At 60.7% G+C, this 53,713-nt stretch carries 38 protein-coding genes (1 of these 38 only partly in view); 16 read left to right on the plus strand and 22 right to left on the minus strand.

Features of this window, described 5'->3' with window-relative positions; all coding sequences use genetic code 11:
- Positions 1-3,658, plus strand: the 3' portion of a protein-coding gene (metH, locus tag NRB16_RS06210; RefSeq protein WP_257105717.1) for a methionine synthase. It extends 62 nt beyond the left edge of the window; the window shows 3,658 of its 3,720 coding nt (coding positions 63-3,720); its start codon lies beyond the left edge, outside the window; its stop codon occupies positions 3,656-3,658.
- A gap of 114 nt (positions 3,659-3,772) precedes the next feature.
- Here the strand turns inward: metH and NRB16_RS06215 are convergent, their stop codons facing one another.
- Entirely contained in the window at positions 3,773-5,719 is a 1,947-nt protein-coding gene (locus NRB16_RS06215; protein ID WP_257105718.1) for a bifunctional diguanylate cyclase/phosphodiesterase, read from the minus strand.
- A gap of 309 nt (positions 5,720-6,028) precedes the next feature.
- On the opposite strand from NRB16_RS06215, the gene NRB16_RS06220 reads away from it, so the two are divergent.
- Positions 6,029-6,259, plus strand: coding sequence for a DUF2970 domain-containing protein (locus tag NRB16_RS06220; RefSeq protein WP_253112516.1), 231 nt, complete (start codon positions 6,029-6,031; stop codon positions 6,257-6,259).
- Here NRB16_RS06220 and NRB16_RS06225 read toward each other — a convergent pair.
- A complete protein-coding gene (locus NRB16_RS06225; protein WP_257105741.1) occupies positions 6,241-7,311 on the minus strand; it encodes an ABC transporter substrate-binding protein in 1,071 nt (356 codons plus the stop codon). The genes NRB16_RS06220 and NRB16_RS06225 overlap by 19 nt on opposite strands.
- Positions 7,312-7,905: 594 nt before the next feature.
- Here NRB16_RS06225 and NRB16_RS06230 point away from each other — a divergent pair.
- Both NRB16_RS06230 and NRB16_RS06235 read left to right on the plus strand, forming a co-directional pair.
- A complete protein-coding gene (locus NRB16_RS06230) occupies positions 7,906-9,564 on the plus strand; it encodes a nitrite/sulfite reductase (protein WP_257105719.1) in 1,659 nt (552 codons plus the stop codon).
- Positions 9,548-10,042, plus strand: coding sequence for a DUF934 domain-containing protein (locus NRB16_RS06235; RefSeq protein WP_045490934.1), 495 nt, complete (start codon positions 9,548-9,550; stop codon positions 10,040-10,042). The genes NRB16_RS06230 and NRB16_RS06235 overlap by 17 nt, the downstream gene beginning before the upstream one ends.
- Positions 10,043-10,535: 493 nt before the next feature.
- Here the strand turns inward: NRB16_RS06235 and sohB are convergent, their stop codons facing one another.
- Positions 10,536-11,561 (minus strand): protease SohB, encoded by a 1,026-nt coding sequence (gene sohB / locus NRB16_RS06240; protein WP_257105720.1) that lies wholly within the window; start codon positions 11,559-11,561, stop codon positions 10,536-10,538.
- Positions 11,562-11,809: 248 nt separating this feature from the next.
- Between sohB and NRB16_RS06245 the strand changes: the two genes are divergently transcribed.
- From NRB16_RS06245 to NRB16_RS06255, 3 genes are all read left to right on the plus strand, one after another.
- Positions 11,810-12,127, plus strand: coding sequence for an SCP2 sterol-binding domain-containing protein (locus tag NRB16_RS06245; RefSeq protein ID WP_045490930.1), 318 nt, complete (start codon positions 11,810-11,812; stop codon positions 12,125-12,127).
- A gap of 192 nt (positions 12,128-12,319) precedes the next feature.
- The gene (locus NRB16_RS06250) at positions 12,320-13,087 is read left to right on the plus strand and encodes an SDR family oxidoreductase (protein ID WP_045490928.1); all 768 of its coding nucleotides are present in this window, start codon (positions 12,320-12,322) and stop codon (positions 13,085-13,087) included.
- A gap of 105 nt (positions 13,088-13,192) precedes the next feature.
- A complete protein-coding gene (locus tag NRB16_RS06255; RefSeq protein ID WP_045490926.1) occupies positions 13,193-13,972 on the plus strand; it encodes a TSUP family transporter in 780 nt (259 codons plus the stop codon).
- Here NRB16_RS06255 and nudC read toward each other — a convergent pair.
- Positions 13,940-14,770, minus strand: a complete 831-nt coding sequence (gene nudC, locus NRB16_RS06260) for an NAD(+) diphosphatase (protein WP_045490924.1) — start codon at positions 14,768-14,770, stop codon at positions 13,940-13,942. The two genes, NRB16_RS06255 and nudC, sit on opposite strands and share 33 nt — an antisense overlap.
- Positions 14,771-14,795: 25 nt before the next feature.
- Entirely contained in the window at positions 14,796-15,608 is an 813-nt protein-coding gene (locus tag NRB16_RS06265; protein WP_045490922.1) for a crotonase/enoyl-CoA hydratase family protein, read from the minus strand.
- A 221-nt stretch (positions 15,609-15,829) separates the two neighbouring features.
- On the opposite strand from NRB16_RS06265, the gene NRB16_RS06270 reads away from it, so the two are divergent.
- The gene (locus NRB16_RS06270) at positions 15,830-17,314 is read left to right on the plus strand and encodes an ATPase domain-containing protein (RefSeq protein ID WP_045490920.1); all 1,485 of its coding nucleotides are present in this window, start codon (positions 15,830-15,832) and stop codon (positions 17,312-17,314) included.
- On the plus strand, positions 17,311-19,335 hold the full coding sequence (locus tag NRB16_RS06275; protein ID WP_257105721.1) for a response regulator: 2,025 nt from the start codon (positions 17,311-17,313) through the stop codon (positions 19,333-19,335). Before NRB16_RS06270 ends, NRB16_RS06275 begins: the two co-directional genes overlap by 4 nt.
- Before the next feature lie 43 nt (positions 19,336-19,378).
- On the opposite strand, the gene NRB16_RS06280 is transcribed toward NRB16_RS06275, so the two are convergent.
- The 5 genes from NRB16_RS06280 to NRB16_RS06300 form a co-directional block, all read right to left on the minus strand.
- Positions 19,379-19,756, minus strand: coding sequence for a response regulator (locus NRB16_RS06280; protein ID WP_045490917.1), 378 nt, complete (start codon positions 19,754-19,756; stop codon positions 19,379-19,381).
- A gap of 167 nt (positions 19,757-19,923) precedes the next feature.
- Positions 19,924-21,123, minus strand: coding sequence for a hybrid sensor histidine kinase/response regulator (locus tag NRB16_RS06285; protein ID WP_045490916.1), 1,200 nt, complete (start codon positions 21,121-21,123; stop codon positions 19,924-19,926).
- Positions 21,117-21,728: a chemotaxis protein CheB gene (locus tag NRB16_RS06290; RefSeq protein ID WP_257105722.1), complete on the minus strand. Its 612-nt coding sequence runs from the start codon at positions 21,726-21,728 to the stop codon at positions 21,117-21,119. The genes NRB16_RS06285 and NRB16_RS06290 overlap by 7 nt, the downstream gene beginning before the upstream one ends.
- Positions 21,725-22,546, minus strand: a complete 822-nt coding sequence (locus NRB16_RS06295; protein ID WP_373568434.1) for a protein-glutamate O-methyltransferase CheR — start codon at positions 22,544-22,546, stop codon at positions 21,725-21,727. The genes NRB16_RS06290 and NRB16_RS06295 overlap by 4 nt, the downstream gene beginning before the upstream one ends.
- A gap of 48 nt (positions 22,547-22,594) precedes the next feature.
- Positions 22,595-26,116, minus strand: coding sequence for a response regulator (locus NRB16_RS06300; RefSeq protein WP_257105724.1), 3,522 nt, complete (start codon positions 26,114-26,116; stop codon positions 22,595-22,597).
- A gap of 254 nt (positions 26,117-26,370) precedes the next feature.
- Between NRB16_RS06300 and NRB16_RS06305 the strand changes: the two genes are divergently transcribed.
- The 3 genes from NRB16_RS06305 to NRB16_RS06315 all read left to right on the plus strand — a co-directional run bounded on the left by NRB16_RS06305 (position 26,371) and on the right by NRB16_RS06315 (position 28,263).
- Entirely contained in the window at positions 26,371-26,736 is a 366-nt protein-coding gene (locus NRB16_RS06305; protein WP_045490912.1) for a response regulator, read from the plus strand.
- Positions 26,723-28,036 (plus strand): glycosyltransferase, encoded by a 1,314-nt coding sequence (locus NRB16_RS06310; protein ID WP_257105725.1) that lies wholly within the window; start codon positions 26,723-26,725, stop codon positions 28,034-28,036. Before NRB16_RS06305 ends, NRB16_RS06310 begins: the two co-directional genes overlap by 14 nt.
- A 65-nt stretch (positions 28,037-28,101) precedes the next feature.
- Entirely contained in the window at positions 28,102-28,263 is a 162-nt protein-coding gene (locus tag NRB16_RS06315) for a hypothetical protein (protein WP_257105726.1), read from the plus strand.
- A 72-nt stretch (positions 28,264-28,335) separates the two neighbouring features.
- Here NRB16_RS06315 and NRB16_RS06320 read toward each other — a convergent pair whose 3' ends face one another.
- From NRB16_RS06320 to NRB16_RS06370, 11 genes are all read right to left on the minus strand, one after another.
- Entirely contained in the window at positions 28,336-28,890 is a 555-nt protein-coding gene (locus NRB16_RS06320) for an MgtC/SapB family protein (RefSeq protein WP_257105727.1), read from the minus strand.
- A 413-nt stretch (positions 28,891-29,303) separates the two neighbouring features.
- Complete coding sequence (locus NRB16_RS06325) at positions 29,304-30,050, minus strand: SDR family oxidoreductase (protein WP_257105728.1); 747 nt, start codon at positions 30,048-30,050, stop codon at positions 29,304-29,306.
- Between the two features lie 71 nt (positions 30,051-30,121).
- Positions 30,122-32,254: a bifunctional diguanylate cyclase/phosphodiesterase gene (locus NRB16_RS06330; RefSeq protein WP_045490908.1), complete on the minus strand. Its 2,133-nt coding sequence runs from the start codon at positions 32,252-32,254 to the stop codon at positions 30,122-30,124.
- 114 nt (positions 32,255-32,368) lie between these two features.
- Positions 32,369-33,826 carry an efflux transporter outer membrane subunit gene (locus NRB16_RS06335; RefSeq protein WP_253112570.1) on the minus strand — a complete coding sequence of 486 codons (1,458 nt, stop codon included), beginning with the start codon at positions 33,824-33,826 and terminating at the stop codon, positions 32,369-32,371.
- Positions 33,823-36,930, minus strand: coding sequence for an efflux RND transporter permease subunit (locus tag NRB16_RS06340; protein WP_045490906.1), 3,108 nt, complete (start codon positions 36,928-36,930; stop codon positions 33,823-33,825). Before NRB16_RS06340 ends, NRB16_RS06335 begins: the two co-directional genes overlap by 4 nt.
- Positions 36,927-40,037, minus strand: a complete 3,111-nt coding sequence (locus NRB16_RS06345) for an MdtB/MuxB family multidrug efflux RND transporter permease subunit (protein ID WP_257105729.1) — start codon at positions 40,035-40,037, stop codon at positions 36,927-36,929. The genes NRB16_RS06340 and NRB16_RS06345 overlap by 4 nt, the downstream gene beginning before the upstream one ends.
- Entirely contained in the window at positions 40,034-41,338 is a 1,305-nt protein-coding gene (locus NRB16_RS06350) for an MdtA/MuxA family multidrug efflux RND transporter periplasmic adaptor subunit (protein ID WP_253112577.1), read from the minus strand. The genes NRB16_RS06345 and NRB16_RS06350 overlap by 4 nt, the downstream gene beginning before the upstream one ends.
- Before the next feature lie 194 nt (positions 41,339-41,532).
- The gene (gene tpx / locus NRB16_RS06355) at positions 41,533-42,033 is read right to left on the minus strand and encodes a thiol peroxidase (protein WP_253112580.1); all 501 of its coding nucleotides are present in this window, start codon (positions 42,031-42,033) and stop codon (positions 41,533-41,535) included.
- A 169-nt stretch (positions 42,034-42,202) separates the two neighbouring features.
- Positions 42,203-45,892, minus strand: coding sequence for a translocation/assembly module TamB domain-containing protein (locus NRB16_RS06360; protein WP_257105730.1), 3,690 nt, complete (start codon positions 45,890-45,892; stop codon positions 42,203-42,205).
- Positions 45,889-47,613: an autotransporter assembly complex family protein gene (locus tag NRB16_RS06365; RefSeq protein WP_257105731.1), complete on the minus strand. Its 1,725-nt coding sequence runs from the start codon at positions 47,611-47,613 to the stop codon at positions 45,889-45,891. Before NRB16_RS06365 ends, NRB16_RS06360 begins: the two co-directional genes overlap by 4 nt.
- Before the next feature lie 67 nt (positions 47,614-47,680).
- Entirely contained in the window at positions 47,681-48,343 is a 663-nt protein-coding gene (locus NRB16_RS06370; protein ID WP_045490900.1) for a GNAT family N-acetyltransferase, read from the minus strand.
- 185 nt (positions 48,344-48,528) lie between these two features.
- On the opposite strand from NRB16_RS06370, the gene xthA reads away from it, so the two are divergent.
- From xthA to NRB16_RS06390, 4 genes are all read left to right on the plus strand, one after another.
- A complete protein-coding gene (gene xthA / locus NRB16_RS06375) occupies positions 48,529-49,341 on the plus strand; it encodes an exodeoxyribonuclease III (RefSeq protein WP_257105732.1) in 813 nt (270 codons plus the stop codon).
- A gap of 105 nt (positions 49,342-49,446) precedes the next feature.
- A complete protein-coding gene (locus NRB16_RS06380) occupies positions 49,447-50,781 on the plus strand; it encodes a substrate-binding domain-containing protein (protein WP_045490898.1) in 1,335 nt (444 codons plus the stop codon).
- Between the two features lie 85 nt (positions 50,782-50,866).
- The gene (locus tag NRB16_RS06385) at positions 50,867-51,775 is read left to right on the plus strand and encodes a LysR family transcriptional regulator (protein WP_257105733.1); all 909 of its coding nucleotides are present in this window, start codon (positions 50,867-50,869) and stop codon (positions 51,773-51,775) included.
- A gap of 1,178 nt (positions 51,776-52,953) precedes the next feature.
- Complete coding sequence (locus tag NRB16_RS06390; RefSeq protein WP_045490896.1) at positions 52,954-53,490, plus strand: DUF4880 domain-containing protein; 537 nt, start codon at positions 52,954-52,956, stop codon at positions 53,488-53,490.
- Positions 53,491-53,551: 61 nt separating this feature from the next.
- On the opposite strand, the gene NRB16_RS29585 is transcribed toward NRB16_RS06390, so the two are convergent.
- Positions 53,552-53,707 carry a transposase gene (locus NRB16_RS29585; RefSeq protein ID WP_257107372.1) on the minus strand — a complete coding sequence of 52 codons (156 nt, stop codon included), beginning with the start codon at positions 53,705-53,707 and terminating at the stop codon, positions 53,552-53,554.
- Between the last annotated feature and the right edge of the window lie 6 nt (positions 53,708-53,713).

A 53,713-nucleotide genomic window follows, 5' to 3' on the forward strand; every position in this document is an offset into this window, starting at 1 on the left:
CCTCGATGGCGGCATGGGCACCATGATCCAGAGCTACCGGCTCGAAGAGCAGGATTATCGCGGCGCGCGCTTTGCCGACTGGCCCAGCGACGTCAAAGGTAACAACGACCTGCTGCTTCTGACCCGCCCGGACGTGATTGGTGCCATCGAGAAGGCTTATCTGGATGCCGGTGCCGACATCCTTGAAACCAACACCTTCAACGCCACCAAAGTGTCCCAGGCCGACTACGGCATGGAAGCGCTGGTCTACGAGATCAACGTAGAAGGCGCACGTATCGCCCGCCAGGTGGCCGATGCGAAAACCCTCGAAACCCCGGACCGCCCGCGCTTCGTCGCCGGCGTCCTCGGCCCGACCAGCCGCACCTGCTCGATTTCACCGGACGTCAACGACCCCGGCTATCGCAACGTCACCTTCGACGAACTGGTCGATAACTACACCGAGGCCACCCGTGGCCTGATCGAAGGCGGCGCCGACCTGATTCTGATCGAGACCATCTTCGACACCCTCAACGCCAAGGCGGCGATCTTCGCCGTGCAGCAGGTGTTCGAAGAAGACGGCGTTGAACTGCCGATCATGATTTCCGGCACCATCACCGACGCCTCGGGCCGCACCCTGTCAGGCCAGACCACTGAAGCATTCTGGAACTCGGTGCGCCATGCCAACCCGATCAGTGTCGGCCTGAACTGCGCGCTGGGCGCCAAGGACCTGCGTCCGTACCTCGAAGAGCTGTCGAACAAAGCCGACACCCACGTCTCGGCGCACCCTAACGCCGGCTTGCCAAACGCGTTCGGTGAATACGACGAAACCCCGGCACAGATGGCCGAAGTGGTCGAAGAGTTCGCCGCCAGCGGCTTTTTGAACATCATCGGCGGTTGCTGTGGCAGTACGCCTGCGCACATCAAGGCGATCGCCGAGGCCGTGGCCAAGCATGCGCCGCGCGTGATCCCCGAGATTCCCAAAGCCTGCCGCCTTTCGGGCCTTGAGCCGTTCACCATCGATCGCCAGTCGTTGTTCGTCAACGTCGGTGAGCGGACCAACATCACCGGCTCGGCCAAGTTCGCCCGGCTGATCCGTGAAGAGAACTACACCGAAGCGCTGGAAGTGGCCCTGCAACAGGTCGAAGCCGGTGCCCAGGTGATCGACATCAACATGGACGAAGGGATGCTCGACTCCCAGGCGGCCATGGTCCGGTTCCTCAACCTGATCGCAGGTGAGCCGGATATCTCGCGAGTGCCGATCATGATCGACTCCTCGAAATGGGAAGTCATCGAGGCCGGCCTCAAATGCATCCAGGGCAAGGGCATCGTCAACTCGATTTCGATGAAAGAAGGCGTCGAGGCATTCAAGCATCACGCCCGGCTGTGCAAGCGCTACGGCGCTGCCGTGGTGGTGATGGCCTTCGACGAAGTCGGCCAGGCCGATACCGCCGCACGCAAGCGCGAGATCTGCCAGCGCAGCTACGACATTCTGGTCAATGAAGTGGGCTTCCCGCCGGAAGACATCATTTTCGACCCGAACATCTTTGCCGTGGCCACCGGCATCGAAGAACACAACAACTACGCCGTTGACTTCATCGAAGCCTGCGCCTACATCCGCGACCATCTGCCATTCGCCCTGTCGAGTGGCGGGGTCTCCAACGTGTCGTTCTCGTTCCGCGGCAATAACCCGGTGCGCGAAGCCATCCACTCGGTGTTTTTGTATCACGCCATCCAGAACGGCCTGACCATGGGCATCGTCAATGCCGGCCAGTTGGAGATCTATGACGAGATCCCGGCGGCGTTGCGTGAGAAGGTCGAAGACGTGGTGCTCAACCGCACCCCGGAAGGCACCGACGCGCTACTGGCCATCGCCGATGACTACCGTGGCGACGGCAGCACCAAAGAAGCTGAAACCGAAGAGTGGCGCGGCTGGCCGGTCAACCAGCGCCTGGAGCACGCCTTGGTCAAAGGCATCACCGCGTTTATCGTGGAAGACACCGAAGAGTCGCGGCTGTCGTTCAATCGGCCGATCGAGGTGATCGAAGGCCCGTTGATGGCCGGCATGAACACCGTCGGTGACCTGTTCGGCTCAGGCAAGATGTTCCTGCCCCAAGTGGTGAAATCCGCCCGGGTAATGAAACAGGCCGTGGCCCACCTGATCCCCTTTATCGAAGCCGAGAAAGGCGACAAGCCCGAAGCCAAGGGCAAAATCCTGATGGCCACGGTCAAGGGTGACGTGCATGACATCGGCAAGAATATTGTCGGCGTGGTGCTGGGCTGTAACGGCTACGACATCGTCGACCTTGGGGTGATGGTGCCGGCCGAGAAGATCCTGCAGGTCGCCAAAGAGCAGAAGTGCGACATCATCGGCCTGTCCGGGCTGATCACCCCGTCGCTGGACGAGATGGTCCACGTCGCCCGTGAAATGCAACGCCAGGACTTCCACCTGCCGCTGCTGATCGGCGGCGCCACCACCTCCAAGGCGCACACCGCGGTGAAGATCGAGCCGCGTTACAGTAACGACGCGGTGATCTACGTCACCGACGCCTCACGCGCCGTCGGCGTGGCCACCCAGTTGCTGTCCAAAGAGCTGAAGCCGGGCTTTGTCGAGAAAACCCGCGAAGAATATGTCCAGGTGCGTGAGCGCACCGCAGCGCGCAGCAGCCGCACCGAGCGCCTGCCCTACGCCGCCGCCGTGGCCAAGAAGCCGAAGTTTGACTGGGCCGGCTACACCCCGGCAGTGCCGACGTTCACCGGCACCCGGGTGCTGGAAAACATCGACCTCAATGTGCTGGCCGAGTACATCGACTGGACGCCGTTCTTCATTTCCTGGGACCTGGCCGGCAAGTACCCGCGCATCCTCACCGACGAAGTGGTCGGCGAAGCGGCCACCGTTCTGTTCGACGATGCGCAGCAACTGCTGCGTAAACTGATCGACGAACAGCTGATCAGCGCGCGCGCGGTGTTCGGCTTCTGGCCGGCCAACCAGATCAACGATGACGACCTGGAAGTCTACGCTGACGATGGCCGGACTCTGGCGACCCTGCATCACCTGCGCCAGCAAACCATCAAGCCCGATGACAAACCGAACCTCTCGCTGGCTGACTACGTGGCACCGAAAAGCAGCGGCGTGACCGATTACATGGGCGGGTTCATCACCACCGCCGGCATCGGTGCCGAAGAAGTGGCCAAGGCCTATCAGGACAATGGCGACGACTACAACGCGATCATGGTCAAGGCCCTGGCCGACCGACTGGCCGAGGCCTGCGCCGAGTGGCTGCACGAGCGGGTGCGTAAAGAGTACTGGGGCTATGCCGCCGACGAGCAACTCGATAACGAAGCGCTGATCCGCGAGCAGTACCGCGGTATCCGCCCTGCCCCCGGCTACCCGGCCTGCCCGGACCACACCGAGAAGAGCAGCCTGTTCAACCTGCTCGACCCGTTGCCGGCCGGCACGCCGATCCACACGGCTGGCAAAAGCGGGGTGTTCCTCACCGAACACTACGCCATGTTCCCGGCCGCGGCGGTCAGCGGCTGGTACTTCGCCCATCCGGATGCGCAATATTTTGCCGTGGGCAAGGTCGACAAGGATCAGGTCGAAAGCTACACCGCCCGCAAGCAGCAATCGCTGGAAGTCACCGAGCGCTGGCTGGCACCGAACCTTGGCTATGACGAATAACCCGTAGGAGCGGCCGGGCGGCGATCCGCTTTAGCCGCGAAGGCTTCCCGGCTAAAGCCGGTCCTACGGGGGTTGCGGGTTTGTTGCACGACAGCGTGGCGCCGGGGCGGCGGATCAAACCGCCTGGACCCTGGCCAGTTGCTCGCCGTCAAGCCAGGCGCCGATGTCGCTGGCGCGCATGGGTCTGGAGAACAGGTAGCCTTGGGCCCAGGCGCAGCCAAGGTTTTTCAGGGCATCAAGTTCTGCGGCGGTTTCCACGCCTTCGACGATGCATTCGAGCTGCATGTCCTGGCACAGGGCAATCAGCGACTTGACGATCTTGAAGCTGGCCGGGTCGAGGTGGATGTTGGTGACGAAGGTGCGGTCCACCTTCAGTTTGGTCAGCGACAGCGCGTGGATCTGGCTCAGGCTGGAATAACCAGTGCCGAAGTCGTCGAGAGAAATACCGCAGCCCAGTTCACGAAACCGGCTGATCGCTCGCTGGGTCTGCGCCAGGTCCTGGATGACCGCGGTTTCGGTGATTTCCAGATCGAGACAGGCCGGGTCGAAGCCGCTGTTGCTGATCAGCTCGACGATCTGCTGGGCGGCGTCCTCGGAACCACAGTCGTGGGCGGACAGGTTAAATGACAGGCGCATGCCCGCAGGCCAGCTCGCGGCCGCCTCCAGCGCCTTGCTGAGCAACGGCAGCGTGAGGCGATTGACCATGCCGACGCGCTCGGCAATCGGGATGAAATCACCGGGCGGCACGTTACCCAACTCCGGGCTTTCCCAGCGTGCCAGGGCCTCGAACGCGACGGTTTGCTGACGGCGAATGTCCACGATGGGCTGAAACACCACGTAAAACTCACCCTCCAGATCGGCCCTGCGCAGGGCCTGTTCGGTCAGCCCTTCGCGATTGAGCTGCTGGCGATGGGCTGCGCTGAACAGGCAGACCGTGCCGGGGCGGTGGCGCTTACTCTGATACAGGGCGTAGTCGGCGTACTCATACACTTGCGTGGCGCAGGTTGCGTGATCCGGGAACGTCGCAATGCCCAGTGAAGCACTGATCTGAATCGGAATGTCGACCAGCAGAAACGGCTCGCGCATGCTGGCGCAAATGTTCTCGCCAACCCCAAGTAACTGATCGTCGCTCATGGCCTGAGTGAAGATCAGACCGAACTCGTCACCGCCCAGCCGGGCCAGGTGCACCTCTTCATCAAGCAGCCCGGTCAGGCGCTGGCCAACCTGATAGAGCAGCTTGTCACCGATGCTATGGCCATATAGATCATTGACCGGCTTGAAGCCATCCAGGTCGATCAGCCCCACGGCCAGGCGAATCTCCTGCTCGCGAGCGCGGGACAGCAGCGTATCGAGGCGGGAAAAGAACTGCCGCCGGTTGGCCAGCCCGGTCAGGCTGTCCTGATTGGCCAAGTGAAGGTTTTCCTCGCTGAGTTTTGCCGTATGCGCCTGCATGTTCACCAGCCGGGTGAAGTCGGCGTACTGCGCCTTGAGAATGACCAGCATGGCGATCGACACCAGCAGGACGTCAATCGCAGTGGCAACGAAGGTAATGATATTGGTGGACGCGAAGAACACCACGAACGCTGTGTTGACCACTGCTGTGGTGGCCAGCGCGGCTGGCAGCAGGTGCATCATGCAAAAAATGCAGCCGATGACGGTGATCGCCATATAAAAGGCGACATGCGCCTGGGTATAGCTGTCGCCATAGGGAAACAGCGCCAGCGACCAGGCGGTAAACGCCACGGCGACAAACGGCGCGAGCATATTGGTGCGCTTGAGCGCCGTCAGCATCTGCGCCGGGCTGCAGGTGCGCTTGCGCGTACATATCCATTGCGCCGCACGAACCACGCCGAACAAGGTCATGATCAACGGGCAATACACCACCAACCAGCGCGGCGCGACCGCAAAGTGAGTGCCGGCCAGCATCAGGGTGTTGATCAGCAGGATGAAATACATCATGGGCAACTGGCGAGACAGCGCGATGTACTGCGCCTTGACCAGACCAGGGTTGTCCTTGGGTACGGACATCAACGCTCGCACGCCCAGCAGTGTTTTTTTCATCAGGCGACGCTCTGAAAATACAGCCAGATAAATAACCGAGCGGATGATCCTTTCCAGCCTGGATCGAGCAGGACTGAACTCTGCCCTCATGGGATCGTATCGGCCGATCCTGTGGTTTCTGCAACCCTTAAGACTAGTGGCACTTTGATTTCGTTCCATTCCTGCCCGCATCGCAGGTATCGAAGTGGTACGGTTTGTTACCGTCGGGCATCCGGCAGCGGTTGTACGTCGCCTGCCCCAGCAATACCTCCTCTGCGCGACTACCCTGCCTGACACATGCCTGCGCAGGGCAATCCCATGTACCTCTCTATGCACCTCCAGACTCCGCCACCTGAAAAACCCGACCCGCCCGGCTTCTGGCAGATGCTGCAAAGCGTTCTGGCCGCGGCCTTCGGCGTGCAAAGCAACCGCAACCGCGAGCGCGACTTCGCCCACGACAAGCCCTGGCACTTTATCGTGCTGGGTGCAGGCTTCACGCTGGTGTTTGTCTTGGGGTTGTTGTTGATTGCGCGGCTGGTGCTTTATTTCGTCGGGGCCTGACTGGCAGGCAGCATATGCCGCAAGGCGAATGGCGAATCGCCGGGCGTGGCGGGCCTGGTAAACGCCTGCGGGTCGACCCGGTAACTGTCGCGTCTGGCCGCCTCCAGCAGACGCACGGTTTCGCCTGGCTCCACCAGTTGCAGGACATCGATCTCACGCTCACCCAGTGGCATTGGCCCGCCCACCCGCTGGCGGTCATAGTCACTGAGCAACACCAGCGCCCAACCCCCCAGAGTGAAATGCCCGCTGGCCACTGCCGACAGGCGACCATCGAGCAACGCCTGCAACGATTCGGGAGTGCCGTTGATCGCACTGAACAACACGTCTCGACCGGCGACGCCGCCGATTTCTGCCAAAGCGTCCATGGCGCCATAGGCCATTTGCTCGTTGGCGGCCCACACCAGCCGGGTGTCCGGATAGCGCTTGAACAGCATGCGCGCCTGCTCCAGCGCCCGCTCGCGGCGCCAGACACCCAGCACCACCTGACGCAGGTTCACTTCAGGGTGTTCAGCCACTGCCCGACGCATGCCTTTTTCCCGCAACAGCGACACCGGGGTGGCGTTGGTGCCGGAGAAGGCCAGCATGTCGACACTCTGCCCTGGCGCCAGCGGGCCAAGTTGCTTGATCAGGCGCTTGGCGGTCAGATACCCGCCTTGCTCGTCGTTACCGAGCAGGCTGCCGAGCAGGTCCGGGTAACGCTGCGACAAATCACCGAGAATCCGCCGCTGATCGAGGCTCAGGGTGTTGTTGACCAGCAACAACTTCACCCCGCTGCCTTCGGCCAGACGCAGGATTTCCGGGGCCACGTTCAATTCGTTGGAAAACACCAGATAATCGGGGCGCTGATCGCCTTTGAGGGTCTGCCGCGCCAGATCGACCTGGGTGCGTGTGTCGCGGTCGGAGAACTCCACGCGCAATGCCATACCGGTTGCATCCGCAGCGGCCTGCATGACTCGCGCGTAGCTGTTCCAATAGCCATCTGACGCAGGGCCGGGGCTTAGAAATACCACTGACGCCGCCCAGCCAGAGCCACAGCCCAGCGCGCACAGCATCGCCAGTGAGCGGGCCAGCCAGCCCGCTCTCGCTGTTGAAACCTTGACCGCCGATAAATCCTTTACCAAGGGTGGCCGTCCGCTCCACGGGGGGTTGAACCCTGGTTATCGGCGGGGCGCGGCAAAAGCTGAGAGCGGCGGTAGCAGAGCCGGCGCGCTACTGACCACTGACCCAGAAGACTCCCGCCCCCGCTACCAGCAATATAAGAAAGAAGATCGCCCAGGCATCGACTGAACTGTCGGATTTTCCAGCTTTGTGTGGGTTGCTCATCGCATCGCCTTTTATCGGTCTTGTGGAGGAATGCAGATGGAAAAATAAGAGATAGGTGCAGTTAAGACGTCCTTTAACCATACTTCAAGTGCGGGCATGACCGATGGCGTGATGCATATCGCTTTTAGCGATTTGCATATATATAAACATCACTTTTACCGATATCAGCAAGCTGGTATCTTCGCCACCGCTCCGCATGGAGTGCGCGACCGTGCGCGCAGAAGCAGAATTGTCCAGATGGTGCCGGACCCGGAGCAGCCCCACCCGAATGGGACGTGACCGGCCACCGCGCAGCATTATTGAAGCCTGAGAGCAGGACCTATATGTACGTATACGATGAGTACGATCAGCGAATCGTCGAGGACCGCGTCAAGCAGTTCCGTGACCAGACCCGCCGCTACCTGGCCGGTGAGCTGAGCGAAGAAGAGTTTCGGCCACTGCGGCTGCAGAACGGCCTGTATGTCCAGCGTTTCGCGCCGATGCTGCGCGTGGCGGTTCCTTATGGTCAGCTGAACTCGCGCCAGGCGCGCATGCTGGCCAAGATCGCCCGTGACTACGACAAGGGCTACGCCCACATCAGCACCCGCCAGAACGTCCAGTACAACTGGCCGGCACTGGAAGACATCCCGGATATTCTCGAAGAGCTGGCCACCGTGCAGATGCACGCCATCCAGACCAGCGGTAACTGCCTGCGCAACGTGACCACCGACCAGTTCGCCGGTGTGGCGGCCGATGAAGTCATCGACCCGCGCCCCTGGTGTGAGATCGTGCGCCAGTGGACCACCTTCCACCCTGAGTTCGCCTACCTGCCGCGCAAATTCAAAATTGCCATCAATGGCGCAGCCAGCGACCGCGCCGTGATCGAGATGCACGACATCGGCCTGGAGCCGGTGCGCAACGAAGCCGGTGAGCTGGGCTTCCGGGTACTGGTGGGTGGCGGCCTGGGCCGTACCCCGGTGATCGGCGCGTTCATCAACGAATTCCTGCCGTGGCAGGACCTGTTGAGTTACCTGGACGCCATCCTGCGGGTCTACAACCGCTATGGCCGTCGCGACAACAAGTACAAGGCGCGGATCAAGATCCTGGTCAAGGCGCTGACGCCTGAAGTGTTCGCCGAGAAGGTCGAGGCCGAAATGGCCCACTTGCGTGGTGGTTCGACCACCCTGACCGAAGCCGAACTGCAGCGCGTTGCCAAACATTTCGTCGACCCGGCCTATAAAACGCTGAGCAACCAGGATGCGGAACTGGCCGCACTGGAAGCCGAGCATCCGGGCTTTGCCCGCTGGCGCGTGCGCAACACCCTCGCGCACAAGAAACCCGGCTATGTGGCTGTTACACTGTCGCTCAAGCCTACCGGCGTAGCGCCAGGTGATGTCACCGACAAGCAGCTCGACACCATCGCCGACCTGGCCGACCAGTACAGCTTCGGTTTCCTGCGCACCTCCCACGAGCAGAACATCATTCTCGCTGACGTTGAACAATCGCGCCTGTTCGAGCTGTGGAACGTGCTGCGCGAAAACGGCTTCGCAACGCCGAACATCGGCTTGCTCACCGACATGATCTGCTGCCCGGGCGGTGATTTCTGCTCGTTGGCCAACGCCAAGTCGATCCCGATCGCCGAATCGATCCAGAGCCGTTTCGACAATCTGGACTACCTGTTCGACATCGGCGAACTGGACCTGAACATCTCCGGCTGCATGAACGCCTGTGGTCACCACCACGTGGGTCATATCGGCATCCTGGGCGTGGACAAAAAAGGCGAAGAGTTCTACCAGGTGTCGCTCGGCGGCAGCGCCAGCCGTGACGCCAGCCTGGGCAAGATCCTTGGCCCGTCTTTCGCCCAGGAAGTCATGCCTGACGTGATCGAGAAGCTGATCAACGTGTACATCGAAAAACGTACCGAAGACGAGCGCTTTATCGACACTTACAACCGTATTGGCATCGACCCTTTCAAGGAGCGCGTCTATGCAGCGAATCATTAAGAACAACGAAGTCGTCGATGAAACCTGGCACCTGCTGCCCAAGGACACGACCTTTGACAGCCTGTCGAACTGCGACGATCTGATCGTACCGCTGGTGCTGTGGCGTGAGCACGGCCATGCCCTCAAAGCCCGCGACGGCGGCCTGGGCGTGTGGCTGGACAGCGATGAAGAAGCCGAGGAAATCGGTGATGACGTGCAGCACTTCCAGGTCATCGCCCTGAACTTCCCGGCCTTTACCGACGGGCGCAGCTATTCCAATGCCCGACTGTTGCGCGATCGCTATGGTTTCAAGGGTGAACTGCGCGCCATCGGCGATGTGCTGCGTGACCAGTTGTTCTACCTGCGACGCTGCGGCTTCGATGCCTTTGCCATTCGCCCGGACAAAGACCCCTATGAGGCGCTGGAGAGTCTGAAGGACTTCTCGGTGACTTATCAGGCCGCCACCGACGAGCCGCTGCCGCTGTTCCGTCGTCGCTGATCGCTGTTGCTGTACTGCAAAAGCCCGGCCCCTGTTGAAGAGGCCGGGCTTTTTTGTTGGATGTTTTGCTGTTGTGGGAGGCAGCTCTGCTGGCGAAGCACTCTTGCCATTTCGAGCGATGGAAAATCCCTTTTCGCGGCGTCTGGGCGGCAGGTTTCGCCCTGCTGGGCGACCTACTTTTTTCTTGGAAAAAGTAGGCAAAACCGCCTGCTCCTGGCTTGGCCCTTCGGGTTCCCTCGCTCCGGTGCCGATTTGGCGGTCGGCACGATGGGCATCCCTGCCCAGCGCGCCTAAAACCGGCTTCCCTGCCGGTTTTCCCACCAAATCGACACCTCCACTCGGCCAGCGCCCAAGTCGCGATTGGCGTCGTCTGTGCCATCTGTGCTCAAAGAAACCAAAAGTGACCCGCTGTAAAAGTGGAAAGCTGACTAAAGACCAACATCAATGTGGAGGATGTACACCAACACCAACACCAACACCATCCACCTATAAGTCAGGACCAAAACCGCTGCTGGCTCAACCGCTCCCACCAGCGCAGCGCAATGCCATCCAGCGAAACCGCCGCCGCCATGCCGACCCGCTCTTGCAGGCTCTTGCGCTGGGCGTAATGCAGGTGGAAGACCTCGGCATCCTTGGCCTTGTCGGCCAGGTACTCGTCGCTGGTCTTGAGTTCGTCGACCAGTTGTTTGTCCAGCGCCGCCATCCCCAGCCAGACCTCGCCGGTGGCCACTTCATCGATGTCCAGTTGCGGGCGGTAGCTGGCGACAAAGCCCTTGAACAGTTCGTGGGTGGTTTCCAGGTCCTGCTGGAACTTCTCCCGGCCCTTTTCGGTGTTTTCGCCAAACACGGTCAGGGTGCGCTTGTATTCACCAGCGGTCAGCACCTCGAAGTCGATGTCGTGTTTTTTCAGCAGGCGGTTGACGTTGGGCAGTTGCGCCACCACACCGATGGAGCCGAGGATAGCGAAGGGCGCGCTGATGATCCGGGTGCCGATGCAGGCCATCATATAGCCGCCGCTGGCCGCGACCTTATCGATGCAGATAGTCAGTGGGATGCCGGCCTGACGCACCCGAGCCAGTTGCGAAGATGCCAGACCGTAGCTGTGCACCAGACCGCCGCCGCTTTCCAGACGCAGGACAACTTCATCCTTGTCAGTGGCCAGGCTCAGCAGTGCGGTGATTTCATGACGCAGGCTCTCGGTGGCCGAGGCCTTGATATCGCCATTGAAGTCCAGCACATAGACCCGCGACTTGGCCTCGGGCTGCTTCTTTTCCTTCTTCAGCGCTTTGCTCTGCTCTTTGCGCAATGCCTTGAGCCGGGCCTTGTCGAGCAGCGAATGCTCCAGACGCTCACGCAGCCCCTTGTAAAAATCATTGAGCCGGGTGACCTGCAACTGCCCGGCCGTCTTGCCACGCCCTTTACTGCGCAGCGAAGCGATGGCAACCAGTACCACCACAATGGCAACCACCAACGTGACGGTCTTGGCCAGAAAGCTGGCGTAATCGGCAAAAAAATCCACGGCGACTCCTTGATTGCTGGCGCGCTCTCTATAGCGGGCACGCGATGAACAAGCATACCGAGCAGGCCGATCAACCACCAGCCGACAAAGGTGTGCAAACATTGAAACAGCTAATTCAAACAGCTGTATGATTTCAGGTTGACAGGCCCGTGCCATGCCCCTAACCTCGCCTGCACCTGCACATTGCGGGACGATACCGATGGCAGCCGCTCGCACGAGCGCAGCCCACTTCCAATAAGGATCGACACATGACCTCAGTAGCCGATGCAGTCCAGAAAATGCACGCCAAGTTCAATCCTGACGCCGCCAAAGGCCTGGATCTGATCTTCGGTTTCAACGTCACCGACGAAGACAAACACTTTGCCCTGATCATCAAGGACAGCACCTGCCAATTGCAGGAAGGCGAAAACCCTGACGCCAACGTCACCCTGATCATGGACAGCGAAACCCTCAAAGGCATCGTCAGCGGCGAGACCGACGGCATGCAGGCGTTCATGGGCGGCAAGCTGCGCATTGAAGGCGACATGATGCTGTCGATGAAGCTCAGCGAGCTGTTCCCGCAGTAATTTGGCCGGGAAAACAAAAAACCGAAGCCTGCGTGCTTCGGTTTTTTTATGCCTGCTTAACGGGCATGAAGAGCAGTTCGCCCGTAGGAGCGGCTTCAGCCGCGAAGGATGCGCAAATGGTGGTTCGCGACTAAAGTCGCTCCTACGCACTATTACGCGCATCCACACAATCGCTGAAATCCGGGAGTAACCATGGCCAGAACCACCCTGTTCGATCTCGACGGCAAGATTGCTCTGGTCTCCGGGGCCAGCCGGGGTATCGGTGAGGCGATCGCCCGGCTGCTGGCCAGCCAGGGCGCTCATGTCATTGTCAGCAGCCGGCGCCTGGAAGGCTGTCAGCAGGTAGCCGCGAGCATCATCGCCGACGGCGGCATGGCTACTGCGCTGGCCTGCCACATTGGCGAACCGGAGCAGATCGAGCAACTGTTCGCCATGATTCGCGAACGCTTCGGGCGGCTGGACATCCTGGTCAACAACGCCGCCACCAACCCGCAGTTCTGCCATGTACTGGACACTGACCCTGCTGCCTTTCAGAAAACCGTCGACGTCAACATTCGCGGCTATTTCTTCATGTCGGTGCAGGCCGGCAAGCTGATGCGCGAGCACGGCGGCGGCAGCATTATCAACGTGGCCTCAATCAATGGTGTTTCGCCCGGTGAGTTCCAGGGTATCTATTCGATCACCAAGGCGGCGGTGATCAATATGACCAAGGTGTTCGCCAAAGAGTGTGCGGCGTTTGGCATCCGCTGCAATGCCCTGCTACCAGGCCTGACTGACACCCGCTTCGCCTCGGCATTGGTCAGCAACCCGGCGATTCTCGACCAGGCGCTGGGTCATATCCCGCTCAAGCGTGTGGCCGCGCCTGATGAAATGGCCGGTGCGGTGCTGTATCTGGCCAGCGCCGGGTCAAGCTATACCACTGGCGCGATACTGAATGTCGATGGTGGGTTTCTGTCCTGATCGGGGTGCAATAACTGACGTCAATCTGACAGCGGCCGGTGATGAGAGGTAGAATGTTGGCCCTTCAGGGCAGCCATTGCGCCCTTCTGCCGACAAGTCCTTGCCATGCCTTTTGAACTCAGTGTTGACCCCCTCACGCTTGCCGTGCTCGCCGTCGTGGCTTTTGTGGCCGGTTTCATCGATGCCATTGCCGGCGGCGGCGGATTGCTTACCACGCCTGCGTTAATGACCGCCGGCCTGCCGCCGCATATGGTGCTTGGCACCAATAAGCTGTGTGCCACCTTCGGCTCGGCCACCGCCAGCTTCACCTATTTCCGGCGCAAGCTGTTCGATCCCTCGCAATGGAAGCTGGCGTTGATCAGCACCGCCATCGGCGCACTGCTGGGTGCGGTCATCGCCCATTACCTGCCTGCCGAGTGGATCAACCAGATGCTGCCGCTGATCGTCTTCGGCTGTGGCCTGTACCTGCTGTTCGGCGGTACGCCCAAGGCGCCGACCGACAGCAACGCGCCGATCAAACAACTGCGCCAGATCCCGCAAGGGCTGGGCCTGGGCTTTTACGATGGCGTGGCCGGCCCCGGCACCGGTGCGTTCTGGACGGTCAGTACGCTGATGGCATACCCCATCGACCTGGTCAAGGCCAGTGGCGTGGCGCGCAGCATGAACTTCGTCAGCAACGCCATGGCCCTGACAGTGTTTGCCGTCTCGGGTCAGGTGGATGTGATTCTTGGTGTGCTGATGGGCCTGGCGGTCATGGCCGGCGCTTACTTCGGCGCCGGCACGGCAATCAAGGGCGGTGCCAAATTTATCCGCCCGGTGTTCATCATCATGGTCCTGGCGCTGACCGTGCGGCTAGCCTGGCAGCACTGGTTCGGCGGCGCCTGAGCGGCGCGCCAGGTACAGCTCGATCAGGTGGCGGGCAATCGAGCGGCTGGCCGGTAGCGGCGGCAGATCAAAGATGCTGAACCAGCGGGCATCTTCGATCTCGTCGGGCTGCGGGACAATCTCGCCGCTCTCGTACTCGGCATGAAAGCCAAGCATCATCGAGTGCGGAAACGGCCAGCACTGGCTGCCCACGTACTGAATGTCACGCACCTTGAGCTGCACCTCCTCCATCACCTCACGGCGCACGCAGTCTTCTGCAGACTCGCCCGGCTCGGCAAACCCGGCCAGGGTGCTGTACACGCCGCTGACGAAACGCGGCGAGCGCGCCAGCAGCACTTCATCGCCGCGGGTGATCAGCACGATCATGCTCGGCGCAATACGCGGATAGAAGCGCAGCTCATCATCGGCGCAGTACATCGCGCGCTCGCCCGGCACCTGCACGGTGGGCTTGCCACAGGCGCCGCAGAAGCGGTGCTCGCGAGCCCAGGTGGCGATCTGCGCGGCGTAACCCAGCTTCTGGTAGACCGCAAGATCGCCCTCCAGCATGAACTGGCGCAGACCTTGCCAGGCCAGCCCTTCGAGCTCTACGGCGCGCTGCAGCACCCAGACATACACCGGCTCACCATCGAAATGGCCGATGCCATGCTCACTGAGCAGCGGCAATTGCAGGCCGGCCAGCCATTGCCTGGAAAACAGCACGCCCTCTTCACTCAGTAAAAAGCCCTGCGGGCTGCATACCACGGCACGTCCGTCAGGCAATTGCGGGTCGAGCACGGCGGTGGTCCAACGGCGGGTCATCAACACACTCCTTTCCAGGCCGGGTTCAATCGTCGAACACCGGCTTTTGCTTGTTCATCTGTGCCAGCATGGCCAGCTTGAGATCGGGCGATTGCAGCATGGACGCGTTCCAGATGGCAACGTGTTCCAGGCCATCATTGATCCGGTGATCGCGCATGTAATCGATCATGCGCTTGGTGCCCTCAATGGCCAGCGGCGATTTTTGCGCAATCTGCCGGGCCAGGGCCATGACTTCTTCAAGCAATTGCGCTGGGTCGGTAAAAACCCGGTTCACCAGGCCAATACGCTCGGCCTCGGTAGCATCGACGGTGCGCCCGGTGTAAGCCAGCTCGCGCAACAGGCCATCGCCGATGATGCGCGGCAAACGCTGCAAGGTGCCGACGTCGGCGGCCATGCCCATGTCGATCTCGCGGATGGCAAATTGCGCGTCCTGGGCGGCATAACGCATGTCACAGGCAGCGATCAGGTCGATGGCACCGCCCAGGCAATAGCCCTGAATAGCCGCCAGTACCGGTTTGCGGCATTCGGCCACAGCCGTGAAAGACGCCTGCAACTGCTCGATCTTGCGCCGCAGCAGCCGCGCGTTACGCCCGGCGTCAGCGCCCAGCTCGCCCGCCACTGCGCCCAACAGCGCCAGATCGATACCGGAAGAAAAGTGCTTGCCGGCGCCACTGATCACCACGGCGCGGATTTCATCGTGTTCATCGACCCAGTGGAAGATCTCGACGATCTCGCGCCAGAACGCCGCATTCATCGCATTGAGCTTGTCTGGCCGATTGATCTGCAGATGAGCGACCTTATCAACGAGCTGGACATTGAAAGCTTGATAGTCAGACATGAATGAACCTCTGGCGGGCTAGGCAACGTCGCCGGACTATAACAAGGCAGCCATGACCGTCGTAAGGCGACGCTTGTGCCATTTGCCGGACCGCTTCAAGCGCCTCACCCAAAACAACCTGGCGACTGCCCGGAACCCGTACCCGCGCCCGGTGTCCAGAGACTACGCAGCTAAACTGGCCAGGTAGTGGCTGATCGCGCCGAGTATCGAGAGGGCATTCATTGAGTACATCCAAGGCAGCAACCGGCATTGATGGTCTGGACAACATCCTCAGCGGCGGACTTTCCCGCGGGCATGTGTTTCTGCTCGAAGGCGAACCCGGCACCGGCAAGACCACCGTGGCGTTGCAGTTTCTGCTGGCCGGTGCGCAGGCTGGCGAGACCTCACTGTACATCACGCTCTCTGAAACCGAGGGTGAGCTGCGCGACAGCGCCCGCTCCCATGGCTGGGAGCTGGACGGATCGATCGCAGTCTTCGAGCTGACCCCGCCAGAAAGCCTGCTCAGTGCCGAGCAACATCAAAGCCTGTTGTATTCCTCGGACCTGGAGCTGGGTGAAACCGTGGCTCAGGTATTTGCAGCCGTCGAGCGGATAAAGCCGTCGCGGGTGGTGATCGACAGCCTCTCTGAAATCCGCCTGCTGGCCCAGAGCTCGCTGCGCTACCGGCGCCAGGTACTGGCCATGAAGCATTATTTTGCCCGTTTCGATACCACGGTGCTGCTGCTTGACGACCTGACCACTGATGCACTGGACAAGACCGTGCACAGTGTTGCCCATGGCGTGATTCGCCTGCAGGAACTGACCCCGGCCTACGGTGCCGAGCGGCGCCGACTCAAAGTGATCAAATACCGCGGCCAGAAATACCGTGGCGGCTTTCATGACTTCACCATTGCCCAGGGCGGCATCCAGGTGTTTCCACGCCTGGTGGCGGCCGAACACCGCAGCAATTATCAGCGCCAGCAGTACACCAGCGGCATTCAGGAACTTGACGACTTGCTCGGTGGCGGCATCGACAGCGGATCCAGCACCCTGATTCTGGGGCCGGCCGGCACCGGCAAGTCGCTGACCGCGCTGGTATTCGCCGTGCAGGCCATGGCCCGTGGCGAGCGCGTCGGCCTGTTCGTTTTCGATGAAGAGCTGGGTTTGTTGTACGAACGCATGCGCGCCATGGGCATCGACCTGCAGGCGTTTCAGGATCAGAACCGGCTTTGGGTCGAACAGGTGGATGCTGCAGAGCTGTCGCCCGGTGAATTCTCCCATCGGGTACGCCGCTGCGTTGACCAGCAGCAGATCAAGACGGTCATCATCGACAGCCTCAATGGCTATCAGGCCGCGATGCCGGAAGAGAACGCGCTGGTGCTGCACATGCACGAGCTGTTGCTCTACCTCAATCGCCAGGGCGCTTCGACGTTCATGACCATTGCCCAGCATGGCCTGGTCGGCGATATGCGCACCCCCGTTGATATCACCTATCTGGCCGATACGGTCATCCTGCTGCGTTACTTCGAAGCCATGGGCGAAGTACGCCGGGCGATTTCCATTATCAAAAAACGTACCGGCACCCATGAGTCAACGATCCGTGAATACAAGATCGGCCAGGCCGGCCTGCGCATCGGCACTCCCCTGCATGCGTTTCAAGGCGTATTACGCGGGGTACCCAGCTACTTTGGCGACAACCATCCGCTGTTGCAGGATGACCAGACGTGATCCCGGCCTTTTCCGAACGTGCGATCATCCTGGCCCCTAACGGGCGCGACAGCCAGATAGCGATCAACATCCTCAGCGAGGCGGGTTTACGCGCCAAAGCCGTGCAGGACCTTAATGAACTGGCCACTGAACTGAGCCTTGGTGCGGGGCTGGCGATCATTGCCGACGAGGCGCTGCGCGGCGCCGACCTCAACCCGTTGCTTGAGCTGCTGGCCAGACAACCGCCCTGGTCGGACCTGCCGGTGGTCTTGCTGACCCGCCATGGCGGCCCGGAGCAAAACCCCTCGACCCGGCTGGGTACGCAACTGGGCAACGTCAGCTTCCTCGAACGGCCCTTTCACCCCATGACCCTGGTCAGCCTGGTGACCACCGCCGTACGCGGGCGCCGCCGCCAATACGAGGCCAGGGGGCGTATGGATGATCTGCTGGAAAGCGAAAAGCGCTTGCAGAACGCTTTGACCGCAGGCCGTCTGGGGTCCTGGCAACTGGAGACCGAATTTCTGCAACTCAGTTGCTCGGCGATCACCCTGGCGCATTACGGTCGTCACGAGCATACCCTGTTCAGCTATGACGACTGGCTCGATGCGGTCTATGCCGAAGACCAGCCACGCATGCAATCAGCCTTGCAGCGCAGTCTCGATACCGGCGCCGATTTCATTATCGAGTATCGCAACCTGTGGCCAGACGGCTCGCTGAATTGGGTGGATGTGCGGGCCCGGGCGATCCGCGGCGAGAACGGCCAGATCACCGCGCTGGTCGGCGTCACCTCCGATATCAGCGAACGCAAGCAGGCCGAAGTACAACTGCGGCGCCTTAACGAGACCCTTGAACAACAGATCGAAGAACGCACCGTCCAGCTTCGCCAGAATGAAGAAGCCTTGCGCCAGTCGCAGAAAATGGAAGCGGTCGGCCAGCTTACCGGCGGCATCGCCCATGATTTCAATAACATGCTCACCGGCATCATCGGCAGCCTGGAACTGCTGCGTCGGCGTATTGCTCGCGGGCGCACCGATGATCTCGGCGGCCTGATCGATCTGGGGGTGACGTCGGCCAATCGCGCCGCCGCCCTCACGCACCGCTTACTGGCATTCTCAAGGCGCCAGTCGCTGGACGCCAAACCGGTTGAGATGAATCATCTGATCAAGGCCATGGATGAATTGATCCAGCGCAGCGTCAGCGAAAGCATTCAGCTCGATATGCAGTTTGAACCCCGGTTATGGACCGCCGAGGCCGACCCGAATCAGCTGGAAAGTGCACTGCTCAATCTGGTGCTCAATGCCCGCGATGCCATGCCGAACGGCGGCCGGTTGCGCATTGAAACGCGCAACCAACGCCTGGAGCGGCGCTTCACCGATGCCCATGAAAACCTGTTGCCCGGTGACTATGTATTACTCAGCGTCAGTGACAGCGGCAGTGGCATGCCCGAGCACATCGTCAACCGCGCCTTCGACCCGTTTTTCACCACCAAGCCCATCGGCCAAGGCACCGGCCTGGGCTTGTCGATGATCTATGGCTTCTGCAAGCAATCACGCGGCCATGTTGCCATCGACAGCGAAGTTGGCCGTGGCACCACGGTGAAACTGTTCCTGCCGCGCTACAGAGGCCAGCAAGAGGACGATCAACTGACATTCCAAAGCGCCGCCAGCTATGCCAGGGCCGGCGAAACCGTGCTGATTGTCGAGGACGACCCGGCCGTACGGCGGCTGGTCAGCGAGGTACTCAGCGAATTGGGCTATGCCTTCGTCGAGGCCGCAGACGCACCTTCAGCACTGCCGCTGCTGGAGTCAGAGACGCGTATTGATCTGTTGATCAGTGATGTCGGCTTGCCAGGCATGAACGGCCGCCAACTGGCGGAAGTTGCCCGCCAGCTACGCCCTGGCCTGAAGGTGCTGTTTATTACCGGTTATGCCGAACATGCGGCAGTCAGAGGCGAGTTTCTTGGCAGTGATATGCAGATGATCAGTAAGCCCTTCGCCTTCGACCACCTGACCGCCAAAGTGCGCGAGATGATCGAGGCCTGACCCCACGCCAGCCCGAGACCGTCGCCGGTCTCTGCTGGCCGGCTCAGGCCAGCAGCTTCTCGATCTGCGTATGCAGGGTTTCCATCGTGAACGGCTTGGCCAGAATCGGCGCCCGGGTAGCAATCGGGCTGCCGGACTCGGCGATTTCCGCCGGGTAGCCACTAATGAAAATGACCTTCAGATCCGGGCGCAGCTTGACCGCTGGCTCAGCAATCATCACCCCGGAAATACCGCCCGGCAGGCGGTAGTCAGTGATCATCAGGTCAAGGTGTGGCCGGGTAGCGAGAATCTCGAACGCCTGCTCGCCATTCTCGGCCTGTAACACACGATAGCCCTCGCCGGACAGATAATCGGCCAGCAGCATCATGATCAGGGGTTCGTCTTCGACGATCAGTACAACGTCTTGCGCATCAACGCTCATGGAACGGCCTTCAATCTTCAAATAGCTGCCAATACGACCACGGTGCACGGCGGAGGTTGCGCAGATTGCCTGACAATTTGCGATTGTCGTGCAAAAACCGGCCCCCAGCCTGTTACGCCTGCGGCAGGGCTATGACCCTGCGCACCACCAAGGCATATAACCGCCTGTTAAACGACCGGCTGCAACGGCAGGCAGAGGCTGAACGTCGAGCCCTTGCCCTCTTCGCTCTCCACCAGTAGCTCACCGCCGTGGGCCATGACGATCTGTTCGGAGATAAATAGTCCAAGCCCCAGCCCGGCGACTGCATGGCCGGCGTTGACGCGTTCGAATTGCTGGAAGATCCGCGCCTGATTCTCGGCGGAAATACCAATGCCCTGGTCCGTCACATCGACCCGCGCCTGGTTGCGGCGGCTGTCGACGTAGACCCTGACGACAATCGGCTTGCCGGCGCCATAACGCAACGCATTGGTCAGCAGGTTGGCCAGCACTTGTTCAATACGAAACTCGTCCCACACGCCGATGACCGCCTCACAGGTGGTCAACTGCAGGCTGCAGCCGGCTGCCGCCACTTGCGCGGCAAAACTTTCCAGCAAGTTACCGACCAGTTCACCGAGATCAAACGCGCTGGTGCGGATCGACAATTTGCCGGTGCGGATCCGCGAGACATCGAGCATGTCTTCGATCAGCCGGATCAGGCTCTGAATCTGCCGCTCATCACGTTCGACCATGCCGCGCAGCTTGTCCATGCTGAACGCCGCTTCGTTGTTCTTGGCCAGATGCAGTTTGCGCAGCTGGGTTTCCAGAATCAGCCCGTTGAGCGGCGTACGCACTTCGTGAGAGACAATCGACATGAAATCGTCGCGCATGCTCACGGCGCGCTGCAGCTCGGCCTGGGCGCTCTGCAGTTGCTCCAGCAGCACCTGCTGTTCCTGGCGGGCCTGTTCGAGCGCCTCGACTTGTTGCTTCATGGCCTTGCGCTGGCGGTACAGCTCGACGAACACATTAACCTTGCTCTTGACCGCATGGATGTCCAGCGGTTTGTGCAGGAAGTCCACCGCACCACTTTCATAGCCCTTGAACGCATAGTTCATCTCGCGACCGGCAGCGGTGACGAACACGATGGGAATACTCTTGGTCTTTTCTGTGCCGCGCATCATCTCGGCCAGCTCGAAACCGTTCATGCCGGGCATCTGTACATCCAGAATCGCCAGCGCAAACTCATGCTGCAACAGCAGCGACAACGCGGCATCGGCCGACAGCGCCTTATAAACGATGCGGTCTTCACGGCGGATCAACGCTTCGAGGGCCAGCAAGTTCTCCGGCAGGTCGTCGACGATCAGCAGTTTTGCCTGGATCTGACTCAGCATGCAATTCGTTCCAATTGGGTCAGCAAGGCCCTGATCTCGGACAAGGGCAACAGGTAATCGGGGGTCTGCAAACGCAGCCCGGCTTCAGGCATGGCCCGCGCTACAGCGGTCTGCGGGTTCTGGATCACGGTCAGGCCGCCAAACGTCTTGATCCGCGCCAGGCCACGGGCACCATCATCATTGGCACCGGTCAGCAACACACCGGCAAGCCCTGGGCCATAGGCGTCGGCTGCCGACTCGAACAGGATGTCGATACTGGGGCGCGAGTGAAACACTTTGTCTTCCTGACTCAACGATAGACTCAGATCATCCTCCACCGACAGGTGATAGCCCGCCGGCGCGAAATACAGAGTGCCGGCAAGGATAGCTTCCTTGTCCCGCGCCTCACGGACCGCAATCGGCAACCGGCTCTGGAATACCTGAGCCAGCTGACTATTGCGTTGTTCCGGCAAATGCAGCACCACCAGAATCGGCAGGCGAAAGCCGGCCGCGATGCCTTGGGTCAGTGTGAGCAAGGCCTCGACCCCACCCGCTGACGCACCAATCACCACCGCCTGCACAACCGGCAGCCCGCCAGCAGCGTGCTCATCGAAGTGGGTTTTCATGACTTGCGGTAGATCCGTTCCGGCTTGATCAGCGTCTCGAACACGTCGCTGTAGGCCGAGAAGTCCAGTGTTTCCTTACTGCCCAGCGACAGGAAACCGCGATGACACAGCGATTCATGGAACAGCCCGAAAGCCCGATCCTGGAGCTTCTTGTTGAAATAAATCAGCACATTGCGACAAGAGATCAGGTGCGTTTCGGAAAATACGCTGTCGGTCGCCAGGCTATGGTCAGCGAAGGTGACGTTCTCGCGCAGGCTCTTGTCGAAGATCGCGTAATCGTAGGCCGAGGTGTAGTAGTCCGACAGCTCGCCCTGACCGCCGGCCAGCCGGTAGCTCTGCGCCCAGCCGCGTACGCTGTCCAGCGAGAAGATGCCTTGCTTGGCCTTGTCCAGCGAATAGGGATTGATATCGGTGGCGTAAATAATGGTGCGCTCCAACAGGCCTTCTTCACGCAGCAAAATGGCCATGGAGTACACCTCCTCACCCGTGCTGCAACCGGCAATCCAGATTTTCAGCGATGGGTAAGTGCGCAGCAGCGGCACCACTTCCTGACGGATCGCCAGAAAGTGTGACGGGTCACGAAACATCTCACTGACCGGGATGGTCAGCCATTGCAGCAGTTGCATGAACGCGGCCGGGTCGTGCAGCACACGCTCTTGCAAGGCCGAGATGGTGCCGCACTCGAACTGACGCAGGGCATGTTGCACCCTGCGTTTGATCGAAGCACCGGAATACTCGCGAAAATCGTAGCTGTATTTGAGGTAAATCGCCTCAATCAACAAGCGCAGCTCGATATCGACGTTTTTGTCATAGGACATGTACAAACCTGAGCAGGTAAATCAGCGTGCTGCTTTGGCCGCACGCACTCAAATACGTTCCATTTTCGGCAGCCATACCCTGATCAGCGAAAACAGCCGGTCCAGATCGATAGGTTTGGCCAGATAATCATTGGCCCCGGCCTGCAAGCAACGCTCCTGATCGTCCTTCATTGCCTTGGCGGTGACTGCAATGACCGGCAGTTTGCGCCAGCGCGGATCCTTGCGAATCTGCGCAGTGGCTTCGAAGCCGTCCATCTCGGGCATCATCACATCCATCAGCACCAGGTCGATATCCGGGACCTCGTTAAGGCGGTCGATGGCTTCCAGGCCATTGCGCGCCACTTCCACCACCGCGCCTTTGTGCTCCAGGGCGCTGGTCAGGGCGAAGATATTGCGCACGTCGTCATCGACCACCAGGATGCGTCGCGCCTCGAACACCTTGTCGCGGCTGCGGGCGGTCAGCAGCATCTTCTGCCGTTCGTTGGACAACTGCGACTCGACCTTGTGCAGAAACAACGTCACTTCATCGAGCAGCCGCTCCGGCGAGCGTGCGCCCTTGATGATGATTGAGCGCGAATACTTCATCAGCTCGGCTTCTTCATCACGGGTCATATTGCGCCCGGTGTAGACAATCACCGGCGGGAACGAACGAATGCCTTCGCCGGCCATGCGCTTGAGCAGTTCGTTGCCGAGCATGTCCGGCAGCTTCAGGTCGATGATCATGCAGTCGTAGACGTGCTCGCGCAGCAGGTCCAGCGCCTCCTGGGCAAAGCCCACCGCGGTGATCTCCACGTCGTCGTCACCGATCAGCCGGGCAATGCTGTCGCGCTGCAACGCATCGTCCTCGACCAGCAGCACACGCTTGAGCTTCTGGGTCAGCTTGGCTTCAAGCTTGGCAAACACATCCTTGAGTTCTTCACGAGTGGTGGGTTTGACCGCATAGCCAATGGCGCCCATATGCAGCGCCGCTTCCTGACGGTCCTCGACAGAAATCACATGAACCGGAATATGCCGGGTGCCGGGCTGTTCCTTGAGGCGCTGCAACACGGTCAGGCCGGAGTGATCCGGCAGGCGCATGTCGAGCAGGATCGCATCGGGCGAGTATTGCACCGCCAGATCAAACCCCTCATCGGCCGCATGGGCGACCAGGCAGCGGTAACCCAGTTCGTGCGCCAGATCAAAGAGGATCTGCGCGAACCTCACGTCGTCCTCGATCACCAGAATGCAACGCCCCACAAAGGGCGCCAGCTCACGATCATCCGCGAATGTTTGCAGCGCTGGCTCGCTCGGTTTTGGCGTTGCCAGCGCCGGTTGCGGGGTGCTGACCGGCAAGGCGGCGGCGCTTAAACTCGCCACTGGCGTGCTGACCACCGGGCTAATGACGTGCTCGCTGCCCTCGCCGGAGGCGACCCAGACCTGGGGCATCAACAGGGTGAACACGCTGCCTTTGCCCAACGTACTCGAGACGCTGATCGAACCACCCAACAGGGCGGCCAGGTCGCGGGAAATCGACAGCCCCAGCCCGGTGCCGCCATATTTACGATTGGTGGTGCCATCAGCCTGATGGAACGCCTCGAAGACACTGAGTTGCTGATCAGCGGCGATCCCGATTCCGGAATCACAGACAGCGAACGCCACGCCGCCCTCAGGCCGCGCCGAAGCGATCAGGCTGACGCTGCCTCGCTCGGTGAACTTGACTGCGTTGGACAGCAAGTTCTTGAGAATCTGCTCCAGGCGCAACGCATCGGTGTGCAGCAGCGCAGGCGTACCGGGTTGCAGCTCGACACTCAATTGCAACTGCTTCTGGCGGGCCAGTGGCTGGAACATTCGTTCAAGCCCTTCGAGCAGTCGCTCCAGGCTGCAGTTTTCCGGCCGCACTTCAAGTTTGCCGGCCTCGACCTTGGCGATATCGAGGATATCGTTGATCAGGTTGAGCAAATCGTTGCCCGCCGAATAGATCGACTCGGCAAATTTGACCTGTTCGTCACTAAGGTTGCGAGTCGGATTCTCCGCCAGCAGCTTGGCGAGAATCAGCGAACTGTTGAGCGGCGTACGCAGCTCATGGGACATATTGGCCAGGAACTCTGACTTGTAACGGCTGGAGCGCTGCAATTGGTCGGCACGGGCCTGCAATTCGATCTGCGCATTGCTCAGTTCGTCATTGTTGCGGTCCAGCGCATCACGCTGCTCGGCCAGCGCCTGGGCCTGCTCGGCCAACTGCACATTGGTCTGCTCCAGTTCTGCCTGCTGGGTTTCCAGATGTGCCTGGGATTCCTTGAGGATCCGTGATTGCTCTTCAAGCTCCTCATTGGCGGTGCGCAATTCTTCCTGCTGCACCTGCAGCTCTTCGTTGAGCTGCTGGGTTTCGCTCAGCACCTCTTGCAGCCGCTGACGATAACGCGCCGCTTCGATGGAGGTACCGACATTGCCGGCCACCAACTCAAGAAACTCGATGTCACGCTCAGCCAGAGGACGCAGAAAGCCCAGCTCAATGACGCCGTTGACCTGCTCGTCATTGCGGGTCGGCACAATCACCACGCTGGACGGGTTGCCAGTACCCAGCCCGGAGCTGATCTTGAAATAATCGGTGGGCAGCGAATCGAGGGTCAGGATTCGTTGTTCATCGACCGCCTGACCAATAACTCCTTCACCGGCGTACAGCGATTGCTCGTGTTGTTCCTGCTCGCGAGAAAAACCGTAAGCGGCCACCCGGACCAGGCCGCCGTGCTCCTGGCGTACGTAAACTGCCGCCACCGCAGCGCCCATGTAGCGAGCAAAAAACTGCAGCACGTTGCGACCGACCAGATTGAGGGTCAACTGACCGATCACCTGCTCGGCCAGCTCACTTTGACCATTACGCAGCCAGGCGACCTTCTCCAGACGCTCGGCATTGTCTTGCTGCAGCTTCAGGTTGGCGCCGTAAGTGTTTGACAAGGTGAGCAAATCGCGACGCCCCATCCAGGCCAGGATGGCACTGACACTGAGCACAAAGACCAGGTACAGGCTCACCGACAAAATGGTAATGCGGGTGACGTCGGCGTTGCGATTCAGACGCAGCTGCTGTTCCATGGCCACGGCCTGGTCGTACTCGCCACGGATCTGATCGGTGATGCGCTTGCCGCGCCCGGCGCGGGTCGGTGTCAGGAAGTCACCGCTGCTGCGGCGCAACTGGATCATTTCCTGGGCAAAGCCCTCCCACTCATCCTGCAGGGTCGACAGACGGCGGAAACGGTCCAGTTGCGTCGGGTTGTCGGTAACCAGCGTCTGCAAACCTTGCAGCTCGGCCTTGAGCAGCGGCCGGGCGACCTCATAGGGGTCGAGAAACTGCGCATCGCCAGTGAGCAGATAACCACGCAGGCCGGTTTCCATGTCAATCGACAGTTTCAACGAGCGGTTGGTGTTGTTGATCACCCGATCGGTGTGCTCGACCCACTGGATCGCGGCCAGCAGGTAGTTGATCAGAATGATGAAAAACACCGCGCTGAGCACGCCCACACCCAGTGGCAGGCTGACGTTACGTCCCAGTAATTTGCGAAAACGCTGTTCATCGACGTTGGACGGACGATTCATGAAAAATCCCTGATGGCCCGGTGAAATGACACAGTGTGACGCAAACTTAACAAAAAGATTCCGTTTTCGCTCATACGGGATTGAAATTTCAGACATAAATTGGCAATAAGTCGCCTGCATCACACAATGGTGACGATTAACGGGAGCAGCACTATGGCGCAGAGCCATTAAGGGAACTTCTGACGGTGTTTTACTTACAGACATAGGGAGTCACAGCAATGTGGCTTTCAATGCCATTTTTTAGGGAGTTACCCATGCCAGCCCAAACCAGCACCATTCTCGTGGTCGAAGATGACGACATCGTGCGCATGCTGATTGTCGATGTTCTGGAAGAACTCGAGTACGCCGTGCTGGAGGCCGAAGACGGCGCTGCCGCCCTGAAAATGCTCACTGACAGCGCAGTGCATATTGATCTGCTGATGACCGACCAAGGCCTGCCTGATATGAAAGGCACCGACCTGGCCGGCCAGGCGCGCCAGATCCGCCCGCAGGTGCCGGTATTGTTCGCCAGCGGCTATGCAGAAATCATCGATATTCCCGAAGGCATGCATTCAATTGGCAAGCCCTTCTCCATCGACCAATTACGCGACAAGGTAAAACACATTCTTGGCAACCCATGATCCACACCACCACGCCGGGCAACTGACCCGCCTGTTGTTTATCGGTTACGTCTGGCCGGAACCACGCTCTTCTGCCGCCAGCGGTCACGTGATGCAACTGCTGCAGTGCTTCATCGAACAAGGCTGGCAGATCACGTTCGCCAGCCCGGCCACTGAAGGACCGCACAAGGCCGACTTGCGCAGCCTGGGTATTGATGAATGCAGCATCGAGCTCAATAACAGCAGTTTCGACACCTTTGTCAGCGAACTTGACCCACATATTGTGGTGTTCGATCAATTCATGATCGAGGAGCAGTTTGGCTGGCGAGTCGAAAAACAGTGCCCTGGTGCACTGCGCATCCTTGAAACCTCGGATTTGCAGAGCCTGCGCCATGCGCGCCAGGCAATCTTGCGCGATATCCTCAAGGCTGATGCGCAAGGCGCTGATTTAACCGAGCTTTTCAAGCCGGATCACGACGGTTTATTTACCCGCATGGCCGCCAGCGACCTGGCTCAGCGCGAAATCGCCGCGCTCTACCGTTGCGACCTGAACCTGATGACCTCTGACGTTGAAATGCAGTTGCTCAACGAGCGCTTCGGCGTTGCGGCGCAGCTTCTGCACTGGTGCCCATTGATGCTCGAAGGCAGCCCGGCCAGCACAACCGGCTTTGCCGAGCGAGCGCACTTTCTGAGCATCGGCAACTTTCGCCACGCGCCGAACTGGGACGCGGTGCTATGGATGAAAAATGCCGTATGGCCGCTGATCCGCAAACAATTGCCTCACGCGCAGTTGCATGTGTATGGCGCCTACACGCCGCCCAAAGCCACCTCGCTGCACAATGCGGCGCAGGGCTTTCTTGTCAAAGACTGGGCCGAAGATGCCCTGCAGGTCATGGCGGCGGCCCGTGTGTGCCTGGCGCCACTGCGCTTCGGTGCTGGCATCAAGGGCAAGCTGATCGACGCCATGCTGTGTGGCACCCCCTCAGTAACCACACCGATCGGCAGCGAAGCCATGCAGGGCACCCTGCCCTGGCCCGGCATGATCGCTGAAACGGCGCAAGCCATTGCTGACGCTGCCGTGCAGCTGTATCAGGATCAACCGAGCTGGGAGCAGGCGCAGCGCGACGGCTGGCAGTTGCTGCAAACACGCTATGGCTACTCGACCCACTGCGCGAGCCTGATCGGACGCATTGAGCAGTTGCGCAATGACTTGCCACGCCATCGCCTGAACAATTTCACCGGGGCCATGCTGCGTCACCATCAGCACAAAAGTACCCAGTACATGGCGCAGTGGATCGAGGCCAAGAACCGCCTGGCGTGAATCAGCGGGAATTTTGCCCGCAGCGGCAAATCGAACCTTAGACATTCCCCTGCCAGGAGAGCCCGATGAACATTCCAATCCCGCCTGAAGCACCGGATCCGAATATCGACGATCCGCTCATTCCTGTTCCGCCAACCGAAGAGGAACCACCGCCCATTGCCCCGCCTGCCGACAAGGGCACACCGATGGGCGATCCACCCAGCGAAGAAGCACCGGCGAAACTATGAACCGGCCGGAGGCTGACGGTCAGCCTCCGTCTCGAGCCACCGGTGCGGCCGGTTGCGATCGCGCTCACACGCTCAGGACACTTCCTGGCGGTCGGTATGCTCGTTATCTGCCTCAGCCCCGTCGCCATGATTCTTCGATTTAGGCTCTTGACGGTCCACGACATGCGGCACCAGGCTGAGAATGCCCAGAGCCAGCAAGGTGCTGAGGATCGCCATCACTTCACGGCCCATGCCTGCGGCCACGCCGATGGCGGCGGTCATCCAGAGTCCTGCGGCGGTGGTCAGGCCCTTGACCTGGGAGATATTTTTGGCGTGCTCCTTGAGGATGGTGCCGGCGCCAAGAAAGCCGATGCCGGCGACGATACCCTGAATGACCCGGCTCAAGGCAGTGTCGTCGGCGCCGGCCATGTCCGGGGCGAGGACGAACAAGGCGGCGCCCATGCTGACCAGCATGTGGGTGCGAACACCGGCGGCCTTGCCGCGATGCTCACGTTCGAAACCGAGGATGCCGCCAAGGATCGCGGCAGTGGCCAGGCGCAGCGTCACGCGGGTCAGTTGCTCGATATCGCCAATATCGGCGAACTCCGATTGTACGGTTGCCAGTACCTGTTGCCACCACGAATTCATGACCGCTCCTTGGCGTGGGTTTATCGCGGTCACATTAGGGGTTGTCGGCCAGCCATGCAAATCTGCCAAACCTGCGTGGCCGGTTATTGATCCTCTCGTAGGAGCAGCTTCAGCTGCGAAGCCTTCGCAGCTAAAGCCAATACTGTTCAGTTAAGTCCACAAATCTCGGTGGGAGGCAGCTCTGCTGGCGAAGACGGCGGCGCATTCGCAGCAGATGCTGTGACTTTACTGGCCTCTTCGCGAGCAGACCGGGGCGCCGGCCGGCTCTTCCCACCGGGTCCGCAGTGCTTATTTGAACAGTATTGCGGCCAAAGCCGGTCCTACGTGGCTCCATGTGTGCTGCGCGACAGCGCGGCACCGAGACGGCGGGCAATCTCCTACGCGATACCCATTAAAAATCAGTGGCTTTCAATTCAGCGCCCGCCGCCGACATCAATAAACGTGCCGGTCGCATAGGACGCCTTGTCCGAGAGCAGCCATATGATCGCCTCAGCCACTTCCTGTGCGGTTCCGCCCCGGCGCATCGGCAGGTCGCCTTCGAGCTTGCTGACCCGGAACGGGTCGCCCGAGTGAACGTGAAAATCGGTAAAGATATAGCCTGGACGCACCGCGTTGACGCGGATGCCCTGCCCGGCAACCTCTTTGGCCAGGCCAATGGTAAAGGTATCCAGCGCGCCCTTGGACGCCGCATAGTCGACGTACTCGTTCGCCGCACCCAGCCGTGAGGCCACGGAACTGATGTTGACGATACTGCCACCCTGCCCGCCGTGCTGCGGTGACATGCGCAGCAGTGCATGTTTGCTGCACAGGATCGGGCCGACCACGTTGCTCATCATGATCTTGAGCAGACGAAACTCCGACATATCTTCGACCCGTGACGCGTGGGAGATGCTCGCCGCATTGTTGACCAGGTGGGTGACCGGCCCCAGTTCGGCATCGATCCGGGAATAGAGGCGAATGATCTCGTCCTCGTTACTGACATCGGCCTGCACGGCAATCGCCTGCGCGCCCAGTGCGCGGACCTGGCTACAGACCTGCTCGGCAGCACTGTGATCAGAGAGATAGTTGATACAGATTCGATAGCCTTCAGTGGCAGCCAGCAATGCGGTGGCGGCGCCGATGCCACGAGAACCGCCAGTAACGAGAAGCACTTTTTCCATATTTTTTTCTTGTGATCCGATAGGAAACGGGAGTATCCGACTGCCTGAGCGGTATTGGCAATCGGCGGGTATCAAATTGCCGGTAGCTCTGCAGCCCGCACGCGTTGCTCAGACGCCTGGACTTCTTCGAGAAAGCGCTGGGCCGGCAACGGTTGGCCCAGCAGGTAGCCTTGCAGCGAATCACACCCCAGGCGGGTCAGGAAACTCTGCTGGACATCGGTCTCGACCCCCTCGGCGACGATCCGCAGGTCCAGCGCCTGGCCCAACGCCACAATCGCCGACACAATGGCCGCGTCGTCACTGTCGTGCTCAAGGTCATGAACAAAGCCCCGGTCGATCTTGATCTCGTTGGCCGGCAGACGCTTGAGGTACATCAGGCTGGAATAACCGGTGCCAAAATCGTCGATCGACAGGTCCACGCCCATTTCAGACAGCTTGTTGAGCACGGTCATGCTCGCATCGGCGTCATTCATGGCCGTGCTCTCGGTGATTTCCAGGGTCAGGCAGTTGGCCGGCAGCCGATGCCGCGCCAGCGTATCGCTGACCACATCCACCAGCCCGGCATGACAGAACTGCAAGGCCGACAGGTTCACCGCGATCCGCCAATGCTGGTAACCGCGTGCCAGCCACAGGCTCATTTGCTGGCAGGCCTCATCCAGCACCCATTCACCAAGAGGAATGATCAACCCGGTCTTTTCCGCCAGGCCGATAAAACGATCCGGGGCCAGCAAGCCGTGCTGCGGATGGTTCCAGCGCAGCAACGCCTCGGCGCCCACCGGCAGGCCGCTCAGCGCGTCGAATTTGGGCTGGTAATACAGACAGAATTGCCGCTCTCTGATCGCCACCCGCAGCTCCTGAAGCAACTGCAACTGGTTGCGGGCGTCGGTGTTCATCGACGCCTCGAAAAAGCTGTAACCGTTCTTGCCATTGGCCTTGGCGTGATACATGGCGGCATCGGCGTTCATCAACAGCTCGTGCTGATCGGCGCCATTACCAGGATAAAGGCAGATACCGATGCTCACCGAGACGTGCAAGGTGTGCGCATTGACATCGAACGGCTGGGAAATGACCTCGACCAGACGCGAGGCCACGGCCACCGCTTCGCCAACATCATCCAGTTCCATGAGCAACACAAACTCGTCACCGCCGATGCGCGCCAGGGTGTCCTGGCGATGCAGATTGGCGCGCAGGCGCTGGGCAACATCGCGCAGCAGTTGATCACCAATATAATGGCCAAAGGCATCGTTTACCGGCTTGAAGCCATCCAGGTCCATGAACATCAGGGCAAAACTGCTGTGGTTTTTCTGCGCGGCGCGCATGGCCTGATCGATACGGTCGGTGAGCAGCACCCGGTTCGGCAGCCCGGTCAGATTGTCGTGCAACGCCAGGTGGGTCAGTTCCTGATTGGCCCTGGACAGTGAATTGGCAAGGATGGCCGTGCGTGCTTCAAGCCGGGCATCCAGTACCGAGGTCAGCAAAGCAATGCTCAGCACCGCCAGAGTGGTGACCAGCACCAGCTTGTCCAGGCCATCGGTCTTCAGGCCGTCAGTCAGCGCAGCGCAGAAACTGCCGTCGGCAAAGCTGGCTGCCGCCATGCCGGTGTAGTGCATGCCGACGATCGCCAGGCCCATGACCAGCGCGGCCGCGCAACGTGCCAGGTAAACATACGGGGTGTTTTGCCGCAGACTGAACGCGATCCACAACGCCGCGGCTGAAGCGGCCACGGCAATCACCAGCGACAGGCCGAACAGCAGCGGATCGTAGTTGATCATCGGCTGCATGTGCAGCGCGGCCATGCCCAGGTAATGCATGCAACTGATGCCTGCCCCCATCAGCAAAGCACCGAGGGCCAGGTGCGAGAATGGCAACGTTGGCTGGCTGACCAGCCACAGCGCAAAGCCCGATGAAAGCATGGCGATCAGCAGCGAACCCAGTGTCAGCAGCAGGTCATAACCCAGCTCGATGGGCAGCACGAAGGCCAGCATGCCGATGAAGTGCATCGACCAGATACCGATGCCCATCGCGAACGCGCCGCCGATCATCCACAGGTAGGCACTACGGCCTTTGGCAGTGGCCACACGACCGGCCAGATCCAGCGCCGTATAGGACGCCAGGACTGCGACCAGGATGGAGATAATGACCAGCGAGGGAACGTAGCTGCCAATCACGGGGAATGCCTCATGACGTAGACCGGGTAAGCGCATCCATGCCAATCACAATGGGGATGATTCTACCCGCTTCCACGCCAACCGATAGGCTCGCCCCGACAAAAAGTGGCAAATAGCCAGAAAAAATGCCGTTTCTCGGTCAAGCCGTGATCATTGCGCCTGGGAAGACTCCAGGCCCTGCCAGCCGCCGCCCAGCGCCGCGATCAGTTGCACGCTGGCCACCAGTCGGCTTTGCAGGACATTCAGCACACTGCGCTCGTTGCTCAGCGCCGTAGCCTGGACATTGACCACGTCCAGATAGCCGATCAGGCCGGCCTTGTACTGGTTGTCGGTCAGGCGCAGCGACTCACGCGCAGCCGCCAGTGCTTCGTCACGCACGCCCGCCTCCTGCTCATAAACCTTGAGCTGGACCATGTAGTTCTCGACCTCCTGAAAGCCGGTCAGCACGGTCTGGCGATACTGGGCGACGGTCTGATCATAGACCGCTTCGACCCGGTCGACTTCCGCCGAACGCTTGCCGGCATCGAACAGGGTCAGGGCCAGTTGCGGCCCCACCGACCAGAAGCGGTTGGGCAGGCTGATCCAGTTGGAGAACGAGCTGCTGCTGTAACCGCCACTGAGGCTCAGGGTCAGGTCGGGAAAATAAGCGGCCTTGGCAACGCCGATATTGGCGTTGGCCGCCATCACCGAACGCTCGGCGGCAGCGATGTCGGGACGTCGCTCCAGCAGCGTCGAGGGCACCCCCACCGGAATGGCCGGCAATGGCGGGATGTCATCGGTCGCCGCCAGATTGAACTCGGCCGGGGCCATGCCCATCAGCACGGCAATGGCATTTTCAAACTGAGCACGCTGCCAGACCAGATCGATCAGGTCTGCCTCAGTGCTCTTGAGCTGGGTGCGTGCCTGCGCCACCGCGTCGGGTCCGGAAACCCCGGCGCGGTACTGGTTTTCGGTGAGTTTCAGCGAGCGCTGGTAGGCCTGGACCGTCGCTTCGAGCAGACGCTTTTGCTCATCGATCACCCGCAGTTGCAGGTAATTCTGTACCAGCTCCGACTGTTGGCTCAGGCGCATCGCGGCCAGATCCGCCTCGCTGGCCTCGGCGTTGGCCTCACCCGCCTCCAGGCCGCGACGCAACTTGCCCCATACATCGGCCTCCCAGCTCACTCCCAGTTGCGCGTTGTAAGTGTCGCGGATGCCGCTGCTGTTGTTCGACAGGCTTGAGCTGCTGCTACCGGTGCCCTGCGCCGAGCGGTTCTTGCCGGTGGTCAGGTTCAGGGTCGGAAACAGCGAAGCCCGGGAACTGCGCACCAGCGCCTGAGCCTGGCGGTACTGAGCCTCGTACTGGGCGACGGTCTGGTTGGAGGCATTAAGGCGCTCGACCAGTTGGTTGAGCTGCGGGTCCTGGTAGATTTCCCACCAGGCGCCACGCGCCAGCGCGTCGCTCGGCGCCGCCTGACGCCAGCCGTCGGCAGCCTTGAACTGCGCCGTGGCGATGACCTGCGGTACCTGGTAATCGGGGCCGACGGCACAGCCACTGAGCAACAGCGCGCACAGGCAGGCCGCCAGCGGACGCAGGCGCAAGGATGGAGTGGCCGGGCAATGAGTCATAGCGGAGTTTCCAGGGCAGCATCAGTACGCACGCCGCGCCAGTCGTTGAAACGATGGCGCAGACGATCGAGATAGAGGTAAACCACCGGAGTGGTGTAAAGGGTCAGGACCTGACTGAACACCAGGCCGCCGATGATGGTCAGCGCCAGTGGCTGGCGCATTTCCGAACCTTCGGCGGTGCTCAGCAGCAGCGGCAGTGCGCCAAGGATGGCCGCGATGGTGGTCATCAGGATCGGCCGCAAACGCTGCAGGCACGCCTGATGGATCGACTCCTGCGGACTCATGCCGTTGTCACGCTCAAGTTGCAGCGCCAGGTCGATCATCATGATCGCGTTCTTCTTGACGATGCCGATCAGCAGGAACAGACCGAGCAAGGAAATCAGGCTGAACTGCGAACCGACCACATAGATACTCAACAAGGCACCTACTCCCGCCGACGGCAAGGTCGAGAGGATGGTCAATGGGTGTATGTAACTCTCGTAGAGGATGCCCAGCACCAGATAGACCAGCACCAGCGCACCGAGAATCATGAACGGCTGGTTCTTCTGGGCCTTGGCGAAGGCATCGCCGGTGCCGCCCATTTTCGAGATCACATCGGTGGGCAGACCCAGACCGGCCACAGCACGCTCGATGGCCATGGTGGCAGTGTCCAGGCTAACGCCTTCGGCCAGATCGAACGAGATATCTTCCGAAGCAAACAGCCCTTCGTGAGAGACCCGGTCATTTTCCAGGCTGCGCTCGTAATGGGCAATGGTCGACAGCGGCACGCGCTGACCGTCGGCGGTGATCACCCGGATCTGCTCAAGCGTACTGGGGTCCTGGGCGTACTTTGGATTGACCTCCATGACCACCTTGTACTGGTTGAGGGTGTCATAGATGGTCGAAACCTGGCGCTGGCTGTAGGCGTTGTTCAACACCGCAGTGACCATTTCCATATCGATGCCCAGACTTTTGGCCCGATCACGGTCGACGATCAGCGTGGTCTGTTGTGCACCCCGGCCTTCCCGGGCATCGATGGCCGTCAACTCCGGCAGGCCGCGAAACGCCGCGACCACTTTCGGATACCACTCACGCAGCAGGGCCAGATTGCCGCTCTGCAACACGTACTGGTACTGGGAGCTGGCCTGTTCGCGCACACCACCGACCTGGATGTCCTGCTCGGCCTGCAAAAACAGCCGCCCGCCCGGTACTGGCGGCAGGTTCTTGCGAATCCGCTCGACCACTTTGTCTGCCGAGAGCTTGCGCTCGCTGATGGGCTTGAGGCGCACGATCATGAACGCGTTGTTGATCCCGCCTTCACCGCCAATAAAACCGGCCACGCTCTGCACCGCAGGGTCAGCCAGCACAGCGCGCCGAAAGATTTCCATCTTCGGCTGCATGACCCGGAACGACAGGCCGTCATCACCCCGGATGAACGCCATGATCTGGCCGGTATCCTGCTGCGGCAGGAAAGTCTTGGGCACGATCACGAATAACGCGACATTACCGGCGATGGTCAGCAACAGGCTGGCCAGGGTCAGTCGCGGATGGCGCAGCACCCAGCTCAGGCTGCGATCATAGGCCACCACCATGCGGGCGTTGACCCGGTCGCTCCAGCGCTGGAACCCGGTGCGCTCATGTTCGACTTCAGGCTTGAGCCAGCGCGCACAGAGCATCGGAGTCAACGTCAGCGACACCACCAACGACACCAGGATCGCCACCGAGAGGGTGATGGAAAACTCACGGAACAGGTTCTCGATCATCCCGCCCATGAACAGAATCGAGATGAACACCGCCACCAGCGACACGTTCATCGCCAGCAGGGTGAAGCCCACCTCTTTGGCGCCGACAAACGCGGCTTGTAGCGGCGACTTGCCTTCGTGGATATGTCGGGAAATATTCTCCAGCACCACAATAGCGTCGTCCACCACCAGACCGGTGGCGAGAATCAGCGCCATCAGCGACAGGTTGTTCAGGGAAAACCCGCACAGATACATGATCGAGAACGAACCGACCAGCGAGATCGGCACCGCCAGGGTCGGGATCAGCGAGGCCCGCAGGTTACCGAGAAACAGGAACACCACCATGATCACCAGCACCACCGCGATCAGCAAGGTCAGCTCCGCTTCATGCAGGGTGGCCTTGATCACCAGCGAGCGGTCCTGGGCCACCCCCAGTTTGACACTGGCCGGCATGACCGCCCGCAGTGACGGCAGGCGGTCCTGGATCTGCTGCACGGTTTCGATGATATTGGCCCCTGCCTGGCGATTGATCACCAGCAGTACCGCCTTCTCATCGTTGAAGAAACCGCTGTTGTAACGGCTCTCGACGTCGTCGCGAACTTTGGCGACATCCGCCAGGCGCAATACCGAACCATCCTGGTAACGGATGATCAGCGGTGCGTAATCCTTGGCCTTGCTCAGTTGATCGTTGGCCTGTACCTGCCAGTTGTGCTGGTCGTTTTCGACAAAGCCTTTGGGACGGCGTACGTTGGCCGCAGTAATGGTGTTGCGCACATCGTCCAGCGACACCCCGTACTGCTCAAGCAGATGCGGTTCGACTTCGACCCGCACCGCCGGCAGCGAACTGCCACCGATGCGCACCTCACCGACGCCCTGCACCTGGGACAGGCTCTGGGACAGGATGGTCGAGGCCAGGTCGTAGAGCTGGCCCTTGCTCAGCACCTCGCTGGTCAGTGACAGCACCATGATCGGCATCTGTGACGGGTTGACCTTCTTGTAGGTCGGCATGCTGCGCATCCCGCTGGGCAGCAGATTGCGCGAGGCATTGATACCCGCCTGAACCTCGCGGGCCGCGGCATTGATGTCAGTGCCCTGGTCGAAAGCCAGCACCACTCGGGTCGAACCCTGGCTGGAATTGCTGCTCATCGAGCTGACCCCGGCAATCGTACCCAGGGTGCGCTCCAGCGGCGTGGCGACGCTCGACGCCATGATTTCCGGGCTGGCGCCGGCCAGGCTGGCCGATACCACGATCACCGGAAAGTCCATGTTCGGCAGCGGCGCGACCGGCATCAGGCGAAAGGCAAACCCGCCGATCAGCATGATCGCCAGGCTCAGCAGCATGGTCGCGACCGGTCGTTTTATAAAAGGCGCCGACAGGTTCATGCGTCAGCCTGTGGCGCAGCGTGCGCGGTGTCAGGCTTACGGCCCCAGCGACGCCCCAGACGGTCGAAGTACAGGTAGATCACCGGGGTGGTGAACAGGGTCAGGATCTGGCTGACCAGCAACCCGCCGACCATCACCAGCCCCAGTGGCTGGCGCAGTTCGGCACCTGAACCGGTGGCCAGCATCAGCGGCAAGGCACCGAACAATGCCGCCAGGGTGGTCATCAGGATCGGTCGAAACCGCAGCAGCGCCGCTTCATAGATTGCCGTGCGGCTGTCCAGCCCGCGGTTGCGTTCGGCATCCAGGGCGAAGTCGATCATCATGATCGCGTTCTTTTTCACAATGCCGATCAGCAAAATGATGCCGATGATCGCGATCATGCCCAGGTCGTTGCCACTGAGGATCAACGCCAGCAACGCGCCTACCGCCGCCGACGGCAAGGTCGAGAGGATGGTGATCGGGTGAATGTAACTCTCGTAAAGCACCCCGAGCACGATGTACATGGTCACCACCGCCGCCAGGATCAGCAACAGGGTACTCGACAGCGAGGCCTGGAAGGCTTCGGCAGCGCCCTGGAAGCGGGTCTGCACGCCCAGCGGCACGCCGATGTCTTTCTGGACCTGTTCGATGACTTGCACCGCTTTGCCCAGCGAGACGCCCGGTGCCAGGTTGAACGACATCATCACCGCCGGGAACTGGCCAAGGTGACCGATCGACAATTGCGCCTGACGCTGCTCTACCCGCGCCAGGCTGGACAGTTTGACCTGGCGATCATCGGTGGTCTTGACGTAGATCTGCTCCAGCGCCTGGGGCCCCAGCTCGTTGGAGTACGCCGACTGCAGCACCACCCGGTACTGACTGGCCTGGGTATAAATGGTCGAAATCTGCCGCTGACCGAAGGCGTCGTACAACGCATCGGTAATGTTGGCGGTGGTCACCCCCAGCCGACTGGCGGCATCGCGGTCGATGGCCAGGTACACCTGCAAGCCTTTGTCCTGCAGGTCGCTGGCCACGTCGATCAGTTCGGGGCGCTGCTTGAGCGCCTGCAGCAGGCGCTCGCTCCACTCGCCCAGCAGTTCGGCGTCCGGTGACGACATGCTGAACTGATACTGAGTGCGGCTGACCCGGTCTTCGATGGTCAGATCCTGCACCGGTTGCAGGAACAACCGGATGTCGGCCAATTGGTCCAATTGCGGTTGCAGACGCTGAATCACCTGGGCGGCGGTCAGGTCACGCCCACTGTGCGGCTTGAGGTTGATCAGCATGCGCCCGCTGTTGAGCGTGGCGTTATCACCATCGACACCGATATAGGACGAAAGGCTTTGCACCGCCGGGTCCTTGAGAATGATCGCCGCCAGGGCCTGCTGGCGCTCACTCATGGAGGTGAACGACACCGATTGCGGCCCCTCGCTGATGCCCTGGATCACCCCGGTGTCCTGCACCGGGAAGAAGCCCTTGGGCACCGCCATATACAGCACCACGGTCAGCGCCATGGTGCCGATCGCGACCAGCATGGTCAGTGCCTGATGATTGAGCACCCAGCGCAGCTTGCGCTCGTAGGCTTCGATCAGCCAGTCCAGCCAGGCGCCGCTGGCCCGATAGAACTTGCTCTGTTCTTCTTGCTTGGGTTCGCGCTTGAGCAGGCGGGCACACATCATTGGTGTCAGGGTCAGCGACACCACCAGCGAAATCAGGATCGCCACCGCCAGGGTGATGGCAAACTCGCGGAACAACCGGCCCACCACATCGGCCATGAACAGCAGCGGAATCAACACGGCGATCAGCGACAGGGTCAGCGACACCAGGGTGAAGCCGATTTGCCGGGCGCCCTTGAGCGCAGCCTGAAACGGCGTCTCGCCCTCCTCGATGTGACGCGAGATGTTCTCCAGCATCACAATCGCATCGTCCACCACAAAACCGGTGGCGATGGTCAGCGCCATCAGCGTCAGGTTGTTGATCGAGAAACCGGCCAGGTACATCACGCCAAAGGTGCCGATCAGTGACAGCGGCACCACGATTGACGGAATGATCGTGGCGCTGATCCGGCGCAGGAACAGGAAGGTCACCATGACCACCAGAATCACCGCGAACATCAACTCATGCTGCACGTCGGTGACGGCGGCACGAATGGTCTGGGTCCGGTCAGTGAGCACCACCACTTCCAGGCCGGCCGGCAGGTTGTCGGTGATCTGCGGCAGCATCGCCTTGATCCGGTCGACCACCTCAATGACGTTGGCCCCTGGCTGACGCTGGATGTTCACCAGCACTGCCTGATTCTGGTTGGCCCAGGCCGCCAAGCGGTCGTTCTCGGCACCGTCGACGATCTGTGCAACGTCCTTAAGACGCAGCGGCGCACCGTTTTTATAGGCGACGATCAGGTTGGCGTATTCGGCGGCCGATTTTAGCTGGTCATTGGCGTCGAGCATCGAGGTCAGAATCGGACCGTCGAAGTTGCCCTTGGGCTGGTTGACGTTGGACGCGCTGATCAAGGTGCGGATATCGGCCAGGTTCAGGCCATTGGCCGCCAAGGCCTGCGGGTTGACCTTGATGCGCACCGCCTGGCGCTGGCCGCCGGCAATGCTGACCATCCCCACGCCGGTCACCTGGGAAATTTTCTGCGCCATGCGGGTGTCGATCAGCTCGTTGAGCTGCGGCAACGGCATGGTCTTGGAGCTGACTGCAATGGTCAGTACCGGGGTGTCGGCCGGATTGACCTTGTTGTACACCGGTGGTGCCGGCAGATCGCTGGGCAACAGGTTGCTGGCAGCATTGATCGCGGCCTGGACTTCCTGCTCGGCGACGTCCATCGACAGCTCAAGGCTGAAACGCAAGGTAATCACCGAGGCGCCACCGGAGCTGTTGGAGGCCATCTGGGTCAAGCCGGGCATCTGCCCGAACTGGCGCTCCAGCGGCGCGGTCACCGCACTGGTCATCACCTGCGGGCTGGCACCGGGGTACAGCGTGATCACCCGGATGGTCGGATAATCCACCTGCGGCAAGGCCGAAACCGGCAGCAGGGTGTAGGCGATCAGGCCGGCCAGCAAGATCGCCAGCATGCTCAGCGTGGTGGCGACCGGGCGCAGGATGAACAGGCGGGAGATATTCATGCTTGGCTGTTTTCCACCGCGCCGGCAGAAGCCGAGCCTTCACCGGCTTTGCCGGGCTTGCCCTGCAGTTTCTGGCTCGGCGTGGCCGGCACGTCCTTGCTGTCGGAGACGATCTCGACCTCAGTACCCTCGCGCAGCCGGTCGGTGCCTTCGAGCACCACTTGGGTGCCGGCCGCCAGGCCTTCAGTCACCACGGTGTAGGTCTCATTGCTCGGGCCAGTCTTGAGCAGGCTGATCTTGACCTTCTTGTCATCGCCCAGCGAGTAAACAAAGGTTCCTTTGGTGCCGTACTGCACCGCAGCGGTGGGCACCAGCACGGCCTGCTTGAGGGTGTTGGCCAGCAGCCGCACGTTGACGAACTGGTTAGGCAACAGCGATTCATCGCGATTATCAAAGCGTGCCTTGAATTTCAGGGTGCCAGTGGTGGCGTCAATCTGGTTGTCGAGACTGGCCAGCACGCCACTGCCCTGCTGCTTCTGATCACCCCGGTCCCAGGCCTCGACCGGCAGCTTGTCGCCACTGCGATAGCGCTCTATGACCGCCGGCACGTCGGTTTCCGGCAAGGTGAAGGCCACCGAGATTGGCTGGGTCTGAGTGATCACCACCAGTGCGGTGGTGTCGTTGGCCGCGACCAGGTTGCCCAGATCGAGTTGTTTGAGGCCTACCCGACCGCCAATCGGGGCACGGATTTTAGTGAAATCCAGATTCAGCCGCGCTTCGTTGACCGCGGCCTGATTGGTCTTGATCGTGCCCTTGTACTGGTTGACCAGCGACTCGGCGGTATCGAGGGTCTGCTTGGCAATGCTGTCTTCGCGGTACAGATCGCGGTAGCGCTGCACATCGAGCTCGGCGTTACGCAGCAATGCCTGATTGGTCGCCAGCGTGCCTTCAGCCTGTTGCAGGGCAATCTGGTAAGTACGCGGGTCGATTTCCGCCAGCAGGTCACCGGCCTTGACCATCTGGCCTTCCTGGAAGTGGATCTTGATCAGCTCACCGGCCACCCGGCTGCGCACGTTGATGGTGTTGGTCGCTGTGACCGTACCCAGCGCCTTGTAATAGATCGGGAAGTCCGCCTGAGTGGCGGGAGCAACCCGCACCGGCACTGCCTGGGTCGAGCCACCGAAACCGGGGCGGGCCATGCCGCCACGCCCGCCTGAATGGCCCGCCTCGGCGGTCTTGTGCGGCGTGGAGGCCGGCCAGAACCACCAGCACAGGCCGATGATCGCCAGCAGGACCAACAGACTAACCAACCAGCGACGAGAGTTACGGGGACCAGACGATTGCATGAATAAATCAACCATTGCAGGTGGGGGCTTTTTCGAAGGCTGAACAATAAGCACAGATGAGATTCAAGCAAAGCGCCTTTACCAAGCGCTTACCTTCGCTAACCATCTGATACGCAAATGAAAACGGCCTGGATCACAGACCGGCGAAATTTCGTTGATGAAACGAAACAGCGCCGGCCGATTCTCAGGCCGTCAGGCAGCGCGAGGTGTTATTTGAGGACGGAAAGCGCCGCATCATAATTAGGCTCTTCAGCGATCTCGCCCACCAGCTCGGTGTGCAGGACCTTGTCGTTCTCGTCGAGCACGACCACAGCGCGAGCGGTCAGGCCGGCCAGCGGGCCATCGGCAATCGCAACACCGTACTGGCTGGCGAAGCCGGCAGCGCGGAACGTTGACAGGCTCTTGACGTTTTCCAGACCTTCGGCGCCGCAGAAGCGTGCCTGGGCGAATGGCAGGTCAGCCGAGATGCACAACACCACGGTGTTGGCCAGTTCGTTGGCCTGGGCATTGAACTTGCGCACCGAGGTGGCGCAGGTCGGCGTGTCGACGCTTGGGAAGATGTTCAGCACTTTGCGCTTGCCGGCCAGGTCAGCCAGCGAAACCTCGGCCAGGCCAGCGCCGACCAGGGTAAACGCCGGGGCAGTGCTGCCGGTGGCAGGCAGTTCGCCGTTGATGCTGACCGGGTTGCCTTTGAGAGTTACTTGAGCCATGAAACAGGATCCTTGTTCAAGATGATCTGGATGGGATCGGCAGTTAAGCATGAATCAGTCATATGACCTAGAGGCTACAAGACACCTTAAAGCACGCTCTGATCGGTCCAGCCGACCCATAAAGGCGAATGATTCTCAACTAATCCATGCCACTTGTCTACTGGCCGCCTCAGAAATCCCGCTTATAGAAGATATCCAGTGAGCTGGCCAGGCCACTGGCTGCCTCCAGATACACCCGTTTACTCAGCAGATAACGCAGCGCGATGGTATTGGCCGGCTCAAAAACTCCAACGCCATAACGCAAGCTGAGCTTGTCGGTGATCTTGCCGCTGGCCACCACACTGGTCTGATTGCCGGTGCCAGCCGTATCGAGCTCAAAGTCCTTGATCCCAAGGTTACTGGCCAGCTTGCCGGTGGTTCCGGCGCTGCCCGCCACCCCCAGAGCCAATGCCGCCTGGGCAACCATATTGTTGTCTTCGCTGTTGGTGCTCAGCGGGCGGCCCATGACCAGATAGGACAGCGCCTGCTCCTGGCTCATGGCCGGCTCAGAGAACACCGTGGTGGTCGGTTGTTCGGCACTGCCGCTCAGGCGGATCCCGGCCACCACTTCATCGACCTGACGAATCGCTTCGATATCCAGATACGGCTGGTCGATCGGCCCGACGAAGAACAGCCGTGCCTTACGAATGGTCAGGCGCTGGCCGTAGGCGCGGTAGCGGCCATCGTTGAGGTTCAGTTCGCCACGGGTGTCGAGGTTGTCACCGATGTGCACACGACCGGCCAGGTTGGCGGTCAGACCAAAACCGGAAAAGGCCAATTGCTCTTGCCCGACCAGCACATTGATATCCATGGCCATGGCCAATGGCGGCGCGCCCTGCTCGGTCTGCTGGCCGACGATGACCGTGTCGCCGGAGACCTTGACGGTTGAGGGCGGCAACTCGCGCACCGTGATTCGCCCTTTGGGCACCTGCACGGTCCCGGCGATTTTCAGTTGACCGCCTTGCAGGGTGATATTCAGGTCGGGTGCGGCCTCAAGTTCCGCGTAAGGCTGGACCACGATCGGCAGGCGAGTGCCGCGCACCCGCACATCCACTGCCAGGGCGTCGCCCCAGGCCAACTGACCACTCACGTTACCCTGGCCAACATCGCCGCTTTTCCAGCCGCCGCTGAGCTGCACGTTCTCGCCGGCGATCTGCGCATTCAGACGCAGATCCTTGACCTGCAAGGGCAACTCAGGCCCGCTGACTTCACCGCCTTCCAGGCTCAGGTTGCCGTTGACCAGCGGCGCCAGCAGCCCGCCAGAAATCCGCCCGCTGCCACTGAGGCGACCCGCCAGGGTCTGCACCATGGGCGCAAACGGCCGCGCCACGGCAACATCCAGGCCGCTCAGCGAAAAGTCGCCGCTGATCGGCTTGTTGCGCGCCAGCGGATCGATCCGCGTATTGAGCAGCAAACGTCCGAGCCGGTCACCGTCGAACTCCAGCCGTGAGTCGATGCGTTTGGGGGTCAGCTTACTGGTCAGTTGCAGGGTGCGGTACGGGAAGTCCAGCCATTGCTGCTGGTCGCGAATACGCAAGGTCCCACCGCCGGCATCCACACTGATCTGCCCCGTTGGACCTGCGGCCGGCAGGTCCAGGGCCACATCGGCATTGAGGATGCCGCGCCAGGCGAAGTCCTTTGGCATCCATTGCGCCAGGCTGTCGATAGGGAAATTCTTCAGTTGGTAGCGCAAGCGCGGATCGGGCATCAGCCGCTGATTTTCGCCACACAGGCTGGCGTTGCCCGATAACCAGCAATGCGCGCCAAAATTGAGCGTGCCGCTGGCAAGGTATTCCAGGCGCGCCGGCGCTTGCAGGCGCCACTGCTGACCACCGCTTTGTACTTCACCGCTGGCCAGCCGCCCGCGCCAGTTGCCTTGATCCAGATTGCCGTCCAGCGCCAGCGCCAGTTTCAACAACGGCCCTTGCAGGTCGACGTTCAGTTGCTGGCTCTTTAACGTGCCTTGAGCGTCAGCCTGCAGCGTGCCCAGTCGCGTGTCGCCACTCTGGATGCCATCGCCCTTGAGGCTCAGGGTCGCGCGCTGCGCCTGATCAAGCTTGCCATCCAGATTCAGGCGTTGCAGCCGATTATCCTCAAAGCCCAGGCCGCTCCCCGCGAGCTTGACCAGACCTTGCGGAGCTTGCAGCGTACCGGACACCTCCAGTTGCCCCCTGGCCTGACCTTGCAGCCCCGGCCACAGCTGCGCCAGACGCGGCAGGTCAAGACTCAACTGCCCGCGCAGGCGCTGATTGAGCCCGCCTTTACCCTGGATCCGGTTGTCGCCCAGCCGCACCAGCAGGTTGTCGAGTTGCCATTGCTGACCATCGCCCGCCGCCTTGGCCTGCAACGCCGCCGGCTGGCCACGCAGACGACCGGCAAGGTCCAGATCAGCCAGCAGCTCGAGCGTGTCGCCTTGCATGCTGCCCTTGCTGCGTAACTGACCGCCCAGGGTGCCGGGCAGTTGCGCGACCCAGAAGGCCGGGTTCAAAGCGCTGAGTTTCAGATCGGTGTCCCACCCCACCCCCTCGGCAAACGCCAGATTCAGATAGCCGCTGGCCTTGCCCTGCCCTGCCTCCAGTTCAAGCTGTGGCAGATAGACCGCTTGCAGATCGCCACTGAACGGGCTTTGCAGGCTGAACGCACCGGCCGGGCCATCAGCCTTGGCGCTGAAGTTGCCCAGGTACTTGCCATCGGTGTAAGACACCACGGCCTTGAACTGACGCACCGCCACCGGCGGCTCGGCCACTGCCGGGTACAGGCGCTGCCAGGGGAAGTCCAGCCAGTCCAGGCTGGCATCGGCTTTAAGGCCTTCAGCCCAGCCCAGCGTGCCCTTGAGGGTGACGCGTTGCTGCTCGCTGGCGGTCAACTCCAGCCCGGCGATCTGCGCACCGGCCGCATCCACCTTGCCCTCCAGCCGCAATGCCACCGGGCCTTTTTCTGCTGGCAGGCTGGCGTTGCCGTGCAGCTGATAGCCCTGCTGCAGATTGCCCGCGGCAGTCAGTTGCAGCTTTTCCAGGGTCAAGGTGTCGGGCAGATCGGCACTGGCCTTGAATGCCTCGCTGGTGATGTTCAAGCGTGCCGGCAACTGCTCGGCCAACGGCTGCAGCTCAGCGCTGAGCAGCGCGTCCAGATAGCCGCTGCTTTGCCCTTGCAATTGCAGGGTCTTGCGCAGATCGCCCTGAATATCCAGCGCCAGCGTCCAGCTTTGCTCGCCTTGCGGCGGCAGTTGGACCTGACCCTGAATGCTCAGCGGCCAGTCACCGACCGGCTGCAACAGCCCGGACACGTCCACTTGCAGATCATCACGTTGCAGGTGGATCCGGTCGATCTGCAGCCCTGCGGCGGTCCAGTGTGCGGCCAGTTGCAGGTCTTGAAGTTGCTGCACGCCGTCGATCTGCAAGCTGGCGATCTGGATGTCCTGAACCTCGATGCTCAATGGCAGGCTCAGGTCTGGCAATTGCAGCGGTCCGCTTGGCGTGTCAGCTTCGCTGGCCGGCAATTGCAGACTGATCGGGCCGCTATGCAGACGTTCAATGCACAGCGTCATGCGCCACAGACAAGCGGGCGACCAGTCGAGCTCGGGATTGACGACCAGCACCCGCTGCTGCCCCTGTTGCCAGTGCAGTTTTTCGGCCTGCCAATGCCCACCCAGCCGGCCACTGAACTGCTCGACCTGCAAACCCGGCACCTGGCGCAGCAGCCATTGGCTGCCAGCCTGAGTGCCGAGCAGACCGGACAGGACCAGCAGCAGAACAATAATCACAGCCAGCAGGCTGAGCGCGGCGATCATCAGGCCACGTCCGATGCGGCGAGTATTCATAGTTCCGGCCCCATGGAAAAGTGCAGGCGTACGCCACCATCGCCATCGAGCGGATGGGCCAGGTCAAGGCGCAACGGACCGACCGGCGACACCCAGCGCACACCAAAGCCGACCCCGGTCTTCAGGCTCGGCAGGTCCAGATTATTGAAGGCGTTACCCTGGTCGACGAATGCCGCAAGGCGCCACTTTTCGGCAATCGAATACTGGTATTCAGCGCTGGCAGCGACCATGTAGCGGCCACCGATCCGGTCACCATCGGAGTTGGTCGGTGACAGGGTCTGGTAGTCATAACCCCGGACGCTCTGGTCACCACCGGCAAAGAAGCGCAGTGACGGCGGAATTGAGGAATAGCCATTGGTCCAGTTGCCGCCGATCTGCACCCGGCCCAGAAAGCGGTGATTCTGGCCCAGGGTGGTCAGGCCCTTGGCCATGGCGCTGCCGCGCAGCAGGTTGGTATCGGACAACATACCCTCGGCCGCGACCTGAGCATCGAACTGCAACCGATAACCGTTGTGTGGGTCAATCCGGTTATCGCTGCGCAGGAATGAATAGCTGACACCAGGCATCAGCAACGTGCTGAGCCCGGAATCATCGCCAAGCCGATACTCTTCGCGCTGCCATTTCAACGACACCACCCGCTCCCAGCCGCTGGGCAACTTGCTATGCCACTCCGGGCCAAGGGTCAGCAGTTTGCTGAGGGTGTCAGTGCCGGCGATCTCTTCATACTGATAACCACCGGCATACCGCAGCTTGTCAGTCAGCGGCGGGTCGAGCGGCACATCGTAGTACAGACCGATGTTCTGCCGGGGCGCCGACAATTCCGATTCGAAGCCATAACTGTGCCCTTGGGGGTTGGCCCAGTGGCGGGTCCAGTTGGCTTTGCCGCGCGGCCCGACGTCGGTGGAAAAGCCCAGCCCCAGGCCCATGGTCCGGGGCTTGCGGGTTTCAAGCTGCACCGTGACCGGGATGACCTGGCCTTGCGCGGCGGTCGGCGCCGCATCGACCCGCACGCCTTCAAAATAGCCACTCGATTGCATGGTCTGATTGAGTTCGGCGATCAGTTGTGAATCGTAGGGGGTGTTTTCCTTGAACGGCACCATGCGGCGCAGCAGGTCCGGGTCCAGCGGTGTGTCGCCGCCGAAACTGACCGGCCCCAGCACATAGCGCGGGCCGCTGTCATACACCAGCTCGATATCCGCCACGGCGCCCTGCGGGTCGACCCGCAGTTGCTGGCGGCTGAAACGGCCGCTGAAGAACCCATAGCGTGAGGCCTGGTTCTGGATCAGCTTCTTGGCGTCTTCATAGAGCCCATGGTTGAGCGGTTTGCCGGGTTGCAGCGCTTCACTTCTGGGCACCTTGAACGCCGCCATTTGAGCAGCCGGGCCTTCGACCCGTACGGTGACCTTGCGCAAGCGCACCGGCTCGCCCGGCTCGATCCGGATAATCAGCTGCGGCTGTTTGCCATCGCGAACCTCGGTATCGATCCTGGCCTGGTAATAGCCCAGCGCCTGCGCAGCGGTCTGCGCCTGCTGCACGGCGCCCAGGCGAAACTGCTCCAGCGCCTGGGCATCACGATCGCCCAGGCTGCCGATATAACCTTCAACGTTCTCCTTGAGCGCCGCGTTGGCGGGACTGATATCCACCTCCAGACGCGCCTGGGCATGGACCGTGGCGCTCATGGAGACAACGAACAAGCTGCTGAATAATCTGGAAAGCTTCATGGGTCCCGATGCTAACACGACTCAGTGGCACACCCGTGAGCGTACAAAGCGTCGAAGTTTCAATCCCTTAGGTAGCAGGTTGCGCCAAAGCCCGTGGACTTGGGTGAAAGAACACATGCTCACGAATCGGTCCTACCGCCACTTCACCGATTTGCTCGTAGCCCTGCTGTTTATAGAATTCAAGATAGCGGGGATTTCCAGTGTCGAGGACCACGCCACGTGAATGCTCATCAACTGCGCACCAGTCATGCAGCGCCTGCAACAGCCGTTCAGACAAGCGCTGGCCCAGCACCTGGCCCTGATAGGCGGGGTCCAGACCGACCAGCGGCAGCACGTGCACCGCTTGGGTCGGCAGGCAAGCGAGCACCGCGTTGTAGTAGTCCAGATAGCGCTGGGTGCAGCTCAGGCCGGTGCTGAGCACCATGCGCAACCGCCACGCCCAGCTTTCGGTCACCCCCAGCCGACGCTGCGGCGGCGCGATCAACGCCACGCCCGCCAGCCTGTCCTCGACAAACAGCCCCAGCGCCGGCAAGTCCTGCAAAAAGTGCTGCTTGACCAATTCCCTGACCGTGGCCTTGACCCGTTGCTCGTAGCCCGCCCGCTGGGCATTGAATACGTAAGAGAAATTAGGATCGTTGCGATAGGCCTGAAACAGCAGATTACGGGTTTCACGACTGTAACCGCTGTCGAGTTGACGGATATCGATCTGGGGGGCAGTAGAGTCAGGCATACAACAAACCTCGTGATAAAGGGCAGCGCAGATACAGCAACGCTCGGGATGCACTGGGTCAGAGTCATGGCCATCTGCGACAGTTCCAACAAAATTCAGGCCTTGTAACAGCCGTTCACAAGGCTGGCCCCGAACTCACAGGTTGGTTAGCATCGCGGTTTCGTTTTTGCCAGGACCTGCATGTCATGAAAATTGTCTCGTTCAACATCAATGGCCTGCGCGCCCGCCCCCATCAGTTGGCGGCGCTGATCGAGAAGTACCAGCCGGATGTGATCGGCCTGCAGGAAACCAAGGTCGCTGACGAACAGTTCCCCCAGGCCGAGATCGAGGCGCTGGGCTACCACGTGCATTACCACGGGCAAAAAGGCCATTACGGGGTCGCGCTGTTGTCGAAGAACATGCCGCTGGCGCTGCATAAAGGTTTCGATACGGATGATGAAGAGGCCCAGAAGCGTTTCATCTGGGGTACCTATGCCGACCACAATGGCCAGCCGGTGACCATCATGAACGGCTACTTCCCGCAGGGCGAAAGCCGCGACCACCCCACCAAGTTCCCGGCCAAGCAGCGCTTCTACAGCGACCTGCAGGCGCTGCTGGAAAGCCGCTTCAGCAATGACCAGGCGCTGGTGGTGATGGGTGATGTGAACATTTCTCCGCAGGATTGCGATATCGGCATCGGTGCCGACAACGCCAAGCGCTGGCTGAAAACCGGTAAATGCAGCTTTTTACCTGAAGAACGCGAGTGGATGGAACGCCTGAAAAACTGGGGGCTGGTCGACAGCTTCCGCCATCTCAACCCTGAGGTCAGTGATCGCTTCAGTTGGTTCGACTACCGCAGCCGGGGTTTTGAGGATGAACCCAAACGCGGCCTGCGCATCGACCTGATCATGACCACTCAGGGCTTGCTGCCACGGGTCAAGGCGGCAGGGATCGATTACGACCTGCGCGGCATGGAAAAACCCTCGGACCATGCACCGATCTGGCTGGAACTGAGCTGAGCCATCGGCGCCATCGGCGCCGGCGACGTCTGGCGTTGCGGCGTCATCGCGCCGTCATATTTGTGTCTTAATCTTGCGGCACTTGCATGCTTCAAGGTGATGTCGATGTTTCGTGCGCTGCTGTTTGCGCTGCTGCTGGCAGGTTCAATGCTGTCCGTGGCGGCGCAGACCGCGCCGGACAGTCCGGCCCCGGTCTTGCGCCTGCAAGGCTCCAATACCATCAACGCTCAGCTAGGCCCTAGGTTGATCGAAGGCCTGATGCGCGAACAAGGCCTGCAGCAGATACAGACCCGTGCCAGTGCAGTGGCCAATGAACAACGTGTCACCGGCCAGGATATCGACGCCAGCATCTGGCAGGCACAGGTCGCCGCGCATGGTTCCAGCACCGGTTTCAAGGCACTGCAAGGCGGCCTGACCGATGTCGCCGCTTCGTCGCGACCGATCAAGCACCAGGAGCTGCTGGCCTTGGCCAGCCTGGGGGATCTGCGCAGCCCACAGGCCGAGCACGTGATTGGCATTGATGGCGTCGCGGTGATCGTGCATCCGGGCAACCCGCTGCGCCAGCTCGACACCCAGACCCTGGCGCGTATTTTCAGCGGCGAAATCAGCGACTGGCAGACCATTGGCGGCACGCCTGGGCGAATAGTGCTGTATGCCCGCGATGAGCAATCCGGGACTTGGGAAACGTTTCGTGAGCTGGTGTTGACCGCGCATGCCAAAGCGCTGTCAGCCGGGGCGCGACGGCTGGAGTCGAGCGAGCAACTGGCCGACGAAGTCAGTCGCACGCCCAACGCCATCGGTTTCATCGGTCTGCCTTGGGTCCGCCGCGCCCGCGCGCTGGCCATTGCTGACGGCGACGCGCAACCGCTGCTGCCGACGATCGAATCGATTGCCACGGAAGACTATCCGCTGACGCGGCGGCTTTACTTGTATCTGCCGCCGCACCTGCAAAATCCCTGGGCGCAGGCTCTGGTGCGGTTTGCCCAAAGCCGCCAGGGGCAGGCGATTGTTGCCGCCAGTGGCTTCGTGGCACAGCAGATCCAGACCATACAGACGCGCCCCGACCTACAGATGAGCAGTCAATACCAGGCATTGAGCCGCCACGCGCAGCGGTTGTCAGTGAATTTCCGCTTTGAACAGGGCAGCGCCCGGCTGGATAACAAGGCATTGTTTGACGTGCAGCGCCTGGTGGATTACCTGAGCGCCCATGACAAACTCGATCGACAGGTCACCCTGGTGGGGTTTGGCGATGCCAAGGACGACCCGCAACGCGCCCTGCTGCTGTCGCGCCTGCGGGCCATGGCGGTGCGCCGTGAGCTGCTGCGCCATGATGTGATCCTGCGCGACGTGCTGGGCCAGGGTGAGGACATGCCGGTCGCCGATGACGACACAGCGCAAGGGCGAATCCGCAATCGCCGGGTGGAGGTCTGGGTGCACTGACCAGCAGGGTGGCGTGCAGTTGCTGCAGGCACGGCTATGATCAATTTGAACATGGCCGTGGGCCACGACAAGAGGCGCCTGCACGATGACGCTGCATAAAGTCGATCTGAATCTGTTCGTGGTGTTCGATGCCATTTACACCGAGTCCAGCCTGACCCGCGCCGGGCAAAATATCGGTATCACTCAGCCGGCCGTTTCCAATGCGCTGGCGCGGCTGCGCGAAACCTTCAATGACCCATTGTTCCTGCGCACCGCGCACGGCATGATCCCCACCCCGATGGCCCGGCGGATTGTCGGCCCGATCCGTAACGCCCTGTCGCTGCTACAGGTGTCGGTGCAGCAAAGCCGGGGTTTCGATCCTTTGCTGAGCAACAGAACCTTGCGCATCAGCATGAACGACCTCAGTGAGGTTTTATTGCTGCCCAGGCTGCTGCAACGCCTGCAGCAACTGGCGCCAGACCTGTGCATCGAAAGTTTTGGCAGCCGCCACCACGAAATTCCCCAGGCACTGGCGGCAGGACACCTTGATCTGGCAATCGACGCGCCCGCGCCGGGCGATGCACAGATACACCACCTCAAACTCCTTGAAGACCGCTACGTGTGCGCAATGCGCAAGCAGCATCCGCTGGCGCAGCATGACACTCTGGAACTTGAGCAATACCTTGCCCAGCCGCAGATTCTGGTGGCCCACCCGCGTGACAAACCTCATAGCATTGACCTGGCACTGGCCAGGCTAGGCCGGCAACGACGCATCGCCCTGCGCTCGCGCAATCACCTGATGGCCTGGCACGCCCTGCAACAGACCGACCTGATCATGACTGTGCCGGAACACTTCGCTCGTCAGCACGCTCTGCATTGGGTCAATCTGCCGGTCGAACAACCCGCCTTACTGGAAACCCACCTTTACTGGCATGAAAGCACCGACCATGACCCAGCCAACCGCTGGATGCGCGAACAGCTGATCGAGCTTTGCCTGGCGATGTGGCTGGAATAGCCCACCTGAAGCGCTGGGTAACAGGGTTTGCGCTTGACAGCAGCACGCGCGTCGGGCAGCACGTGCGACACCTTGTCACACAGTGTTACCCTTGTTGATGAATGCATCAGGATTCGGGTAGCACGGAAACATTTCAATTGCGTGACTCGGCCTACAGCAGGACGATGCACGGATGAAATCCCCGGATTACGGGGCTTTTAAAAAGTTGGCACGGCTTCTGCTATATATTCCAGTACAACAAGAACAAAAAACGCGACACACCAATAAAAACAAGATGTACGGCTCTGACATAACAAGAACAACACGCACAGAGGCGCAGCCAACAGATTTTTTTGGAGTCGATAGTTTTCCGGGGCTTTGTCCTCGCAACCCGTCAAAGAACAACAAGACTGCCCAAGGCAGCTGCCCGACTGGTTGGATCGTTTGATGAAAGCTGATCAGCGCTCAAAAAAATACGTTTGCTCTTGATCCCGTATGGGGATCGCCAAAGCGGTAACGGGTACGGTCACCAAAAACAACAACAGGCCACCCGAACAATAAAAAGAGCATACCAAGAAACCTTGAAGGGGAGCCCAGGCTCCCCTTCGTGCTATGTGCGGTACAGCCACTGCCCATGCAGGGCCCTTACCAACCTCTTCACGACCAGGACGGATCGCCGCCCGGCGCTCCCACCCCGATTCTGATCTGAAATGAAGTGCGACCAAGCGGGCAGCAAGAAGAGTCGTATACCCTAGAGAAAATCCATCAGTGCGGGGCAATGGATTGTAAATTTCAATGAGGGGCAAAAAAGCGTTGACCTAAAAATGATAATGATTATTATTTCATCAGCTGGTCGCGAGACCGGCGGATAACCCTGAAGTCTTAGGTCGACTCCAGGATTATCTCCTCATCAGGCTAATCACGGTTTTTGACCCGGCTTTTTGCCGGGTCTTTTTTTTGGTTTTTTCTCGCTGCTTCAGGCTAATGAAGTCTTTGCTGTTGCTCATGGGCGGCATCATAGCAAAGCGATATTGAACTGCGTCATAGTTTTTAACTCATACCTCTATGAAAATTGGCAATTGTTGACACTTTTCACTTGAGAATGATTCTCGACCTCACTAATCTGTACGCATGTCACGGGTGACATCCCTGAACCAAGGACGTCCCCGCCCTCCACGCAAGATCAGCGAGCGTAGAACATGAGTAGCCAACTCTCATCTTTACTGCATATGCCCATCCGGACCGACGCTGAGGCCACTACGCAAACGCTCGAACTGACCCGACGCCTGGGCAAACTGCCGCGGCATATCCGCCAGGTATTTCTGCTTAGCCGCCTGGAACAGCTCTCGCACACCGAGATCGCCAGCTTCATGGGGATTGCCACCGACAAGGTCGAACGCGCCATGTTGCGGGTCATGCATCACGCGCACCGTGACCTGGCGGACACCCACGCGCCATTGGCGACCCACGATCAGGCCGACGCCTGGTATATCCACTTGCAAAGCCCGGCGGCGACTGCCAGCCAGCGTATCGAGTTTCGTCACTGGATCGACGCCGATCCGGCCAATCTGGCGGCGTTCCAGGCCAGCGAGCGGCTCTGGCGGCAATTGCAACCGGCGGCTGCACTTCTGGGCGCCTCTGGCTGGCACCGACGCAAACGCCGCGGCTACCTGGGCTGGTACTTGCTGACGGCGTTCATTGGCAGCCTGATGGTGACTGCCGAAGCCTTCAGCTGATCACTAATGACCGATCGACGACTGAAAAGCCCGTCAAGATCCCTTTGACATCCTCCCCGCCCTAAAGGGCGGGGATTCCCACAATTGGACGCTCATGCCCGAGCGCGAGAATGTTCTTTGCGGCGTTGACGTCGCGGTCGTGGGTGGCACCACACCCACAACAAGTCCATTCCCTTATTCCAAGCCCTGCGATACCTCTCGGCCTCGAGTCCGGCAATTGCTT

Origin of the sequence: Pseudomonas sp. LJDD11 (assembly GCF_024584215.1) — a bacterium.
In the GTDB taxonomy this organism is placed as follows: domain Bacteria; phylum Pseudomonadota; class Gammaproteobacteria; order Pseudomonadales; family Pseudomonadaceae; genus Aquipseudomonas.

Bases quoted from the DNA above. Each gene is read 5' to 3' on its own strand.
- NRB16_RS06245 (WP_045490930.1), top strand. From the start codon at position 11,810: ATGACCTCAGTAGCCGATGCAGTCCAGAAAATGCACGCCAAGTTCAAT.
- NRB16_RS06330 (WP_045490908.1), bottom strand. From the start codon at position 32,254: ATGCGCTTACCCGGTCTACGTCATGAGGCATTCCCCGTGATTGGCAGC.
- NRB16_RS06295 (WP_373568434.1), bottom strand. From the start codon at position 22,546: ATGTCCTATGACAAAAACGTCGATATCGAGCTGCGCTTGTTGATTGAG.
- nudC (WP_045490924.1), bottom strand. From the start codon at position 14,770: ATGACCCGCCGTTGGACCACCGCCGTGCTCGACCCGCAATTGCCTGAC.
- NRB16_RS06360 (WP_257105730.1), bottom strand. From the start codon at position 45,892: ATGAATACTCGCCGCATCGGACGTGGCCTGATGATCGCCGCGCTCAGC.
- NRB16_RS06265 (WP_045490922.1), bottom strand. From the start codon at position 15,608: ATGTCTGACTATCAAGCTTTCAATGTCCAGCTCGTTGATAAGGTCGCT.
- NRB16_RS06340 (WP_045490906.1), bottom strand. From the start codon at position 36,930: ATGAACCTGTCGGCGCCTTTTATAAAACGACCGGTCGCGACCATGCTG.
- NRB16_RS06220 (WP_253112516.1), top strand. From the start codon at position 6,029: ATGCACCTCCAGACTCCGCCACCTGAAAAACCCGACCCGCCCGGCTTC.
- NRB16_RS06215 (WP_257105718.1), bottom strand. From the start codon at position 5,719: ATGAAAAAAACACTGCTGGGCGTGCGAGCGTTGATGTCCGTACCCAAG.
- NRB16_RS06390 (WP_045490896.1), top strand. From the start codon at position 52,954: ATGAGTAGCCAACTCTCATCTTTACTGCATATGCCCATCCGGACCGAC.
- NRB16_RS06335 (WP_253112570.1), bottom strand. From the start codon at position 33,826: ATGACTCATTGCCCGGCCACTCCATCCTTGCGCCTGCGTCCGCTGGCG.
- NRB16_RS06235 (WP_045490934.1), top strand. From the start codon at position 9,548: ATGCAGCGAATCATTAAGAACAACGAAGTCGTCGATGAAACCTGGCAC.
- NRB16_RS06250 (WP_045490928.1), top strand. From the start codon at position 12,320: ATGGCCAGAACCACCCTGTTCGATCTCGACGGCAAGATTGCTCTGGTC.
- NRB16_RS06290 (WP_257105722.1), bottom strand. From the start codon at position 21,728: ATGAAAACCCACTTCGATGAGCACGCTGCTGGCGGGCTGCCGGTTGTG.
- tpx (WP_253112580.1), bottom strand. From the start codon at position 42,033: ATGGCTCAAGTAACTCTCAAAGGCAACCCGGTCAGCATCAACGGCGAA.
- xthA (WP_257105732.1), top strand. From the start codon at position 48,529: ATGAAAATTGTCTCGTTCAACATCAATGGCCTGCGCGCCCGCCCCCAT.
- NRB16_RS06345 (WP_257105729.1), bottom strand. From the start codon at position 40,037: ATGAATATCTCCCGCCTGTTCATCCTGCGCCCGGTCGCCACCACGCTG.
- NRB16_RS06225 (WP_257105741.1), bottom strand. From the start codon at position 7,311: ATGCTGTGCGCGCTGGGCTGTGGCTCTGGCTGGGCGGCGTCAGTGGTA.
- NRB16_RS06325 (WP_257105728.1), bottom strand. From the start codon at position 30,050: ATGGAAAAAGTGCTTCTCGTTACTGGCGGTTCTCGTGGCATCGGCGCC.
- NRB16_RS06280 (WP_045490917.1), bottom strand. From the start codon at position 19,756: ATGAGCGTTGATGCGCAAGACGTTGTACTGATCGTCGAAGACGAACCC.
- NRB16_RS06300 (WP_257105724.1), bottom strand. From the start codon at position 26,116: ATGAATCGTCCGTCCAACGTCGATGAACAGCGTTTTCGCAAATTACTG.
- NRB16_RS06315 (WP_257105726.1), top strand. From the start codon at position 28,102: ATGAACATTCCAATCCCGCCTGAAGCACCGGATCCGAATATCGACGAT.
- NRB16_RS06285 (WP_045490916.1), bottom strand. From the start codon at position 21,123: ATGCTGAGTCAGATCCAGGCAAAACTGCTGATCGTCGACGACCTGCCG.
- NRB16_RS06365 (WP_257105731.1), bottom strand. From the start codon at position 47,613: ATGAAGCTTTCCAGATTATTCAGCAGCTTGTTCGTTGTCTCCATGAGC.
- NRB16_RS06350 (WP_253112577.1), bottom strand. From the start codon at position 41,338: ATGGTTGATTTATTCATGCAATCGTCTGGTCCCCGTAACTCTCGTCGC.
- NRB16_RS06370 (WP_045490900.1), bottom strand. From the start codon at position 48,343: ATGCCTGACTCTACTGCCCCCCAGATCGATATCCGTCAACTCGACAGC.
- NRB16_RS06230 (WP_257105719.1), top strand. From the start codon at position 7,906: ATGTACGTATACGATGAGTACGATCAGCGAATCGTCGAGGACCGCGTC.
- NRB16_RS06320 (WP_257105727.1), bottom strand. From the start codon at position 28,890: ATGAATTCGTGGTGGCAACAGGTACTGGCAACCGTACAATCGGAGTTC.
- NRB16_RS06305 (WP_045490912.1), top strand. From the start codon at position 26,371: ATGCCAGCCCAAACCAGCACCATTCTCGTGGTCGAAGATGACGACATC.
- NRB16_RS06385 (WP_257105733.1), top strand. From the start codon at position 50,867: ATGACGCTGCATAAAGTCGATCTGAATCTGTTCGTGGTGTTCGATGCC.
- NRB16_RS06255 (WP_045490926.1), top strand. From the start codon at position 13,193: ATGCCTTTTGAACTCAGTGTTGACCCCCTCACGCTTGCCGTGCTCGCC.
- NRB16_RS06380 (WP_045490898.1), top strand. From the start codon at position 49,447: ATGTTTCGTGCGCTGCTGTTTGCGCTGCTGCTGGCAGGTTCAATGCTG.